Source organism: Bacillus sp. FJAT-27445 (genome assembly GCF_001510665.1).
Classification (GTDB): Bacteria; Bacillota; Bacilli; order Bacillales; family Cytobacillaceae; genus Bacillus_D.
On the sequence record NZ_LMTI01000001.1, the window covers coordinates 400883 to 458553 of the forward strand.

The 57671-nt window shown below is 44.2% G+C and carries 57 protein-coding genes, 2 riboswitches and 1 other annotated feature (2 of these 60 running past the window's edge); of the genes, 34 read left to right on the plus strand and 23 right to left on the minus strand.

The genetic code is table 11. The features are described 5' to 3' along the window. The 5 genes from AR337_RS01940 to AR337_RS01960 all read left to right on the plus strand — a co-directional run. A protein-coding gene (locus AR337_RS01940) for an SGNH/GDSL hydrolase family protein (RefSeq protein ID WP_253701440.1) crosses the window boundary here: on the plus strand, positions 1-3 show its 3' portion. The gene continues 789 nt to the left of window position 1, outside the view; only the last 3 of its 792 coding nucleotides appear in the window; its start codon lies off the left edge, out of view; the stop codon is at positions 1-3. After that, positions 3-914: an ABC transporter ATP-binding protein gene (locus tag AR337_RS01945; protein ID WP_059170319.1), complete on the plus strand. Its 912-nt coding sequence runs from the start codon at positions 3-5 to the stop codon at positions 912-914. The genes AR337_RS01940 and AR337_RS01945 overlap by 1 nt, the downstream gene beginning before the upstream one ends. Continuing rightward, positions 907-1887 (plus strand): ABC transporter permease, encoded by a 981-nt coding sequence (locus AR337_RS01950; RefSeq protein WP_059170320.1) that lies wholly within the window; start codon positions 907-909, stop codon positions 1885-1887. The genes AR337_RS01945 and AR337_RS01950 overlap by 8 nt, the downstream gene beginning before the upstream one ends. 105 nt (positions 1888-1992) lie before the next feature. Continuing rightward, positions 1993-2628, plus strand: coding sequence for an FMN-dependent NADH-azoreductase (locus AR337_RS01955; RefSeq protein WP_059170321.1), 636 nt, complete (start codon positions 1993-1995; stop codon positions 2626-2628). A gap of 554 nt (positions 2629-3182) precedes the next feature. After that, on the plus strand, positions 3183-3551 hold the full coding sequence (locus AR337_RS01960; RefSeq protein WP_059170322.1) for a VOC family protein: 369 nt from the start codon (positions 3183-3185) through the stop codon (positions 3549-3551). Between the two features lie 57 nt (positions 3552-3608). Here the strand turns inward: AR337_RS01960 and AR337_RS01965 are convergent, their stop codons facing one another. Next, a complete protein-coding gene (locus tag AR337_RS01965) occupies positions 3609-4835 on the minus strand; it encodes an MFS transporter (protein ID WP_059170323.1) in 1227 nt (408 codons plus the stop codon). A 346-nt stretch (positions 4836-5181) separates the two neighbouring features. After that, entirely contained in the window at positions 5182-6408 is a 1227-nt protein-coding gene (locus AR337_RS01970; RefSeq protein ID WP_059170324.1) for an NAD(P)/FAD-dependent oxidoreductase, read from the minus strand. A 225-nt stretch (positions 6409-6633) separates the two neighbouring features. On the opposite strand from AR337_RS01970, the gene AR337_RS01975 reads away from it, so the two are divergent. Next, complete coding sequence (locus AR337_RS01975) at positions 6634-7185, plus strand: hypothetical protein (protein ID WP_156424275.1); 552 nt, start codon at positions 6634-6636, stop codon at positions 7183-7185. Between the two features lie 381 nt (positions 7186-7566). On the opposite strand, the gene AR337_RS01980 is transcribed toward AR337_RS01975, so the two are convergent. Further along, entirely contained in the window at positions 7567-7842 is a 276-nt protein-coding gene (locus AR337_RS01980) for a hypothetical protein (RefSeq protein ID WP_156424276.1), read from the minus strand. A 235-nt stretch (positions 7843-8077) separates the two neighbouring features. Beyond that, complete coding sequence (locus tag AR337_RS01985) at positions 8078-8488, minus strand: hypothetical protein (RefSeq protein WP_059170327.1); 411 nt, start codon at positions 8486-8488, stop codon at positions 8078-8080. Between the two features lie 282 nt (positions 8489-8770). Here AR337_RS01985 and AR337_RS01990 point away from each other — a divergent pair, with 282 nt between their 5' ends. Continuing rightward, entirely contained in the window at positions 8771-9496 is a 726-nt protein-coding gene (locus AR337_RS01990) for a GDSL-type esterase/lipase family protein (protein ID WP_059170328.1), read from the plus strand. Positions 9497-9563: 67 nt separating this feature from the next. Beyond that, on the plus strand, positions 9564-10133 hold the full coding sequence (locus tag AR337_RS01995) for a M15 family metallopeptidase (protein WP_301335701.1): 570 nt from the start codon (positions 9564-9566) through the stop codon (positions 10131-10133). A gap of 38 nt (positions 10134-10171) precedes the next feature. Here AR337_RS01995 and AR337_RS02000 read toward each other — a convergent pair whose 3' ends face one another. Then, entirely contained in the window at positions 10172-10552 is a 381-nt protein-coding gene (locus tag AR337_RS02000) for a response regulator (protein ID WP_059170330.1), read from the minus strand. Between the two features lie 60 nt (positions 10553-10612). Next, a riboswitch (cyclic di-GMP riboswitch) is annotated at positions 10613-10699 on the minus strand. 303 nt (positions 10700-11002) lie between these two features. After that, positions 11003-11398 carry a DUF3888 domain-containing protein gene (locus AR337_RS02005; RefSeq protein WP_059170331.1) on the minus strand — a complete coding sequence of 132 codons (396 nt, stop codon included), beginning with the start codon at positions 11396-11398 and terminating at the stop codon, positions 11003-11005. A gap of 120 nt (positions 11399-11518) precedes the next feature. On the opposite strand from AR337_RS02005, the gene AR337_RS02010 reads away from it, so the two are divergent. From AR337_RS02010 to AR337_RS02025, 4 genes are all read left to right on the plus strand, one after another. Then, positions 11519-12019: a GNAT family N-acetyltransferase gene (locus tag AR337_RS02010; RefSeq protein ID WP_059170332.1), complete on the plus strand. Its 501-nt coding sequence runs from the start codon at positions 11519-11521 to the stop codon at positions 12017-12019. Between the two features lie 140 nt (positions 12020-12159). Beyond that, positions 12160-12651 (plus strand): GNAT family N-acetyltransferase, encoded by a 492-nt coding sequence (locus AR337_RS02015; protein ID WP_059170333.1) that lies wholly within the window; start codon positions 12160-12162, stop codon positions 12649-12651. Between the two features lie 276 nt (positions 12652-12927). Continuing rightward, positions 12928-13320 carry a MarR family winged helix-turn-helix transcriptional regulator gene (locus AR337_RS02020; RefSeq protein ID WP_059170334.1) on the plus strand — a complete coding sequence of 131 codons (393 nt, stop codon included), beginning with the start codon at positions 12928-12930 and terminating at the stop codon, positions 13318-13320. Beyond that, positions 13317-13670: a DUF3147 family protein gene (locus tag AR337_RS02025; RefSeq protein ID WP_059170335.1), complete on the plus strand. Its 354-nt coding sequence runs from the start codon at positions 13317-13319 to the stop codon at positions 13668-13670. The genes AR337_RS02020 and AR337_RS02025 overlap by 4 nt, the downstream gene beginning before the upstream one ends. A 172-nt stretch (positions 13671-13842) precedes the next feature. Here AR337_RS02025 and AR337_RS02030 read toward each other — a convergent pair whose 3' ends face one another. The 3 genes from AR337_RS02030 to AR337_RS02040 all read right to left on the minus strand — a co-directional run bounded on the left by AR337_RS02030 (position 13843) and on the right by AR337_RS02040 (position 16531). Further along, positions 13843-14043: a CsbD family protein gene (locus tag AR337_RS02030; protein WP_059170336.1), complete on the minus strand. Its 201-nt coding sequence runs from the start codon at positions 14041-14043 to the stop codon at positions 13843-13845. Between the two features lie 102 nt (positions 14044-14145). After that, positions 14146-15420 carry a dicarboxylate/amino acid:cation symporter gene (locus tag AR337_RS02035; RefSeq protein WP_059170337.1) on the minus strand — a complete coding sequence of 425 codons (1275 nt, stop codon included), beginning with the start codon at positions 15418-15420 and terminating at the stop codon, positions 14146-14148. 61 nt (positions 15421-15481) lie between these two features. Continuing rightward, entirely contained in the window at positions 15482-16531 is a 1050-nt protein-coding gene (locus AR337_RS02040) for a M42 family metallopeptidase (protein WP_059170338.1), read from the minus strand. A 296-nt stretch (positions 16532-16827) separates the two neighbouring features. On the opposite strand from AR337_RS02040, the gene AR337_RS02045 reads away from it, so the two are divergent. Further along, positions 16828-17136 (plus strand): hypothetical protein, encoded by a 309-nt coding sequence (locus AR337_RS02045; RefSeq protein ID WP_059170339.1) that lies wholly within the window; start codon positions 16828-16830, stop codon positions 17134-17136. 132 nt (positions 17137-17268) lie between these two features. On the opposite strand, the gene AR337_RS02050 is transcribed toward AR337_RS02045, so the two are convergent. Beyond that, positions 17269-17490, minus strand: coding sequence for a hypothetical protein (locus AR337_RS02050; protein WP_059170340.1), 222 nt, complete (start codon positions 17488-17490; stop codon positions 17269-17271). Positions 17491-17603: 113 nt separating this feature from the next. Continuing rightward, positions 17604-18557, minus strand: coding sequence for a magnesium/cobalt transporter CorA (gene corA / locus AR337_RS02055; protein WP_059170341.1), 954 nt, complete (start codon positions 18555-18557; stop codon positions 17604-17606). Between the two features lie 152 nt (positions 18558-18709). Beyond that, positions 18710-18921 (plus strand) — a binding site (T-box leader). Positions 18922-19097: 176 nt separating this feature from the next. Between corA and proS the strand changes: the two genes are divergently transcribed. Together proS and AR337_RS02065 are read left to right on the plus strand one after the other, a co-directional pair. Beyond that, positions 19098-20528 (plus strand): proline--tRNA ligase, encoded by a 1431-nt coding sequence (proS, locus tag AR337_RS02060; RefSeq protein ID WP_059170342.1) that lies wholly within the window; start codon positions 19098-19100, stop codon positions 20526-20528. Positions 20529-20639: 111 nt separating this feature from the next. Further along, positions 20640-21542 (plus strand): DUF899 family protein, encoded by a 903-nt coding sequence (locus tag AR337_RS02065; RefSeq protein WP_059170343.1) that lies wholly within the window; start codon positions 20640-20642, stop codon positions 21540-21542. Positions 21543-21627: 85 nt separating this feature from the next. On the opposite strand, the gene AR337_RS22980 is transcribed toward AR337_RS02065, so the two are convergent. Continuing rightward, positions 21628-21798: a hypothetical protein gene (locus AR337_RS22980; protein WP_156424277.1), complete on the minus strand. Its 171-nt coding sequence runs from the start codon at positions 21796-21798 to the stop codon at positions 21628-21630. 100 nt (positions 21799-21898) lie between these two features. On the opposite strand from AR337_RS22980, the gene AR337_RS02070 reads away from it, so the two are divergent. Beyond that, positions 21899-22468 carry an HAD-IA family hydrolase gene (locus AR337_RS02070; protein ID WP_059170344.1) on the plus strand — a complete coding sequence of 190 codons (570 nt, stop codon included), beginning with the start codon at positions 21899-21901 and terminating at the stop codon, positions 22466-22468. A 95-nt stretch (positions 22469-22563) separates the two neighbouring features. Here the strand turns inward: AR337_RS02070 and AR337_RS02075 are convergent, their stop codons facing one another. Together AR337_RS02075 and AR337_RS02080 are read right to left on the minus strand one after the other, a co-directional pair. After that, a complete protein-coding gene (locus AR337_RS02075) occupies positions 22564-23700 on the minus strand; it encodes a TIGR04053 family radical SAM/SPASM domain-containing protein (protein ID WP_059170824.1) in 1137 nt (378 codons plus the stop codon). Positions 23701-24768: 1068 nt separating this feature from the next. Then, entirely contained in the window at positions 24769-25101 is a 333-nt protein-coding gene (locus AR337_RS02080; protein ID WP_059170345.1) for a DUF3243 family protein, read from the minus strand. A gap of 178 nt (positions 25102-25279) precedes the next feature. Between AR337_RS02080 and AR337_RS02085 the strand changes: the two genes are divergently transcribed. Further along, a complete protein-coding gene (locus AR337_RS02085) occupies positions 25280-26107 on the plus strand; it encodes an STAS domain-containing protein (protein WP_059170346.1) in 828 nt (275 codons plus the stop codon). 58 nt (positions 26108-26165) lie between these two features. Here AR337_RS02085 and AR337_RS02090 read toward each other — a convergent pair whose 3' ends face one another. From AR337_RS02090 to AR337_RS02100, 3 genes are all read right to left on the minus strand, one after another. Beyond that, a complete protein-coding gene (locus tag AR337_RS02090) occupies positions 26166-27077 on the minus strand; it encodes a VanW family protein (protein ID WP_059170347.1) in 912 nt (303 codons plus the stop codon). A gap of 95 nt (positions 27078-27172) precedes the next feature. Continuing rightward, a complete protein-coding gene (locus tag AR337_RS02095; RefSeq protein ID WP_059170348.1) occupies positions 27173-27511 on the minus strand; it encodes a DUF948 domain-containing protein in 339 nt (112 codons plus the stop codon). An 86-nt stretch (positions 27512-27597) separates the two neighbouring features. After that, on the minus strand, positions 27598-29286 hold the full coding sequence (locus tag AR337_RS02100) for an HD domain-containing phosphohydrolase (RefSeq protein WP_059170349.1): 1689 nt from the start codon (positions 29284-29286) through the stop codon (positions 27598-27600). 51 nt (positions 29287-29337) lie between these two features. Then, positions 29338-29421, minus strand: a riboswitch (cyclic di-GMP riboswitch). A gap of 281 nt (positions 29422-29702) precedes the next feature. Here AR337_RS02100 and AR337_RS02105 point away from each other — a divergent pair. The 10 genes from AR337_RS02105 (at position 29703) to AR337_RS02150 (ending at position 41787) form a co-directional block, all read left to right on the plus strand. Next, entirely contained in the window at positions 29703-31214 is a 1512-nt protein-coding gene (locus AR337_RS02105) for a carboxypeptidase M32 (protein WP_059170350.1), read from the plus strand. Between the two features lie 174 nt (positions 31215-31388). Beyond that, the gene (locus tag AR337_RS02110; RefSeq protein WP_059170351.1) at positions 31389-32837 is read left to right on the plus strand and encodes a PstS family phosphate ABC transporter substrate-binding protein; all 1449 of its coding nucleotides are present in this window, start codon (positions 31389-31391) and stop codon (positions 32835-32837) included. Positions 32838-32980: 143 nt separating this feature from the next. After that, positions 32981-33181 (plus strand): PLD nuclease N-terminal domain-containing protein, encoded by a 201-nt coding sequence (locus tag AR337_RS02115; RefSeq protein WP_059170352.1) that lies wholly within the window; start codon positions 32981-32983, stop codon positions 33179-33181. Beyond that, the gene (locus AR337_RS02120) at positions 33181-34089 is read left to right on the plus strand and encodes an ABC transporter ATP-binding protein (RefSeq protein ID WP_059170353.1); all 909 of its coding nucleotides are present in this window, start codon (positions 33181-33183) and stop codon (positions 34087-34089) included. Before AR337_RS02115 ends, AR337_RS02120 begins: the two co-directional genes overlap by 1 nt. After that, positions 34086-34865, plus strand: a complete 780-nt coding sequence (locus AR337_RS02125; RefSeq protein WP_059170354.1) for an ABC transporter permease — start codon at positions 34086-34088, stop codon at positions 34863-34865. The genes AR337_RS02120 and AR337_RS02125 overlap by 4 nt, the downstream gene beginning before the upstream one ends. Positions 34866-35506: 641 nt before the next feature. Next, positions 35507-36868, plus strand: coding sequence for a hypothetical protein (locus AR337_RS02130; protein ID WP_059170355.1), 1362 nt, complete (start codon positions 35507-35509; stop codon positions 36866-36868). A gap of 23 nt (positions 36869-36891) precedes the next feature. After that, positions 36892-38115 carry an amidohydrolase family protein gene (locus AR337_RS02135; RefSeq protein ID WP_059170356.1) on the plus strand — a complete coding sequence of 408 codons (1224 nt, stop codon included), beginning with the start codon at positions 36892-36894 and terminating at the stop codon, positions 38113-38115. A gap of 464 nt (positions 38116-38579) precedes the next feature. Beyond that, positions 38580-39803, plus strand: coding sequence for a Zn-dependent hydrolase (locus AR337_RS02140; protein ID WP_059170357.1), 1224 nt, complete (start codon positions 38580-38582; stop codon positions 39801-39803). A gap of 18 nt (positions 39804-39821) precedes the next feature. Continuing rightward, on the plus strand, positions 39822-41006 hold the full coding sequence (locus AR337_RS02145; RefSeq protein ID WP_156424279.1) for a M20 family metallopeptidase: 1185 nt from the start codon (positions 39822-39824) through the stop codon (positions 41004-41006). 280 nt (positions 41007-41286) lie between these two features. After that, entirely contained in the window at positions 41287-41787 is a 501-nt protein-coding gene (locus tag AR337_RS02150) for a hypothetical protein (protein WP_059170359.1), read from the plus strand. Between the two features lie 46 nt (positions 41788-41833). Here the strand turns inward: AR337_RS02150 and AR337_RS02155 are convergent, their stop codons facing one another. Further along, on the minus strand, positions 41834-42406 hold the full coding sequence (locus AR337_RS02155) for a transposase (protein WP_059170360.1): 573 nt from the start codon (positions 42404-42406) through the stop codon (positions 41834-41836). Between the two features lie 596 nt (positions 42407-43002). On the opposite strand from AR337_RS02155, the gene AR337_RS02160 reads away from it, so the two are divergent. Further along, positions 43003-43848 carry an aldo/keto reductase gene (locus AR337_RS02160; RefSeq protein WP_059170361.1) on the plus strand — a complete coding sequence of 282 codons (846 nt, stop codon included), beginning with the start codon at positions 43003-43005 and terminating at the stop codon, positions 43846-43848. 201 nt (positions 43849-44049) lie between these two features. Further along, positions 44050-44259 (plus strand): hypothetical protein, encoded by a 210-nt coding sequence (locus AR337_RS02165; protein ID WP_059170362.1) that lies wholly within the window; start codon positions 44050-44052, stop codon positions 44257-44259. Between the two features lie 187 nt (positions 44260-44446). Here the strand turns inward: AR337_RS02165 and AR337_RS02170 are convergent, their stop codons facing one another. Next, entirely contained in the window at positions 44447-45898 is a 1452-nt protein-coding gene (locus AR337_RS02170) for an alpha-amylase (protein WP_059170363.1), read from the minus strand. Between the two features lie 177 nt (positions 45899-46075). Between AR337_RS02170 and AR337_RS02175 the strand changes: the two genes are divergently transcribed. Then, on the plus strand, positions 46076-46954 hold the full coding sequence (locus AR337_RS02175; protein ID WP_059170364.1) for an SMP-30/gluconolactonase/LRE family protein: 879 nt from the start codon (positions 46076-46078) through the stop codon (positions 46952-46954). A gap of 120 nt (positions 46955-47074) precedes the next feature. Further along, entirely contained in the window at positions 47075-47599 is a 525-nt protein-coding gene (locus AR337_RS02180) for a hypothetical protein (RefSeq protein ID WP_059170365.1), read from the plus strand. Positions 47600-48117: 518 nt separating this feature from the next. On the opposite strand, the gene AR337_RS02185 is transcribed toward AR337_RS02180, so the two are convergent. The 4 genes from AR337_RS02185 to AR337_RS02195 all read right to left on the minus strand — a co-directional run bounded on the left by AR337_RS02185 (position 48118) and on the right by AR337_RS02195 (position 53193). Continuing rightward, on the minus strand, positions 48118-48936 hold the full coding sequence (locus AR337_RS02185; RefSeq protein ID WP_059170366.1) for a protein-glutamine gamma-glutamyltransferase: 819 nt from the start codon (positions 48934-48936) through the stop codon (positions 48118-48120). Positions 48937-49116: 180 nt separating this feature from the next. Beyond that, entirely contained in the window at positions 49117-51207 is a 2091-nt protein-coding gene (locus tag AR337_RS02190; protein WP_059170367.1) for a transglycosylase domain-containing protein, read from the minus strand. Between the two features lie 792 nt (positions 51208-51999). Next, positions 52000-52152 (minus strand): YpzG family protein, encoded by a 153-nt coding sequence (locus AR337_RS22555; RefSeq protein WP_082306864.1) that lies wholly within the window; start codon positions 52150-52152, stop codon positions 52000-52002. Between the two features lie 96 nt (positions 52153-52248). Then, a complete protein-coding gene (locus AR337_RS02195; RefSeq protein WP_059170368.1) occupies positions 52249-53193 on the minus strand; it encodes an aldo/keto reductase family protein in 945 nt (314 codons plus the stop codon). A gap of 316 nt (positions 53194-53509) precedes the next feature. Here AR337_RS02195 and mtnA point away from each other — a divergent pair, with 316 nt between their 5' ends. The 3 genes from mtnA to ppc form a co-directional block, all read left to right on the plus strand. Continuing rightward, entirely contained in the window at positions 53510-54556 is a 1047-nt protein-coding gene (gene mtnA / locus AR337_RS02200) for an S-methyl-5-thioribose-1-phosphate isomerase (RefSeq protein WP_059170369.1), read from the plus strand. 66 nt (positions 54557-54622) lie between these two features. Next, on the plus strand, positions 54623-55264 hold the full coding sequence (locus AR337_RS02205; RefSeq protein ID WP_059170370.1) for an L-fuculose-phosphate aldolase: 642 nt from the start codon (positions 54623-54625) through the stop codon (positions 55262-55264). Positions 55265-55458: 194 nt separating this feature from the next. Then, positions 55459-57671, plus strand: partial view of a phosphoenolpyruvate carboxylase gene (ppc, locus tag AR337_RS02210; RefSeq protein WP_059170371.1) — the 5' portion only. It continues 544 nt past the right edge of the window; the window shows 2213 of its 2757 coding nt (coding positions 1-2213); the start codon lies at positions 55459-55461; the stop codon falls past the right edge of the window.

Sequence of the window (57671 nt, forward strand, 5' to 3'; positions counted from 1 at the left end):
TAATGTCTTCCGTTACGCTTGAAGTGAAAGATTTAAAAAAGAAGATTGGCAAAAAAGAGATTATCAAAGGAATTTCCTTTGAACTTCATAAAGGAGAGGTATTCGGATTCCTCGGACCGAACGGGGCAGGAAAAACGACCACGATCAGGATGCTGGTCGGCCTAATTAAACCGTCCTCCGGCAGTATCTCGGTTTGTGGTTACGACCTGAAAAAGGATTTTCCAAAAGCGATGCGCCAGCTCGGTTGCATAGTGGAAAATCCTGAACTCTATCCATACTTATCCGGCTGGGACAACCTGGCCCATTTTGCAAGGATGCTCGAGGGGATTACGGATAGCCGGATTAAGGAAGTAACGGAATTGGTCGGCCTATCCGAGCGGATTTACGATAAGGTGAAAACGTACTCCCTTGGGATGAGGCAGCGGCTTGGTATTGCGCAGGCGCTTCTAGGCAACCCTAGTGTACTTATTTTGGACGAGCCCACGAACGGCCTTGATCCTGCTGGAATTAGGGAAATGAGGGAGTTTATCCGCTTTCTTGCTGAAAAGGAAGGGCTGAGCGTCCTTGTGTCCAGCCATTTGCTTAGTGAAATTCAGCTCTTGTGCGACAGGGTGGCCATTATCTCAAAAGGGCTAGTCATTAAGACGGACTCTGTCTCCATCCTGCTTGGCAACAGGGAAAGGATCGCCTGGAGGCTGGAGCCCTTTGAAGAGGGTAAAAAAGTCCTCGGAGAATTAACCGAGATTGAAGTGGCGGAGGATGGAACTCTCCTGACCGAATATAGCCCCGATAAAGCAGCCGAATGGAACAGGAAGCTTGTCGAAGCGGGGATTTCGGTTTCGGAAATGAACAGGAAGCTGCCAGTTCTTGAAGATCTTTTCCTGGAGCTGACCGGGGGTGACACGATTGACTAAACTCGTTCATAACGAAATGCTTAAGCTTTTGGCAAAAAAGAGGCTCCTGGTCATTGCGGCAATTATCGCGGTCCTTGTCGCCTTATTTACATACGCACAGCTCCGGCAGGTTGAAACCCAGCGCGAGCGGATGGGTACGTCCGACTGGAAAACAATCCTTCAGCAGCAAATCATTGATACCCAGAACAGGCTTTCATCCAGCAGGATAAGCGAGGATTGGAAAAAACAGCTGCAAATTAGCCTTCAGCAGCAGCAATATTACCTTGACCATAACATCAATCCATCTGAACCCGGCGCACCCACTTTTATGCGGATGTTTATCGAAAATTCGATCGACCTGTTTCTGCCACTGATGGTCATGGTTATTGCCAGCGACCTCGTTTCCTCGGAACATAGCCAGGGGACAATCAAGCTTCTACTGACGAGGCCGATCAAACGCTGGAGGGTCCTTTTAAGCAAATTCATTACGCTCTGCCTGGCAGTTTCGGCAATTGTTGCAATCATGGGGGTGCTCTCCTATTTGATTTCAGGGCTGGTGTTTGGCTACAAAGGCTGGGGTGCCCCCGTTCTGACGGGTTTCTCGGCCTCCGGGAGCAATTTAGATACATCAGGAGTTAAGCTTGTTAGCCAGGGGCAATATTTACTGATGGAATTCGGGCTCGTCTGGTTCGTGGCAATTGTTGTTGGCACGTTGTCATTCATGCTGTCCGTATTGATCAGAAGCACAGCGGCCGGAATGGGAATCATGCTTGCGGCGCTTATATCTGGAGCGATTTTAAGCAATATGGTCTCTTCCTGGGAATCAGCGAAGTATTTTTTCATGGTCAACCTCAGGCTGACTGATTATATGAACGGAACCGCACCACCTATTGAAGGAATGACACTGTCTTTCTCATTGGCAGTCCTTTTAGCATGGTGGGCAGCCGGCTTGTTCATTTCGTTTTATGTTTTCATGAACAAAGACGTATATTAAATGCATTTTTATAAAACCAGCCAATTCCTCCTTTTTCCATGAATACCTGCCTGGAAATCAGGGAAAATAATGGGGTCACGTCCATTCAGAAAGGCAGGTTTTTTTATGGCACAGGTTTTATACATTACTGCACACCCCCATGATGATACAGTCTCATACAGCATGGCGGTTGGAAAAGAATTCATTGAGGCATACCGGGAGTCAAATCCTAATGATGAGATAATCTACCTTGATTTATACAAAGAGGATATACCACAGATCGATGTGGATGTATTCAGCGGCTGGGGCAAGCTTCGTTCGGGATCTTCCTTTGATGACCTGTCCGAAGAAGAAAAGCGGAAAGTAAGGCGGCTCGGGGAATTGACTGACCAATTTGTAGCGGCGGATAAGTATGTATTTGTAACACCGCTCTGGAATTTTTCCTTCCCGCCGGTCATGAAGGCATATATTGATTCGATCTGTACAGCAGGAAAAACGTTCAAGTACACCGAAAAGGGTCCTGTCGGGCTTTTGACTGATAAAAAAGCGCTCCATATTCAGGCGCGCGGAGGCGTTTATTCGGAAGGACCGGCTGCGGCTATGGAGATGGGCCACCGGTATATCGGCATCATCATGCAGTTTTTTGGCATCCCGTCCTTCGAAGGCTTGTTTGTTGAAGGGCAAAACCAATTCCCCGACCGGGCGCAGGAAATCAAGGAAGAAGCTATCCAGAGAGCGAAGGAACTGGCAAAAAACTTTTAAACGGCAAGGCACGAGGTACGGGCTTAAATGAGTCCGTGCCTTTTTCTTGGGGAACGGTTTTTTGTTTGGCCGAGTGAATCGCTAAGTTGGCGGAATGGGAATCGGGTTTGGCGAATAGGAGGCTGTATTTGGCGGAAATTACTCTTTTTCGGCGAATGATAGCAGATTGACTCCAATTTCGACCCTATTCAGCCCATCGTAAAACGTCCTAATGAGCTTTTTACGGGAGATTTGGGTGTATATCGAAAATTTTCATGGTCATATCGAAAGAATTTCAATTATATCGAAAGATTTTGAGTGGATATCGAAAGATTCAAGGCTTATATCGAAAACTGTAACAATTTGGACAAATTCAGGCACTACCCTGATACATCCTAGTTGGGTGTACGCGACTATTAATCGGCCGTCTTTTTGAAATCCGTCCAGAGTTCGATACCAAGCAAAATAACATTGCCATGATAAGATTTCTTTATCAGGCTAAATAATAGAATTGTAATTTCCTTATCACCTTTTTTGGGTTATGCTGGAAAAAAGAAGCGTGGGGGAATGAATAAATGGCATTCAAGTTTAAACGGCTTGACCATGTTCAGGTTGCCGCTCCTAGGGGTTGTGAAGCAAAAGCATGCGCTTTTTATACGGATGTATTGGGGTTTACCGAAGTTGAGAAACCTCCTGCCTTGAAAAAAAGAGGCGGAGCGTGGTTCCGGAGTGGAAGCATCCAGATACATATCGGGGTTGAGGAACCGTTCATTCCAGCGAAAAAAGCGCATCCGGCTTTTGAAGTAGAGAATATCGAAGGGTTAAAGGCCCATCTCCAAAAAAATGGAGTCGAAGTCATCGAAGACGACAATCTTCCAGGTGCCAACCGGTTCTATACCTTCGATCCTTTTGGCAACCGACTCGAGTTTCTAGAATGGAAGTAAACCGAAAAAGACACAAAAACCGCATTCCCAAGTGGGAAAATGCGGTTTTGTTCGTTATTAGACAACTCTAGCGGACGGCTTCCGCTCAAACTTAAGCGCTACGAGCAGGAAGGAGCATCCTGCGAGCAGGCGGACAAGGGAAGCGATTGTCATCGCAGAGAACATGCCCACTTGCCCTAGCAGGTAGACGCCGAATTGTGGTGCGATAAAACCGATAATGGACAATATAAATTGATAGTTGGCCAGGTATGTGGACCGATTTGCTTCGGGTGTCGCCTTTAGCAACTGATTGAACAATAGAAGGTTCGTTCCGGAAACGAACAGGCCAATCCAGAAGTTGAGAGCGGTCAAATAGAAAAGGTTTGTTGACAGCATCGTGAGGATAGGCGCTGTCGCCATTCCGGCGGCGGCTGCAAACAGGACCATTGTGTTCCCGCGCCTATCAGCAGCCTTAGCCCACCACTTCACACTGATAATTTGGGCGATCTGATTCGTTACCGCGAAAAAACTGAACCATAAAGCGGTGGCATTTGCTTCCCGAATATGATAAATGCTAAAGAGGGACCAGGCCATTTGTGCGCCGATATTAAAAAGGACCGCACAGACAATGAATGCAAGAAAAGGCTTGTATTTAAATACTTCAAAGGAAAACTTCCGTTTCGATACAGAGGCAGCCTTCAGGTTTTCGGCTTCCTTTACGTCGCTATGCATATACAGATAATAAACCTCTAACAGGGCGAAAAGAAAGCCTGCCGCGAGCAGTATCTGGTAAGGAAACGCATCCGTTTTGCTGAATTGCTGAAGGAAAATTCCCGTCAGGAATGTGACAACCATTGCCGCAACGGTTGTCCATTGGTTACGTGTGCTAAAGAATTCGCCGCGCCGATCCTCGGGAACAAGTCCGCCAATCAAGGTTTGCCAAGATAGGCCGGACAGGGCGCCAGGAAAATTTAACGCAGCGATTAAAAAGACCAGAACCCATGGAGCATAGGGTGCATCAAGGAATGGGATAAACAGGATTAGCAGGAACATCAGCCTTGTGGCAAAAGTGGTATAGACCGCAAAATTCTTTTTGCTTTTGGCACGGTTCAGCCAATACGCGCCAGGAATCAATGCGAGCATTGCTACAATCGAGGGAAGGGATGTAATCAATCCCATTTGCTCGTTACTCGCACCCAGGACACTAAGCGCAAATAAAGGAATATATCCGTTGACGGCAGTTGTAGATATGGTAGAAGCAAGCCCATGATAAAGGCTGAGTTTTTCAGTTTTTTGATTGTTCAAGAAATGTAGTCTCCATTCCGTTTTTATGTCACGAAATGGATTGTATAATGCTGCTTTGGGGAAATCAATACAGGCGGCAAAAAACAGTTATATATACATGCGTTCTGCGTTGAGAACGTATGCAAATAGCCTTAATTTTTTTGACAAATTTGTGCCAATAGGGATTGCGGAAGGATGGCGGAGAAGTTTTACCTAACAAGAATAACCCTTCCTCGTAAAAGGAAGGGTAAGGGGATAGGGTTCCAGTGCTTAAGGGAAAATGGGAAGGAAGCACCGGAGCAAGCATCAATATGCTGAATATATAACAGGAAGTCAGGAATGGGGGATTCCATCGTTCCGATGCTAACTAGTGTTGTTTTACAGAAACGTTCAGCGGATCCCTCTTTAGGAAAAGAGTTTGCTTTATTACGAGAGACAGCCCGCCCAGTACGAAAAGATAGCGGTTTTCAATCACGCGTTTCATCATTGCCGCAAACCTGCCGGACAGTGTGAAACTGCCAACTTTGCCTACGGCTGCGCGGTCGCCGATTGACGCGACGGATCCTTTATGATGGTATTCAAATTCTTTAAGCTTGGTTCCCCGAATCAGTGAGGCAATGTTTTTTCCGCAAACCTCCGCTTCCTGCATTGCTACCTGGGCGGTAGGCGGCAGTGCGGATTTTTCGTCTTTCATGAACAAAGCGCAATCCCCGATACAGAAAATATTTTCCATTCCTTTTACTTGAAGCGTTTTTTCAACTGGCACTTTTCCTTTCACAAGCGGCAACCCAAATTTCTCAAGCAAAGAGTTTGCCCTGACGCCGCAAGACCAGATAAGTGTCCAGCACGGAATTTCAAGGCCATTTTCCAGGCGGATGGCTTTTTCTGTACAGGAATTAATTTTCGTAGATGTATAAATATCGATGTTGTACGTCTCCATTAAATGGGACGTATAGGAAATCAGATCTTCCCCGAAGAAAGGAATAAGGGAGTCCGCGGCCTCAATTCCAATAATCTTCACATTTTCAAATGGCACGCCATATTCTTCACAAAGCTTTGGCAGTCCTTCGGCAAGCTCCCCGAGCATTTCAATCCCGGTAAAGCCGCCGCCCGCGACGGCAAATGTCAGTCTTGAAGGATCCTTGTCTTCCTTATAAAGAGATAATTGCCTAGTAATCTGTTGGTAGATCGCTTTCGAACTGCGAAAACTTCGGATTTCAAAAGCATGATCTTTAATCCCAGGTATCCCGAATGTAGCGACTTCAAATCCAAGGGCAATCACCAAGTAGTCATAGGAAACTTCCTCACCGGACTCAAGGGCAACGGTTTTCGACTCGGTGTCCACATCGGAAACAGTGTCGATCATGAAGCGAGTTTTCGAATTGTTGATAAGTTCAGGAATGGATAGGGCGATTTTGCGGTCGGATGCGGTGCCTGCTCCAACCTTATGAAGCTGTGTAGTGATGTAATGATAGGAATGTTTATTAATTAACGTAACGGAGGCTTCTCCGGAACGCAGCAGTTTTTCCAGTCTCTTATTGGTGATCAGGCCGCCATAGCCGGCGCCAAGAATGACGATATGTGGCTTACGCATCTCAATTCCACTCCTAACGAATATTATATGTGAATATATTCACATAATGATTGAAAAAAAAAAGAGAGATTTAATTGTGAATAATTTCACATGATTTCTATATTTATAGATTAATCTATTTTCAAGAATTCGACAAGCCTTTTTTTAAAAAAATTTTCCAATCATATTTTGCACCATTCTGGAGATAGTAAGAGGCGGTAGTTTATTTTGAAGGGAGATGAAAGGATGAATGTTCGTTTACTTGTGAGAGGTATAGGTTTTCTGCTCTTGTTTGCGTTATCTTTTTCCGTTATTCATGCAAGTGCAATGGAAAAAGGGTGCATTTCGTGCGAGCACTCGAAAACGCATGCCCATAAGATGTTTCTCATATCCGATGAAGAGTATATGAAATGGGCGGAAAAGTATACGCCAGACAAGGTTGGGGAATGGAAGGCTGTCCTGGCAGAAAGGAATCAACTGAAAAAACGCTGGCTAAGCCCGGAAATGGCGGCGAAACGTGAAGCTTTTAAAAAGGAGCGGCATGAAAGGCACCGGGAAATGATTGAGCTTAAAAAGCAGCTTGAAGACGGGAAGATAACAAGGGAAGAATATCGGAAAAAAGCTTATGAAAAGATGCGGAACGGTATGAGCCGTAAAATGAAGGGGAATGCGCTATCCTTAAACCTGAGGATTGCGATTGAAAAGGATAATTCTCAGCAGGCTGCCTTGTCTATGAACGAATTACTCGATTTTTTCAGGCAGCATAATGAGGTATTAAAAATGAGGATGGAAACGTGACGGAGGGCGCTAAAGTGCGCCCTCAATTAATTATCCGGAAAACTAAAGTTGCTGCATCGGATACTTATATGGAATGCCGGCAACCTGTTTATAGGAATAGCTGTCCCTTTCATATCCGCCACTTGAAGGTTCACAAACTACTTTACTCGGAAATCTGGAGAAATCAAACGACGAAAAGCCGATGCCAGTGGAATACCCTTGGACGCTGTGTCGATTGCCGGTGCGGATTGAATATAACGGTTTTATAGCAATTCCTCCTATTCATTTAGGCCCGGGCTAAAGCGAGCCGAATTAAATCCGTTGACAGCGGTTTTCCCATATCGTTACTGTTTCCCTTATTTAGAAAGACAAAACCGAAAAACACGGAGTTTTTCGGTTTTTTTATAATGCGTTTTCTTTTATACCATCCTTTAGCGGAGATTTATCCGAATAGGATTCCAATGCTTTTTTGACTGCTTCCGCAGCTTGATCGGCTCGTTCATAGTCGAATGCAATTTTCCCATCAATGTTAGTAACGTGAAATAATGCCCGCTCTTTAGAATACCTCAACGTTACCAATTCTTTATTATCGAGGGTGAAAACGTGTGTGACCTCGGATTGGACATAAGGAACCTCTTTCAGTTCCTCGGCCAAATAGCGAAGTTTTGCTAGTTCCATTTTTTCCAGCCCCTTTATTATGACTTTCCATAATTCCTTTGGCATACCGATTGGAAAATAATTCACCGTAGGCAGGAGCATTTTTAGGTCCTATTTATAGTTTAACAGTCCCTCGTACCTAAAAACGGGATTAACGGAATCCGTAATAAAACTTAATAAACCGTAATAAATCGTAATGTGTTTGTTACCTGACGGAAGAATTTACTTTCAACTCCGAAAATAGAGGTTTGCTTTCCTAGTCAACATTCTCAATTGCAACGAGAATATAATCCTGATAATACACCTTTATCTCCTGTTGAGACTGTATCGCTCTTTTTGCAATGTCTCCATTCCTGCAAAACAAAGGGATATCGTATTCACCGTTTGAAAAAACGATATACTCAAAATCAGCTTGAAAAAGGGGAGGCCCTTCTTTTTTACCGACACATCTTCCTTTAAATGAAGATAATTCTTCCAGGCGTTTTTGTTCCGCTTCTGTCGCTAGCATGAGAAAGCGGCTACGGCTGCTTTCCATTACTTCTTTAATGAATAAGAAAAATGCGACTAAGCCTGCAATGATTGAAGAAACCTTCCACTCTTCCTGTAAGGGGGACTGGAGAAGGCCTACGGACCAGAAAAACAATGCAGCAGCCAAATGGTACTTCATTTTTTGTCACATCCTTCCGGCTTGATTAGGATAGCAGAATACACAAAAGGCCGCCTAAGGGGTCATCAGGCAGCCGCATCCAATGGTGGGAAAGAACAAATTCAGTTATCCGTGTTAAGTCTTTCATTCATCATACCTTATTTTTTGAGGTAGGTAAATATAAAAGACTGAAAATTAAAATAATTTTATCGAATCGAGTTTTTTCCAAGGTATCCCTGTGTAAACTTGCTGATTTATTGGGTATTAAACAAGATATGTACTTAAGGCAGGGGGAGTTTTTTAATGAGAAAATACGGCTTGATTATTGGGTTAATCCTGCTAGTAGTATGCGCGCTTTCCTATATAGTTTATTCCGGGAATGGAAGCGCAATGAAGGACAAGACGGTCATTATGGCATTTGGCGATTCTCTTACCTATGGGCAGGGGGACAGGGAGGAACAAGGATATGTCGGAAAGCTGCAAAATGAGTTGAATGAAAAGTATCCGGGCAAAAATTTTACAATTGAAAACTATGGTGTAAGGAATAGGGAATCGGGCGGAGTGCTGTTGGAACTCGCTAAACCAGCCACGGCTGCAAGGCTAAAGAATGCCGATACCTTTATTTTGTTTATTGGAACTAACGATCTTATTAACGGCAATGGCGGCAACCTTAAAAAAATCCACCCTGAAAGAATCGCTGAAGCAAAGGAAGATTACCTTCAAAATTTGGAAAAGATTTTGGCGATTTTAAGGGAAACGAATAAAGATGCTCCCATCCTTGTCCTCGGCCTCTATAACCCTTATCCTGAAGGGGGACAAAGAATAGAGCCATTGTTTGATGAATGGAATGCATCGACGATCAGGCTTGTAAAACAGGTCAGGGGAGTAAAATATGTTCCAACGAATGACCTGTTTAAAGGAAAAGATAAGCAACAATATTTCAGCGATTCGATTCATTTGAATAAAAAAGGATATACACATTTGGAAAAGCGAATTCTAGAAGAATATCCTGGAAAACATCATAAATGACTGGATTTAATGGAGAATAGGGATACAATAAGGTTATAAAAGTGATATGCACATACTGGAGAGAATGATGAAAATTAAACGGTTTGCGGCTGCCGCGTCTGTTGTGGCAGTCCTTTTTCTTGCATGGCGCGCTTTGGGTTATCCCGGTTACGAATACCGGATAGATGCCCCAATGCCAACTGGTCTGCATCCCCTAGTAAGGGAGAATGCGGACGAACTTGTCGCATTGGCTGCGAAAAAGGGAATAACGATTCAACTAATAGAAGGTTTCCGTACCATTGAGGAACAAAACCGCCATTATGCAAAAGGGCGGACAGACAATGGCCAAATCGTAACCTATGCGCGAGGCGGGGAATCTTATCACAATTATGGCCTTGCAGTCGATTTTGCATTACTCGGTCATGACGGAAGCCTTATATGGGATATGGATCATGATATGAACGGAAATGCCCGTCCGGATTGGGATGAAGTTGCCTCAATGGCAAAGGAACTGGGGTTCGAATGGGGAGGGGATTGGGAAAATTTCAAGGATTATCCTCATTTGCAAATAACATTCGGCCTTTCGGTCAGCGACCTGCAGAGGGGAAAGAGGCCTCCGGCTGCTATGGCTTCAGGAACCGAAATACCGAATCGATGAAAAAACGGCAGTGCAATCGCACAATACTGCCGTTTTTCTTATGTGTGGCTCATGATGGAAAGAGATGCTAGCAATCCGTCTAAAGTAGGGAGCAATCCGTCAAAATCGGGTTTAAGAATGAATCCTTTCGCCCCCATATCCCTGGATTGGCTAGCCAGGCATTCATCGCTGAAAGTAGACATCATAATGACATTTGCTTCCGGATTGATGCGGATAATTTCCTGAAGTGTTTCAAAGCCGTTCAACTGAGGCAGTAAAAATTCAAGTATGACGACATCTGGATGGCTGGCCCTGTATTTTAGAATAGCCTGCTTTCCGTCGTCCGCCTCGCCAATGACTCTGTAGTCAGTTTTGTAAAGCTTCTTTTTAAGTACGCTTCTGATAAAAATTGAGCGGTCTGCTACTAGAATTGATTTCATTGCAAAAACCCCTTAGCCATATTAAAAGGCAAATCAGGAAAGGTTTAGGGATTATTAGCGTACTGCAACCCGGCTGCCATGACAATTGCTTGTTTTAGGCCCGTGGCTTTGCGTCTTTTACTTTCGTAAAATTTGCCCTTTCCCAAATAGTAGCATTACTCACTAGTAATAACATGGGACTTTAGTCACGATTTCACACGAATAACGAACATGCATTCGAATAAAGGGAGATATAGTCCTAATTTTAGAAGGTGGAAAAGGGATTTTGGAAAAATCTTAGCGTAATTGGGAAATAGGGTTTTCACCACAAAAAGTTATTTAAGGAATGTGTTGAGTAGGATGATTGTTGATAGCTGCTTATGATACATTCCCAGTTTTATATGCCTTGTTCAACTCCGATGCAAGTTGAAAAGTGTGCGGAAGATTATTCTCAAAGAAAAAGCACCCTTTTTAATAAGGATGTCTGCATTGAGTTATTTCATTTAGCTTTAACCTTCTTCTTTTGAAATCAATAGCCTTCCACTCTATGGTTTTTTCATTACTAAAAGTGATCGTTACCAAATCATTTGGGGGACTATGGGCACCTTCAAATGTTGTTACCTGCACGGTGACATTAAATAAGTAACTGCCTATTGGCAACTGCTTAATTTGGGTTATTTTACCGCACATATTTTGTTTAATTTCGCCATATTGCTTCTTCAATTCCTGTTGAATTGAGGGATAAAGCATAATGAAAATCACGTCATCACGCAATTGTAGATCATTTTTAGTTGCGGTTTCACCTTTAACGGGTGAATAAGAGAAAAGGGTTAAGCAGGCAATAAATATGAAAAGGCTTTTTCTCATAAAAATCCTCCATCTAAGGTTTCTCTTATAATTAACAATTAAAGAAATTATTATTAACGGGGAGTTCAACAAATATAGTGTATAATTTTGGATAATCACAATGGAATTGGGGGATTTCGAATGTTAATTAGAGAGATACAACCCGTGGATGCTGAAAATTTTATATGTCTAATTAAGCAAGTTGAATCTGAGTCTAAGTTTATGCTTATGGAAGCAGAAGAAAGAAAAACCACTCCTGAGCAACAACGTAAACAATTAGAACACATCAAAAAACAAAGTAATTCAACAATATTTGTTGCAGAACAAGAAAAGGGAAAGTTGGTTGGCTATTTGATAGCCATGGGCGGTAGCGTAAGGAAAACAATGCACTCAGCATATCTTGTTATTGGTATTTTAGAAGAGTACAGAGGGCGTGGTATAGGAACAAGTTTATTTCAACGGTTAGAAGAATGGGCAATAAACTCTAAAATATCAAGATTAGAACTTACAGTTGTTACTCAAAATGAAGCAGGAATAGCTTTATACAAGAAAAGAGGATTTGAGATAGAAGGAATAAAAAGAAAGTCCTTGATGATTGATGATGAATTTTATAACGAGTATTTTATGTCTAAGTTATTATAATCTTTCTCACTCAACAGGTGAGTTGAATTCCTTATTGAACAAAAGGCGCAGGTTAAATGTAGTGAAGTAGTGGAAGAAGGAGTTTATCTAAACTTGGAAGAATTTATATCCAAAAATATGTTAGGGAGCGTGTGAATAATATGGAATCCATTAGCAAAAGCGAAGTGAAGCTACGAGATATCACAGAGGAAGATCTTCCTATCTTTTTCGAACAACAACTTGATTCAACGGCGAACTATATGGCTGCATTTACAACTAAAGACCCCACTGATAAGGACGCATTTTTTGGCCATTGGACAAAAATTACCGCTGATAAAACCATCACAAATAAGACCATATTATTCAATGGCATTGTCACTGGACACATCTCGAACTTTGAACAGTTCGGCGAACCCGAAGTAAGTTATTGGATTGGGAAGGAATATTGGGGTCAAGGTATTGCAACTAAAGCGTTGTTAGAATTCCTGAAGTATATTAAGGTACGCCCGCTCTATGCTCGTGCAGCTAAAGATAATCTCGCCTCCATCAGGGTATTGGAAAAATGCGGGTTTAAAATCATCTCTGAAGATAAGGGTTTTTCCAACGCCAGAGGCAAGGATGTTGAAGAATTTATTTTGAGGCTTGAACCCTAGGAAGGATTGGGCATCTTTTTTTGTGGAATTCCTTATTACGCTAACCGAGTTCAGTGCATCTCGTCGGTATAAACTTGGCGAGGTTTTTTGAATTTGTTTTAAAATAGTGTTCAATAAATGGTGTGTTTAGTTAACTTCTTCTTCAACAAACGGAGGTTGAATAAGAAGTCTATATCTTCACCATCGTAGTTCATGTAATAGAAAAATTTCAATAGACTCGCTTTTATATCGTTAATTACGATATAATCTGTAATAGCGATATAAAAGAGGTGTAATATGGAACTTAATAATTACTTCACAGATATATACTATTATCTACATCCAACGCATGAACTGACAATCCCGCATCAAAGTATACGAATACTACAAATCGTTCAGAAAGAAGAAACGGTGACCGTACGTTTCTTGTCAGAAGCATTAAAAGTCTCCCATAATACAGCATCAGAGCATGTAAAGAAGCTCGCGAACAATGGATGGATCATTAAGCAACGTACTGAAGAGGATCAACGTAAAGTTTTTTTGAAGTTAACAGCAGAAGGATTAGAAGTAGTAAGACAAAACACAGAATTAGACGAATTAAAATTACAAGCAGCTTTGAATAAGTTAAGTGATAAGGAAAAGATTATAGTCTTACAAGCTTTTCGCCTATTGAGTGAGGCTGCAAAATGATGGTGTGGATTAAACTCTTTACGTCAGCTCTAATCATAGCATTTGTGACGGAGTTAGCCAGAAGATTCCCTTTATACGGAGGAATTATAGCTGCACTACCGTTAATAAGTCTGCTTAGTATTTTTTGGTTAACTGTTCAAGGAGAGACAGTTAACCAAATTCAAACTTTTACAATAGGTGTGATTATCGGGTTACCAGCAACAATTGTTATGTTACTAGCAGTATATATAATGTTGAAAAATTCCTTTCCTTTTATTGTTGCACTTTTAGTTGGAGTTATTTCATGGGGGCTATGTTTAGGGATTCAAAAAATAATTTTTGATATATTCACTCCTAGAAATTTACAATAGTTTTCTTATTTCACTACCGGGCGTTTATCTTCAATAAGGATTTTAAAAAAAGGGCTTAATTAGGGATCCTTATTTTATGGGCATTTATCAACAATATTATTTAATATGGCTTTTTAAAATAAAGAGTTTTTCCATTAAAACAGCCGCCCCTATGTCAGGGCGGCTGAATTTATTACCTTGTTTTATCTATCATTGTATTAAACTCGCTTGCAAGCTTGTCCTTGGCGCGGCCGTATTTCTCCTTGACCTCGCCTTTGCCTTTGTCTAAATTGCCTTCCGCTTCAAGTGATTCATTGTCGGTTATCTTACCGGCAGTCCGTTTCGCTTCTCCTTTGAGCTGATCCCATTCACCTTTCGATTCATCTTTATTCATAGTTGAACCCTCCTTGTTGAAATGAGTCTACTCTTTCTTTACCCCCAACAGGAGCCTTTAAAACAGTTCGATTGCCAGAGAAGGTGATCGTAGATAAGCATGTTAGGAGGCGAAATGATTTGTTTTTGCTTTAATTGAAGACTGGAGCCAATTCTTGCCCTCTACCAATCTAGAAACTAACATACCGCAAACTGTGTTACCGGTAGAGTTAAGCAAAGTTGCCGGCGCATCAATGATGGTTGAGATCACGGCGATAATTGGAAGCACCTCCGGAGGGAAGCCAAATACGCTAATAATCAGCATTTCACCAATCATTCCGCCGCCAGGGATTGCTCCCATAACCGCGCCGACAAGAAACGAAACTGCTAGGATGCTGGCTATGCTGGACATGCTTGTTACATCTTTTCCAAAAAGGCCGAATAGGAATACGATTTTTAAAACGCCGCCAAACACAGAGCCATCCTTATGAGTATTCGCGCCAAGAGGGATGATCGTCTCGGCAATATCCTTTGGAACTCCCATCTTTCTGACCGATTCGAGGTTAACCGGAATGCACGCTGCGCTTGAACATGTGGCAATCGCGGTGACGGAAGGGGCAATGACATTTTTCCAAAACACTTTGACCCCGGCCCTGCCACCGGCAATGAACGCGTATAGGGTAAAGAACCCGAAGTAATAAAGAACGGAAAGTCCCAGGTACAATAGGAAGGTCCTAAAATAGCCTTCAAGTATTTGCGGGCCAAGCTCGCCGATGACGGATGCGAAATAGGCACCAAGTCCAATCGGAGCGTAATACATAACGATTTTGACCATTTTCATCATTACTTCCGACCCGGAAGCCAGGAAGGAAGCAATTGGCTTGCCCTTATCGCCGGCCATTGCTGTCGCTAGCCCAAAAATGACCGAGAACACAATTAGTTGGAGCATATTGCTTCTTGAAAACAGGTTCGCGAAATCAGGCACGGAAACAGTAGCGACAAGCTGTGCCGCAAGAGATGGTTTTTCAGCATGCTTCTGTCCGTCCATATTTTCCATTAATGCCTTCACGGAAGAAATGTCTGTGTTTTCAAGAGGATTCACAATAGTCGTCCCAATGAATGCTACAACCGCGGAAATGGCAGCTGTAATGAAGAAAACTAGAAAAATGCTGCCCATGATTTTGCCGAGCCGCTTCATGCCGCTCATATTCGCGATAGCGGATGCAATGCTGAAAAAGACGAGCGGGACGATAATGGTAAACATTAGATTCAAGAACAAATCCCCGAGCGGCTTTACAACCGCAGCGTTGGTTCCGAAAATCAATCCAGCAGCACCGCCAATGACGAGGGCTGCCAGAAGAATAATTGATGATTTGTAGCTTTTAAAAATTGAAGCCATGCACTATACCTTCTTTCAAAAAAAACTGTTTCAACTAGGTGCGCGCAGATGCCAGGAAAATTTATAACACCATTTCCGATTGAATGTATTCAAACAGAAGCGCTGCTGTATGGCCAAGAGACTGTCTGTGCGTCCTTTCAAATGCATGGGATGAATCGATTCCCGGTCCAACTAGGCCGTGGACAATGTCATGACCTGAACGGATAGCGGCCGACGCATCGGAGCCGTAATAAGGGTAAATATCAAGTTTGTACGGAATTCCTTTCTCTTTGGCCAGGCTTGCAAGCTTTTTGCGCAAACCATAATGATATGGGCCGCTCGCATCTTTGACGCAAATGGAAACCGTGTATTCATCGGTAGACTGGCCGTCACCCATCGCGCCCATGTCGACTGCAAGGTACTCTACAGTTTCAGGAGTAATATTCGAATTGCCGCCATAGCCTATTTCTTCATTATTCGAAAACAGGAAATGGGTTGTGTAGGGAAGTTCAATCCCTTCGGTTTTAATTCTTTTAATAAGCTCCAATAAAATTGCCACGCTCGCCTTATCATCAAGGTGCCGTGATTTTATGTATCCGGAAGGGGTTACTTGTACACGCGGATCAAACGAAACAAAATCGCCTACTTCAATCCCAAGAGCTCTAACTTCTTCGGCACTATGTACTTTTTCATCAATCCGGATTTCCATGTTGTCCTGGTTCCGCTCCGCTTTGCCGGCATCTTTGTACACATGGACCGATGTTTGATGCATCAGGATTGTACCCGTATAGGACTTGCCAGAGCTTGTTTCAATTGTGCAATATTCCCCTTCAATCGAGTTGAACTTGAAGCCGCCAATCAGGTCGATTTTCAGCCTGCCGCTTGGCTTAATCTCCTTCACCATCGCTCCAAGTGTATCGAGATGGGCGGTCAGCATCCTGTGTTTGGATGTATCTTTTCCAGGAAGGGTAGCAATCAATCCGCCTTTCCGGTTTCGATACATAGAAACCTGATGCCCAGCCAAAAATTCCTCCACATAGGAAATGGCCTTTTCTGTATTGCCGGTAGGGCTTGGAATAGAAACAAGGGTTTTTAACGTTTCAATCATTTCATCAACACGATCATTTGCCATACACTAACACCTCCAAAAAATATGCTCGTTTCCGCCAACGGAAACGTAGAGTCGGGCTTTCCTAATAAATTCACACCTTTTTCAATTATACATCCAGCAAGGAGACAAATGTACATACATTTTCAAGCATTTTGCAATTATCTATCATGGCTGCCAGCATGATTGCATAGGATAGTAGGGTGCGTGTAGATAAATTTTTTCAATATTGATTAAATTTAAGCGGAGCTGGGTATTACTTAGTAAAGAAGTGAAGAGGCAAGTAAGAAGCCTAAAAGTAGGAATGTGGAGGGAGACCAGTGACTAGGTACGAAATGCGCCATATGAAGCCGAAAAGAATCAACGTATACAAGTTGGCTTTAACGTTTACTTTCTTGTTGATCTGCATGGGGCTGATGCTGGGTTTCAGCAGGTATGCGCAAAGCAAGATTAAAATTGAGGCGCCCGAAGTATACAACGGCAAGAAGGTCATTGTCGTCCTGCCGAATGGGCATAAAGTATACACCTTTGAGAACTTGATTGTTGAAGAGGATGGCAAGCTCCTGTACAAGGGGGAGCGCAACACGCTTGATTTGACCGGTGGCAAAGTAGAATTCAAGGAGTGGTAAGCCCACCGGGATTTTAAAATTAATAAATACACTTTTATATAAAAAATGGCTGTCCAGAACGAAATCGGACAGCCATTTCTTTTTCTTTGAAAGGTTAATTTTCTTGGATAGCCCCTTTTATGGGTTTCCCAATTAACGTAGAACGATGGCTATTATGCCGAAAACAGTTGCGATAATGCTCAGAAAAGCCACTTTTGAAAGTTTTTTATCCCATTTATCAACAAAGTTATCGGATAAACTTCTATCATCATTTATTGCCTCTTTTACTTCTTTCTTAAAATTAAAAGTTTGCATCATCAATCCCAGTAATATAATTATAGAAGCTAAACTAAAAACTACTCGCAACCAATCCATTATTATCAATCCTTAATGTATAAATGTGCTACTAGGTTTAACATCTAAGATTAAAAGCGTTAACAGTTTGTTTCATTCTTTTACTGACAACTTCAACAGTTTTAAAAAGGATCTTATTTAAACCAGCCTTTTTTCCAAAAGAAGGCGAACATTCCTGCCGCTATCACTCCCATGACGGCCAGGGAAGCAAAATAGCCATATTTCCACGTGGTTTCCGGCATATAGTCAAAATTCATTCCATAAACTCCGGCAATGAAGGTGAGCGGCATGAAAATTGTCGTAATGACGGTCAGCACCTTCATGACTCGATTTGTTTCATGGGAATTTATCGAAAGGACACTGTCACGTATGTCCTTTGTCAATTCCCTATTTGAATCAATCATGTCAGTAAGCTTCAGGAGGTGGTCATGGATATCAGAAAAATAAGCATGCCTGACTTTCAGAACGTCCAGCTTTTGCGAATTAAGCATCCTGTAAATTAAATCCCGTGTTGGGGTTACCGTGTGGCGCAGCATCAGCAGGCTTTTCCGGATTTCAAAAACTTCTTTCAAAAGTTCTTCGGTATTGCCGCCGGCATAGCTTTCGTCCATTTCATCGAGTTGGTCCTCAATTAGGTATACAGGCGGGAAATAATTGTCGACCAGCTGATCCAGAATATGATAAAGGATTAAGGAAGGGGACCAGTCTTCTTTCTTTTTAGCCGAGTTGACCCTGTTCCAGACTTCCGTTATTTCCAGTGACAGCTCGGCATGATAAGTGACGATGAAGTTCGCGCCTAAAAATATATCAACTTCTTCTCGTTCAAGCGTGTTCTGGTTGATGGAATGGGTGACGAAAAATGTATAGCCATCATAATAATCGAGTTTTGGGCGCTGAAGCTTAACCATACAGTCCTCAATGGCAAGCGGATGGAATTTTAATGGGGTTGCAAGCAAGGCAGATTCTTCATCAGTCGGGCTGTTAAAATCGACCCAGAACCATGAAGAAGTGTCGCCTGCAGCCAATTGATCGACTGGTATATCGTTGGCAATCTGGCCATCTTTCCCTAATGAAAGTGTTCGAATCATAGCAGTTCTCCTCGGTGCCTTTTTCCTTCATAATATCCGAATTAGGGGAGGAGGCAAACATCTCTGCTCGATGTAGGACACATTTTTTAGAAAATATTCCCGATTAAGGTTGACAATGAGAGAGCATCTATATATAATTTTCAAAAAAATAACCTGAAACAATGATGGGGACCAGTAGAATTGTGAAGTGTCCACCCCAGAGAGGGAGCCGGTTGGTGCAAGGCTTCCAGGACGCACATTCGAACCTGCCTCGGAGTTCTGTATCGGACAAATGCGAAGATACGGCGGAGTGTTCCGTTAAACGTTGAGTGCGCGGGGAATATTCCGCGAATAAGGGTGGTACCGCCAGGCCATGGTCCCTTTTTAGGGGATTCATGGCCTTTTTGTGTTCTCTTTTAGATGAATGGTTATTGTACAGAAAAGCCAAACAGCTTGCTTTTAAAAAAAGAAATGTATGCTCATTGATGGATTTTGCCAACTTGCTGAGTGTAACGGAAATCAACAAAACCAAATTAAAATGAAGAAAAAGAGGGATGAACGATGGAAAAGGAATTTGTAAAAAGCATCACCGCCATGGACAAGGATTTTGCCCAATGGTACACAGATGTCGTAACAAAAGCGGACCTGGTCGATTACTCATCAGTCAGGGGTTCGATGATCATCCGCCCGTATGGCTATGCCCTATGGGAAAACATCCGCGATGCGCTTGACAGGATGATCAAGGAAACTGGGCATGAAAACGTCTATATGCCACTGTTCATTCCGGAAAGCCTGCTTGAGAAGGAAAAGGATCATATTGCAGGTTTCGCGCCTGAAGTAGCTTGGGTCACACACGGCGGATCAGAGGAACTTGCGGAAAGGCTTTGTGTCAGGCCAACGTCAGAGGTGCTTTTCTGCGAACATTACAAAAATATCATTCATTCATACAGGGACCTACCTAAGCTTTATAACCAATGGGCGAATGTTGTCCGGTGGGAAAAGACGACACGCCCGTTCCTGAGAACTCTTGAATTCCTCTGGCAGGAGGGCCATACCGCGCATGAGACAGATGAGGATGCACACGAAGAAACAAAGCGCATGCTTGAAGTCTATGCGACCCTTCTGGAAGACTATCTGGCCATTCCTGTTGTCAAAGGGCAAAAGACTGAAAAAGAGAAATTCGCCGGTGCGAAGTTCACCTACACAGTCGAAAGCCTCATGCATGACGGAAAAGCGCTGCAGTCCGGTACTTCCCACCATTTGGGAGACGGCTTTGCGCAGGCGTTCGGAATCAATTACTTGGACAAAGAAGGGAAGCTTCAGTATGTTCACCAAACATCATGGGGTATGACAACAAGGGTAATCGGCGCGCTGATTATGGTACATGGTGATGACCGCGGGCTAGTCATCCCGCCAAAGGTTGCCCCAACCCAGGTGATGATTGTCCCAATCGCCCAGCATAAGGAAGGCGTCCTTGATTTCGCTTACGGGCTGAAGGAAAGGCTGTCCGGCTCGTTCCGTACTGGGATTGACGCAAGCGACAAGAACCCTGGCTGGAAGTTCAACGAATATGAAATGAAGGGTGTACCTGTACGCCTGGAGGCAGGCCCTCGGGATATCGAAAAGAACCAGGTCGTCCTTGTTAGGCGCGATACTGGGGAAAAACTGATTGTCGCTCTAGATGAAGTGGAACAAAGGCTTTCCCAATTGCTTGAAGACATCCAAAATAATCTTTTCGCAAAGGCTAAAGAGCTTCTAGAAAGAAAGACATCCAGCGCTGAAACAATGGAGCAGTTCAAGGACCGCCTTGCCAATAATCCAGGTATGATCAAAGCGATGTGGTGCGGAAAGCTTGAGTGTGAGGAAAAAATAAAGGAAGAAACAGGTGCAACATCACGCTGCATACCATTCGAACAGGAAACGATTAGCGATACATGTGTATGCTGCGGGGCTAAGGCTGAATCGATGGTTGTCTGGGCAAAGGCCTATTAAATATGAAATTGAACGACTGCTTTTAAAAAGAGCAGTCGTTTTTGTTAGGGTTAAAGGGGAATGAGGGACCCTTATAGAAATATATACGAAACTCATAAGGGGGCTGATGGAATGTCCACTACAAATGTTGAGGCTCAAATTGAACAATTGCAAAATGAGATTATTGAAAAGAAGAAACAATTGAATGAGTTGAAAAAATCGGTGCCGGAGAAACTTGTCAAAAACTATACGTTTACAGCTTCTGCCGGGCGCACAACTTCTTTACTAGAGATTTTTGGCGACAAAAATGAATTGATTGTCATACATAACATGGGGAAAGGCTGCTCGTACTGTACGATGTGGGCGGATGGTTTTAATGGGGTTTACCACCATTTGATCGCTAAAGCCGGCTTTGTTGTTTCATCTCCGGACGCTCCTGAAATACAGGAAGATTTTGCGGCAAGCCGAAAATGGCAGTTCCAAATGGTTTCAATTAATGGCAGTACATTTGCCGAGGATTTGGGGTTCCGAAAAGGGAAATACTTCTATCCGGGCGTATCAACATTTCGTAGGGACGAAGAAAACAATATATATTTAATTGCTCAATCACCATTGGGGCCTGGGGATGATTTTTGTGTGACATGGCCATTGTTTGAACTGCTTCCATCCGGTTCCGAAGGCGTCATTGCAAAACAAAACCTCAATCACCGCTCTCAATTTCAATTAACCAATAATATTGCAATCGGTGTGAAGGACTACGAACAAGCCGTTAAATTCTATGAAACCATTATTGGGATGGAAAAGAAGCAAACCTCTACTGGTGAGACGTTATTTTCGATTAGCGGCACGAATATCTTCATTGAAGAAAGCGAGCATAACAATACTTATTTCGAATTTGCCGTAGATGATTTTGAACCTTCCAAAAGGATTTTAGAGGAGAATGGATGTGTCATTACAAAGGAATATTCCGATAAAAGTGTGATGATTTCGGATCCTTACGGCTTAAAGTTTCATCTCTTTGAAACGAAGAAATAAAAACTCCTTCTACTTAGGAACTAATTTATTTTTAAAAAAAGGATAGATTAAGCAGGCAGCGCTCCTCTTAACCTATCCTTTTTCATTACTTCAGCTTCGAATCATCGTTACTGGTGGTAGGATTCTCGGCAATAATCTTCTCGATTTTCTTCGTATCACCTTTGGCGTTGATAATGCTAACAAGGTCGGTCAGGTTTTCCGCAACTTGTTCATCACTCAGTTCATTGTTAGTTGTTTTCGTATCGTTTCTTTTCATAGTTACCTCCTCCAATCCGGCATATTTAGTATTTATATACCCATAAAAGGGGTAATTAATTATCTGTGGAACAGGTTTGAACCAAAAGGAGTGGTGAATAATGAACATTTTGTGGGATTTCGACGGGACGCTTTTCAATACGTACCCATCCTATACAAAATTGTTAATGGAAATCCTTGGTGACGGCTACACTGAGGAGGAAACACTTGCCCAGTTGAAACTGTCGTTCGGCCATGCTTTTCGTTCCTTTAAGCTGAGTGAGGAGCAGATTCGAAAATTGCTTGAGAAGGTTAGGGGGATAAAGCCCAAGGAATTCCTGCCGTTCCCCGGAGTGGAGGAGGTACTTGAAAGCGCGGAAACAAACGTAATCATGACCCATAAAGAAAGAGAAGACGTAAAAATGGTCCTAGTATATTATAAATGGGACAAGTACTTTGCTGAAATAGTTGGAATAGAAGATGGATTTCCTCGGAAGCCTGACCCGGCAGCTTACGCATATTTGCATAAAAAGTACAGGATTGACCTCGTCATCGGTGACCGTGCAATTGATTTGGAACCAGCGAGAAGATTAGGAATCCGGACAGTATCCTTCCAAAACCACGAATCCGAAGCCGACTTATACCTTAACGACTATCGCGAATTCGACAAAAACGTCACCCTGCGATTATAAGTGAAGCAGGGGACGTATCTGTTGCTTCATTTTATATCCTTACTTATAAAACAAACGAGGCAGCCCTCGATGGGACTGCCTCGTTTGTGTATGGATTAAACTGTTAAGCCGGAATCTTTTTTCCTCATGGCCATTGGGATGTAGACGCAATATGGCTCGCTTTCCATATAATCGCCAGTTACCGCATAAGTCCTTGAACGGGATCCTCCGCAAATCTTGTTGTATTCGCACACACCGCATTTGCCTTTGTATTTGTCCGGGCTGCGGAGATTTTTCAAAACCTCCGAATTCCGGTAAATTTCCGCGAGTGGCTTTTCACGGACGTTTCCAACAGGTATTGGCAAAAGACCGCTCGGTAGCACATCGCCGATATGGTCGACGAAGATAAAGCCGTTCCCGTCATTAACCCCTTTAGGAGCTCGCTTAAGTCCGTCAATGATACCTTCCTGGTCCATTGTCATTGTATCCTCGTACCGGATTTCTCCCTTGTCAATCTTATGGTCGCGCGCCTTTTCCTGAAGAACGACACGGCGGTAGTGCTGGGCCGCTGTTGTTTTAATATCATAAGGTGCTGTCTTGCTAAGCTGGTAGAGCCAGCGGAATACTTTTTCATGTTCGGCAGGTGTAATGCACTTGTCTTCCTGTCCGCGTCCTGTCGGAACGAGAAGGAAGATATACCACATAACCGCTTTCAGTTCGCCAACCAGCTTTGCCATTTCCTCAAGTGCATCATAGTTATAGCGGGAAATGACTGTATTGATCTGCAACGGCATATCCAATTCATTGAGATACTTGATTTTTTCAAGCGTTAAATCAAATGATCCTGGAGTCCCGCGGAAATGGTCATGGATTTCAGGAGTCGGGCCGTCAAGGCTGAAGCCCCATCGTGAAAGTCCAACGTCTTTTGCGCGCTGCATTTTTTCCTTTGTCACATTATCCGTCGCGCTTGGGACCATTGAGACACGCATGCCTTTTTTTACAGCATAATCAGCTAACTCGAACAAATCCTCACGCATCATGCAATCTCCGCCTGTAAAGACAAGCATCGGGTTATTCATATCATAGATCTGGTCAAGGAGCTTGATCCCTTCATCATGGGTCAATTCGCGCGGATCCTTCGTGAGCTGCGCATCCGCCCGGCAATGGACACATTTCAGCTGGCATGCCCGCGTCACTTCCCAAATAACAATAAAAGGATTTTCATCATAGTCGATTGCTGGCCCAAGGCCCATATTGCCCGGATGGCCGCCTGGATGGCCTGCTCCGTGAGGATGCCCTCCTTTATGCGGATGCCCCATTCCATGTGGATGTCCCATTCCTTGCATTTTCATCACCATGCTTCACATTAGTATTTTTTATTCCATGATTACCGTTCTATTGAAAAGCAACATAACCATGATGGTTCTATAAGTTAATTATAAGAGTGTGCAAGAGGGTTAAATGGGGAGTAATGTTACGATTTTTCTACATTCCTGTGCCAAATTGGGGAACAAGGGCGGAGGATGAAAAAATAACCGGGGTGAATAAAACAACAGTATCTCTTGTAAAACTCACCCAAGGTTTGAATGACAATTTTTCCGGATTTTGGCCTTTGGTTGTCACATATCCGTGCTTATTCTGACAACCCACCCCGGTTTTCGCCTTTAGTTGTCATATATCCGTGCTTATTCTGACAACCCAACCCAGTTTTGGCCATTGGTTGTCATATATTCGGGCTTATTCTGACAACCTAACCGGGTTTTGGCCCTTGCTTGTCACATATCCAGGCTTATACTGACAACCCAACCCGGTTTTGGCCATTGCTTGTCACATATCCAGGCTAATTCTGACAACCCAACCCGGTTTTGGCCATTGGTTGTCATATATCCAGGCTTATTCTGACAACCTAACCCGGTTTTAACCTTTGCTTGTCACATATGCGGGCTTATTCTGACAACCTAACCGGGTTTTGGCCCTTGCTTGTCACTTATCCAGGCTTATTCTGACAACACAACCCGGATTTGGGCCCTTGCTTGTCATATATCCGCGCTTATTCTGACAACCCAACCCGGTTTTAACCTTTGGTTGTCACATATCCGGGTTTATTCTGACAACCAAACCCGATTTTAACCTTTGGTTGTCACATATCCAGGCTTATTCTGACAACCAGACCCGGTTAAAGCCCTTAGTTGTCAGGCATCCTTCTTTTACACAAGAAAATCACACAATCTAGCGATCAATGCCACCAGCCCGGGGAGTTTAAAAATTTCAGGAAATGAAAAACACCGGCCTCCAAGATGAGCCGGTGCTGTCTGTCATTCTTATTCAGCCCACTTAAGGAGCATATGGGCGAGCATGTGCCGCTCTTCGTCATTGCCAACCTGCCACAGTTCCATGAGGAGCGCTTCTTCGCGATTTTGCGGCTCGGCATTTTTGGCAAGGTAATCGGCTACCTTTTGGGTCGCAACCGCCAACTCCTCCTCACCGAGTCCGATGCGCCTTCCAAGCTCGATCCGTTTACTCAAATAAGCTTTAAACTCATTGAAATCCTGGAGTTTGTCATACATCCTGGCATCATCAATCCGGTCAACGACTTCATCAACCTTCCGCGGTTTAAATTCCCCATCTTTATGGACTGCATGATCTTTTTCCATGTTTAATCAACCTCCGTTTTTTCATGTCTCTGATACTATATCCGTTACCCGGAACCATCAAACCTGGCCGTGTCAGCCTAAGCCGCTACGGATTGAGATGGTTTTTCTGCTCACACTTTTCAATAGGCGATGAACATGGTATTGTCAAAGAAAGATCATTTTTAGGAGAAAAAACCATATGGATAAGAACCAGCTAAAAGCATATTTCAGTAAAAAAATTGAAGAAAACCTTGAAGATATTACTGCAGAGCTTGTTTCAGAAATGCTAGCTTTTTATCATTTCCGTTTCCAAGATGAAGACCAAAGGAATGGGACCGTTGCAAGCTTCAGAGAACTAGTTCAAATAGTCTGGAAATGCCTGGAGAATGTAGATGTTAAGGACCACGCATTTAAATGGGGGGAACTGGTTGGCGCCAAATCCGTTCAAAATAATGGAGACCTGGGCAATACAATAAAAGGGGTCACGGTCTATAAAAATGTCTTTTGGTCCTTTTTATTGGAAGAAGGAAAAAAGGTGGATATAAACCAGGAAGATTTTCTTGAAATCATTACTGAAATCGACCATATTTTTAATAATATGGTACATGGCTTCAGCACTTCGTTTACGAATAATGCAGAAAAACTACTAAAGGAATCAAGGGAACTTTATTTAAAAATTTCCGTACCGATTGTTCCAATCTCACAAAGGGTTGCCGTTCTGCCCTTAATAGGCGATATAAATGAAATGCGGTCCGAAACCCTTATCGTCGACACTCTTGATACATGTGTCAAAAAACGGATTGAATCACTTGTTATAGACCTGTCGGGGGTCTATGAAGTGGATTTAATTGGGATTGAGGTTCTGTTTAAATTAATTCGATCCCTTAATTTACTTGGAGTTGAACCAATCATTACAGGTATGAAAGGCGAGCTTAGCCAAACCTTCATTAACTTGGGCATTAACCTGCAGGGAATATCGATTTACAGCAACCTTGAACAGGCATTAAAGGAATTGAAGTTTTTTTAAAAATAATTACGAAGGGTTTCGCACTTAAAGAAAGAGCGAACCCTTCGTTTTTTCTTTTTTAAGAAGGATTAAAGGTCTCTTCGGGCAGGAGCGCAGGCGCACCGGGTATGCTCCGCGGCCGGAAATCAATATTCGTTGCCGAATAAAGGGTTACGGACAATCGGCTGCCGTAAACATTTGCCCTGATGAGGATCGGCTGGCTATATGGATTTTTGAAGATAAAATCCGGACCATACCAGCTTACAGTCGCATCCCGGCCGGAAGGGACATACGTCACAGCCTTCGTATGGGAATACCGCGTGATTATCGACATTCCCGCATTGTCCGCAGCGTTGAACAAAGTCGAAGAAACCTGGCAGATCCCTCCGCCAATCCCTTCCGATAATTCGCCCCGGACAATAATTGGGGCTTTCAAATATCCGCGTGCGGCGGTCCGTTTGCCAATTGACTTATTGAATGAAAATGTTTCACCCGGGAAAACAACCCTGCTGTTTAGTGTTTCTACGGCAAGCCTAATATTGTGGGAGCGCTCCCGATTGCCCGCATTGAAAAACGTTGTATATCGTCCGATTAGCTTGCCCCTGATGTGATCGAGCAGTTCGCTATCAACTGCAGGATGTACCGTTCTCGTTGGTATGGCGATGATTTGAGGTTTGGCGGAAAAAATAAACGATAATAATGCTTCATGCATTTTTCTTCGGTCCAATTCTCTTCCTGCCATTTCAGGCAAAAAGGCTCCATTTAAGCCAATCCGCGCATTCTGTGGTTCAAGGGATACTTCCTTTTCGAGATTGGCCAACAATTCCTCGATTTTTTCTTCATTTGGAAAGATGCTTCCTGGAACAGGGAGAAGGGTAACGTCCTCACGCGGGATGGCTGTAATGGTTTTTCCGTCCATTTGGATAGATAAAGACGGGTTCTGTATCGGCAAAATGGATAAGATAGCGGAAAGGATTAAAGGTCTGAACATAATTGGGCATTCCTCCTCCTTCACTAGTATGGATGGAATTCCGTGAAAAAATGAAAAAAACCCGCGAGTGCTGCGCGGGTTTTCGGAAAAATGATTTAAAATGCTGGCGTTCTGGACTTCTTCCGCCTTTTAAGCTTTGCCATCGGCCTGATTTTCAATAACTTCTTTAATGAGGCAAATGTACTTTTAGCCGAATCCACCGTATAGGAGACGGCCTGTTTTTTATATTCGATATCGGCCGTGATTTCATGCTGGCTATCAGCAAGCTTGGAAGATTCAACCTTTAACGTGTCCGCTTGTCGCTGAACCCTCGCCACTGTTTCGTTTAGCCTGTTTATGGCTGGTTTTGCCTCCTTAAATGTTTTGAAAGCGAAATAACCCAGATATGCCAATGACAGTAAAATGACTGCAATGCTCATATAAACAATCCACATACTATTTCCTCCCTCGCATTTCATTTCTTTATTTTTACCCGAAAAAACTATTTCCTAACTAAACATATGAGGAAAGTAAAATCCCATCAGGAGACTTTGGAAGAATTGAGCGCTTTTAAAAACGAAACAAAATCAAGTATATTTTTGGCAGTCAAATCAACAAATCTTAAATTTTTGCCCTGTACAGCCCTGCCGCCGACAATAATCGGCAGGTCGGGGTAACGAGCTTTCAGCCTTTTGCACGTGCGGGCAAGGTGAGGTATATTTTCAGCCATAGTCGCGGAGAAACTGATGCAAATGGGATCATGGCCATCGATAAAGGAACAGAGCTCGGAAACAGTAGTAGGCAACGACAGTTTAACAACGTTCATTCCGTGCAGCTTTAGGACGCCGGCGACCATTTCTAGCGGCAAGGTATGCTGTTCCGAGCAAGGTATGGCAAGGATTATCGTTCCTAGGTGATGGTTTTCAGAAGAGGGAGTTTTGAAAGAAAGCCACTCGAGCAACTCTATTGTGATGGAAGTTGCCTTCTGTTCCTGTGAAAATGAAATCCTGCCTTCCTCCCAAAGTGAACCAATGTTCTTCATCGACCTTCCAATCACGTTATGGTACATTTCCTCAATTTTCATGTGCTCCGTCAATTCATGGAATAAATCGTATGCGAGCCTTTTTTTACCGTGAAGGAGCGCCTCGATATAGGACTCCATCAGAAGGCCGGAATTTACCTTTTTCCATTTAACCAACCTCTTAATTGTTAGAAAGCGGTCAACAGTGAGTTTAATGATTTCCTTTTTCCCCTCTGTTTGGACGATAGGGAGGGTAGGGATTGAATCTATTACCTTTACAACGGTCGCTTCTTCGTTGTTTGAAAGCCTTACGATAGCTTCCTCTGGATAAATATTCATTAGCTCGATAAATTGAAGGAGGAAGCCAAGATCGTAGCAATCATCGTCTTCGAGTAAAATTTGGAGCGCCTTATGGGCTGAGTACGCCTTCCTGTAAGGCCGCTCAAGAGTAAGAGCCGAATAAACATCCACAATCATCAATATCCTCGCGGCAATTTCCAGTTCTTCCGCATGAAGCCCTTTTGGATACCCCGACCCGTTCAGCCGCTCATGATGGACTACTGCAAACCCGGCTATTTCGCTCGCAAAGCCGCAATCGGTTAGCATCTGGTGGCCATAAAGAGTATGGTTTTTCATTTCTGAAAATTCTTCGTATGTGAGTTTGCCCGGTTTGTCAAGAATACTCTTCGCGATTTGTATTTTCCCGCAGTCATGAAGCAAAAAGCCTGCTGCGACCTGTTCAAGATTTGGCAGCCCTATTTTTTTCCCAAGAAGAGTGCCAAGAAGGAAAACATCAAAGGAATGCTGCCAAGTAAAGGTATCATATTCCTCCATCTCGTTAAAAAGCGAAGAAATCCTCGAATCCTCCATTAAACTAATAAACATCATTTCTGCGAAATTCAGGTCTTCGATCTCAAATAAAAGATTTCCGTACCTTTTTTCCGTGCCAATGGTAACGAGCAAATTGAAAAATTGCTCAATATGTATTTTCGTTTTTCCCATTTCCTTAAGGCTTGTGGGGAGGGCGGATGCCTCCTCATTCCATGATGATGGATGAAGAATCTTAACTTCTTTTATGCCAAGATCATTAAGCTTTTTAATAAAAATTGGAGAGAGGGACATGCCCCGCTTTAAAATAAGCAATTGGTCCAGGTATACATGTTCATTTAAAATGTCACCCGGTTTAATATTGTTCAGCTTTGTTAACAAATGATACACCCCTTAAAAAAGCGCCAGCTCGATTAGCAAGCACCTTATAATCCCAGCAACTGGCAGACATAGCATAATACCTTAGTCCCTATAGCTTTGCGTCACCCTTTTTCAAGGGCTTTGCCTTTAATGATGATTTAATTGGAGAGGCTCAATGCAGGTTTAATCCCTAAGATGTACGTTTCTAGTATACATAATATTTGGCAAACAAGGGAGAAAAAAACAGAAAATTGTCGAATTTTGTATTTTTTAAATTGACTATGCGGACATTTCTATTGTGTGGCTGCCACTTTTTGTTTGAAAATAGAGTTTGAATATTTGGGTTATTTTTTGGAAGGGAGGGGAAAAACGGGTATAATGGGGAAGCAGCCCATTCTGTAGAGTGGGTGACTGAGCAAATAAGGGGAGATAAGTGGATGGAGATAAAGAAAGCAATCCAGGAATTTAAAGCATTGGATGAAAAAATAACCCATTTTCAAAGCATTTCCGGTCTCGCTGACTGGGACCAGAAAGTAATGGCGCCTAAAAAGGGCCGCGCTCAATTTGCAAAAGCAATTGGTACTTTACGAACTGAAGCATTTAAGCTGTCCGTGTCGGAGAAAATGGCACAGCTGCTTGAAGAATTGAGCTCGGAATCGGCCAAAACTGAGCTTGACGAGCTGACAGTGGCACAGGTAAGGGAGCGAAAGGAAGATTACGAACGGTCAAAGCGGATTCCGGCAGAGGATTTTAAAGAGTTCGCGATCCTGACTGCGCAGGCGAATGATGCATGGGAGCATGCCCGTGAACATAATGACTTTAACCATTTTGCACCATTCCTTGAGAAAATCATCGCGTTCAGGAGGAAGTTTGCCGAGATTTTCGGGTACGAGGTTCATCCTTATGATGCGGTGCTAGATGAGTATGAACCAGGCCTGACTGTCGCAAAGCTTGACCCGATTTTCGCAAAGCTTCGTGATACGAGTGTGGCGTTGCTTGAACGGATTAAAAAATCCCCTCACCAGACGCCAGCTGAAATTTTTAGCCAAACATACGATATTGGGAAACAAAAGGAATTCAACCGCTACATTTTGCCAATTATCGGTTTTGATATGGAAGCGGGCAGGCTCGATGAGACCGTTCATCCATTTGCCCAGTCGATTACGATTGGGGATGTCCGGCTGACAACACGCTATTTAGAAGAAAATGTCCGTTCCGCGCTCTTCGGTACCATCCATGAAGCAGGCCATGGCATTTACGAACAAAATATCGACAAACGGTTTGAGGGGACTGTGCTGGCAGGGGGAACTTCCTTCGGGATCCATGAATCCCAGTCGCGTTTCCTTGAAAACATGGTGGGCCGGAGCCAGGCATTCTGGAGCTATTTTTATCCGAGGCTTGTTGAGTTTTTCCCTGAGCAGCTCGGGAATGTCGATGAGGAGGATTTCTACCGCGCTGTCAATACGGTGGAACCATCCTTTATCAGGGTGGAAGCGGATGAATTGACCTATAATCTTCATATCATGGTCCGCTATGAAATCGAAAAAGCGTTGATGGCCGGGGAACTCGAGGTTCGGGACCTTCCTGCGGTTTGGAACGGAAAAATGGAAGAATATCTTGGAATTATTCCTGGTACTGATCGTGAAGGAGTTCTCCAGGATGTTCACTGGTCATTTGGCGGGATTGGGTATTTCCCATCGTATTCCCTAGGCAATCTGTATGCCGCGCAAATCCTCAACACCATCCGGAAGGAATTGCCTGATTACGAGACAGCCATTGCATCGGGAGATTTTTCACAAATCATGGGATGGTTGAAGGAGAAAATCCACCAATACGGCTCGCTCTATAGGCCAAATGAGTTGATTGTCAGAGTGACCGGAGAGGAACTGAATGCCGAATATTTGGCAGAATACTTAGAGGCAAAGTATACAGAGATTTATAAATTGTAGATTTTTAAGAGAGGGCGGGTTGCTGCCTTCTTTTTTTTATAAAAATGAGGCATTGGATACGTCCCCTGCTTCACTGCTTCACTGTTTCAAGAAAATAATTCCAAGTTAATAGTTGAACACTGTTGCTCATTTAGTGTAAAATTACACTAAACTATTATAAGGGGTTGAGCTCTTTTGCGCAGGGTTGGTTTTCTTATTATCTGTTATTATGTGTTAGTGCCTTTCGCTGTTTCGATTGCTGCTGGCTTTTTATCCATTTCAACAGGAGAAGCAGGGGGAATTGCAGGTGCTGCTATTTTTCTAGCTGCCGGTGTACTTGGAGGCTATTTCTTTGCCAAATACGAAAGAGGGTCCATGTCCATCGAAAAAAGATATTTTCCTATTTTTCTTCCGTTATTTCTAACCGTTTTTATTGCAGCTGTGCTAATGGTGTTTACAAAGGGCAATTTCGGAAGCGACATGTGGGCAGTTTTCGTGTTCCTATTCTTCCCCTTCCTGCCCAATAGCTTTTTAAGCGTTTTGAACGGGCAATTCCTATTGGTCTTCATCGGGCCATTTGCCTATTTCTCTGCCTTCCTGGCAAGCTACATATTCATGAATAAACAGAACAAAGTTTCTCGCACGTCCATGCTGGCTGGCCTGATTTCAGTCGCGGTTTGCCTGGCCGTTTCTGGGACAGTCCTTTGGCAAAGAAGCCAAACGGTCTTGCCATCGTATGGTTTTAAATATGAAAACGGCTATTCTAGCGTAGATTTAGAACCTTACTATGTGACGAACAATTCGAATATTTTGCCAGTCTTAAGCGAACCGGCAACGATTACAATTGAAGATACAGATGAAATGCCAGTGCTTGACGGTGCCGAAGCGGCTTATCCTGTCTATGCGGCCTTTGCAAATGCGGTGTATAAAGACATTGGCACTCAGAATTATTTTTCCGAAAAGTCAGAGGAAATTGTAAGTTTTACAAATACAATTTATGCATTCGAACGGCTCTTATCCGGCGAGGTGGATATCTTTTTCGGCGCCCAGCCTTCAGAGGAACAGAAGAGGATGGCAGAATCACAAGGTAAGGAACTGGTTCTTACTCCGATTGGCAAGGAGGCTTTTGTCTTTTTTGTCAACAGCAAAAATCCAGTCGATTCCCTTACAGTTGATCAAATAAAAGGGATTTATTCTGGAGAGGTAACAAACTGGCGAGAAGCAGGCGGTGGAGATGATCGGATCAGGGCTTTCCAAAGGCCGGAGGGGTCAGGCTCGCAAACGATCATGCAGCTAATTATGAAAGACACGCCTCTTATGGATCCTCTGCGGGAAGAAGTGAGCGGAATGGGGGAAATCATGGAGGAAGTGGCCAACTATCGAAATTATAAAAATTCACTTGGGTTTTCATTCCGCTTTTTTACAACGGGGATGAACCCGAACAAAGATATAAAGCTACTTGCTGTTAACGGAATCGAGCCCACACCTGAACACATTAAATCAAACAAGTATCCGTACGTCGTTAATCTTTATGCCATTTCCCTAAAGGAAAACGATAAAAAGGCAGTTGGCCCTTTCCTTGAATGGATGAAGGGTCCTCAGGGCCAGGAACTTGTTGGCAGAGTTGGTTATATACCGCTGTAAACTATGAGGAGGGCATATGTCCCTCTTTATTATTTTTTAAAAAAATTAATAAAAGATATGGTCAGTTTTTCCAAATATGGTACTATAAAATGAGACTTTAGTCACAAAATTGTCACCAAAAAAGGATGCAGGGGGAATGGAAAATGGACGCATTAAGTGGAATTAGTCTAGGTTTATTGCTGCCGATTTTGTTTATTCAGTTGATTTTGCTTGTAGTGGCAGTCGTTGATTTGATTCGGATTGAAAAGACGAACGGTCCAAAATGGGCCTGGGCACTGGTAATTTTGATTATCAGTTTTTTCGGCCCAATTATTTACTTTATTTTCGGAAGGAGAAATGATTAATGCCCCTCGTACAAATAAACGGTCTTAAAAAAAGCTTCAAAGGAAACGAAGTCATCAAGGGGCTGGACTTTGTTCTTAAAAAAGGAAAATGCACTGCTCTGCTTGGACCGAATGGAGCAGGGAAAACGACAACCTTAAAAATGCTTTCCGGGTTGATGGCGCCTTCAAACGGATCAATTGTTTTTCCTGATGTACAAAGAGGCGAGGACCTTAGGAAGTTTATCGGCTATTTGCCGCAGTTCCCCGTTTACTACAATTGGATGAGCGGATCTGAGTTTCTGGAATATGCCGGACGGCTGGCCGGACTTTCAAAAAAAGAAGCAAAGGAAAGGTCGGATGAGCTCTTAACAATGGTCGGAATTGCCGATGCTAAAAAGCGTCAGGTCGGCAAATATTCAGGCGGGATGAAACAAAGGCTCGGGATTGCCCAGGCGCTGATCCACCGTCCAAAACTCATTATGCTCGATGAGCCGGTATCTGCGCTTGACCCATTTGGGAGAAGGGAAGTTCTTGAGCTGCTTGAAAAACTAAAAAATGAAACGACCGTCCTTTTCTCAACGCACATTTTAAATGATGCCGAGGAAGTGTGTGATGAAATCCTTTTCCTGCATAATGGCGAAATTGTTGAATCGGGGACGATGGATGAATTGCGTGACCGCCATAGGCAATCAAAGGTTGAACTTCAATTCAGAGGTCCAGCTAAGGAGTACAAGGGAGCCTTCGCTGCCGCGCAGTATGTTCAAGGCATAGAAGTTGCTAACGGACTGATGAAGGTTTTCGTTTCGGACCTCGAGCAGGGAACAAAGGGTATCCTTAAAATCGCTGCTGAGGGAGAGTATCCAATAACGAAGATTGAATCAAGCAGGATGACCCTTGAAGATATTTTTATGAAGGTGGTGGCGAAATGAGCCAATTTCATACCCTTCTGCAAAAAGAAATTCTTGAAATGTGGCGGAACTTCAAATGGATTTGGGTCCCGATTGTATTTATTATCCTAGGCGTGCAGGAGCCATTGACAACCTATTACCTTCCCCAGATTATTGACTCGGTTGGAGGGCTTCCAGAAGGAGCGGTAATTGAAATACCCACACCGTCCCCGGCGGAGGTGCTGGTCGGTGGCTTGGGGCAGTACAATACTATGGGATTCATTATTATTATTCTGTTATGTTCGAGTCTCGTGGCTGGTGAGGTAAAGAGCGGCACTGCCGCAATGATACTTGTTAAGCCGGTTAAACATGGATACTACATAGCGGCCAAGTGGGCCGGAGCCCTTTTGCTCGTTTGGTCTTCATTCTTTATCGGTTTTCTAGTAACTTGGTATTATACTGGGCTCCTTTTTGATTGGGTCCCATTTGACGCATTCCTTGGCTCATTTTTTATCGAAGGTTTATGGTTATCATTCATCGTAACGATTACAGTATTTTTCAGCTCAATCTACATCGTTCCTGGAGCGGCGGGATTTTCAGCAGCCGCGGTAGCCATCATCCTCACGCTCGCAAGCGGTTCGCTCTCCCATCTCCTAGAGTGGAGCCCGGGATTGCTGCCTTCATATGCTTCAAGCTATCTTGTTGAGGAAAGCCTGAAACGGGATGGGGTTATCGCAATTGCAATTACAGCTGTTCTGTTTTTCATCCTGATTTTTGTGGCTATAAGGATTTTCAAGAAAAAGGAGCTTGCAATCTAACCTATTTTAATAATTTTAGTAAAATGCCGCCTTTTATACTGGGCGGCATTTTTTATATTAAAAATTGTACTAGTATAGCAACTGTTGTTGGAAAAAACAAAGATTGGGGAAGAAACTTGCAGTTTAGTTGTCGGAAAGTGAGGGTAACGTAAACTACTTCTTAGGGTGGAATGTCCGCCTATTTCTCCTAATTTAAAATGGGCCCTCACAACCATGATAAAGGTTGAAATGAGATGTATATTCGCTTGAAAAAGGATTACTTTGTTCTGCTCTGTCACATAATCTCCATTTGTCAGAATGTTTTGAATGAAAGGAGTGAAAGGATTATGAGTGGTAGAAATCCTTGATAAATATGGGTTTTTAGAAAAAATGAATCAGTTTTTTATAAAAGTAGGAGAAGGTAGTTTTAATGTTTTTGTAATGCTGAGGGTTCTTTTTTTAATTTGATAGCAACAAGTGTGCAATCTAAACTAAAAGTACATAATTTTTGTTATTATGTCGCAACTTAAATGGGGCGGTTCCTGCGCGGTGCGGTGCCATGGAAAGGATGTTTTAACCCCACAATAGGCTCTTTAAGCTTTTTCAATCGTTTCATCCGTTTTCATTCATTAATTTAATCTTTTTACAACAAGGAGAAGATCATGAAGAAATTTAGCAGAATTCTATCCATGCTTGCAGCTTTCCTGTTCGTAGTCGTTTCCGTAACCCAGGTGTTCGCGGCTGAGCAAGTAGCTGAACTCAAAACTCCTACAGGCTTTTATGCCATTGTAGTCATTATTCCGCTTATCGTTATCCTTGCGCTTCTGTTCATGAAAGTGGACATGATCGCGGCAGGTTTCGTCGGCGGCGTACTCGCCATGCTGATTGGCGGTGTCGGTCTTGCACAGGCAAACGACCAGTTTTTGAAAACAATCCCGGGCATGCTTTCCATCACCGTTCCAATTATTAACTCCGCAATCGCCATGGCCGTTTTCAAATCAGGCGGTTATACAGCGGCGCTTACCCTGGTACGCCGTGGGATCAAAGGCAAAGTTGAATACTTCGCGGCATTTATCGTAATCCTTCAAGCAGCTGCAACCTACATGTCCGGTATCGGGGGCGGTTCCGCAATGGTTATCGCTCCGCTTGCATTCGCGGCTGTTGGCGCGATTCCTGAATTGATCGCGGCTATGTCCATCGCGGCGGCTGTATCGTTCACTACCTCTCCAGCATCTTTGGAGTCTGGTATCGTGTCGAAACTATCCGGTATCTCGGTTGCACAATACGTTGATGAAATGCGTATTTTCTGGATTGGATTTACAATCCTTGCAGTCATCCTTGGATTCTATGGAGCCAAAAAACGTAAAGTTATTTTCAAAGGTGAAGAAGCACCTGAATTTGCTGGCTTGACTACAGGCCAAATTTTTAAAGTAACAATTCCTGTTATCTTCTTGCTTGGCGCGGTTATTTTTGGCCCATTCATTAACACAGGCATCGGCTTCCCATTGTTCACGCCTTTGTTGTACACTGTGGTCACACTGATCCTGATTTTCCTTTGCACGAAATTCAATCTTAATGAATCGATTAACGCAATGGTCGATGGTTCGACTTACATCCTTACAAGATTGTTAGCGGTAGGTATCTTCCTTACCTTTATCAATATTATTGGCGACACTGGCGCATTCCAGGTTATCGCTGGCATCGCCGAAAAAGCACCGGCAACGCTTGTCGTTCCTGCCGCTGTTCTTGCGGGTATCCTTGTAGGTATCCCTGCAGGGGCATATGTTGGCTCAATTCTAGGACTGGTTTTGCCAGTCGCCGTTTCCTTGAACTTCTCACCAGTCGAACTTGGTTTCGTAGCGATGGGCGTAGGTCTTGGAAGTCAGCTAAGCTTTGTTAACATCACAATGCAGGCATTGTCTTCCGGATTCCAAATCCCGATCATTGAGGTTGTTAAAGGGAACGCAAGATGGGTTGGCTTGGCAATGGCACTATTGTTAGTCCTTTCATTCTTCATGGGCTAAAAGTAAATTCTGGAGGTAGTATGATGGATATTTTGTTCAAGCAAGTAAGGCTTAAAGATGGCGAAGAGCTGAAAGACGTTGCCATCAAAGGCGGAAAAATCGAAGCAATTGAAAAAGAACTGAATGTTGAAGCTGCAAGGGTAATCGAAGGCAACGGAAAAGTATTAATTCCCGGCCTTGTAGAAAGCCATATCCACTTGGACAAAGCGTTGATTGCCGACAGGCTTCCGAATAAATCAGGTACTTTGCAGGAAGCTCTTAAAGTAACTGCCCAGCTGAAGCCTACTTTCTCAAAAGAAGATATTGTCGACCGGGCTGAGCGTACCCTTCAAATGCTGATCAAGCATGGTACGACCCACATCCGTACACATTCCGAGTTCGATCCTTCCCAAGGCTTTACAGGTTTCGAAACTGTCATGGAGCTGAAGGAAAAGTACAAAGGCATCGTTGATATCCAAGTCGTTGCATTCCCGCAAGAAGGGATCTTGAAAGCGCCTGGAACGGAAAAAATGATGTACGAAGCAATGGATATGGGCGCGGACGTCGTCGGCGGAATCCCTTACAACGATACTCCATGGGATAAACATATTGACCTCGTATTTGAAATCGCGAAGAAATATGACAAGCCAATCGATTTCCATCAGGACTTCAAAGACACTGCTGAAGGAATGAACATCGAATACGTTTGTGAAAAAACAATTAAAGAAGGCTACCAGGGACGCGTTTCCGTTGGCCACTTGACTGCACTAGGCGCGCTTCCAAAGGATCGCCTGCAGCCAATCATTGAAAAAATGGCTGAAGCGCAAATCAGCGTCATGAGCTTGCCGGCTACCGACCTTCACCTTGGCGGAAGGCATGACGAATACAATGTACGCCGCGCTTTGACACCAATCCGCACACTTCGCGACGGCGGCGTCAACATGTGTATTGCGACAAACAACATCCGAAACGCCTTTACTCCATACGGAACTGGTGATGTGATGCTGACTGCAATGCTCGCAATCCCTGCCGGACACCTTGGCGGAGCAGATGACCTGCCAACTGTATTGCCGATGATCACAACAAACCCTGCAAAAGCAATGCAGGTTTCCGGTTACGGCATCGCAGTAGGCAACAACGCGGACGTTGTTCTTTTAGACACTGAATCCGTAACCAACGCAATCATCGACATGCCTGCCAAGCTTTTCGTAGTAAAGAGCGGCAAAGTAACTGTTGAAACAAAAAAATCTGTTGAGCTTTTCTTCTAAAGTGAAGTTTTGAATGCGAAAAGACGGCGTAATGCCGTCTTTTTTTGCGTTGTAGGGTGGTTGGGCAGCCCTGAAACAGTGAAGTTTGATGTTATCGAGTCACTATTTGGGGATTTCGCACGCTTATTTGAATATATCGCCCACCTTTTGGGATTTATTGGGTTCTCTTTTTGGACGTGTTCACATTATTTTTGAGATATCGCCCACTTTTTCGAATATATCCCCCACTTTTTCAGTTTTATCGCCCACTTTTTTAGTTATATCGAAAATTTCATGGCAGATAACGAAAACTGTCACTTTTTAGACACAAACGGGGGGAGCCCAGGGCTGTGAAACAACATGTGAAACAAGAAAATTTGGGGAGTGACTAGGCACTGTTCGCTTTTTAAAAGGTGAAAAGGTGGTCAATTGCCTTTAAAAAGATTTATAATAATAAGATAATTCGATTGATGGAGATGTGATAAATGGTAAATTCCAACCGGCTGTGGGAAAGGCTGCAGCAGCTTAGTAAAATTGGGGCAACGGGAAACGGAGGCGTAACCCGGCTTTCTTTTACTAATGAAGAGCGGAAGGCAAAGGATTTGGTTGCTGGATTTATGAAAGAGGCGGGCCTTTCGGTAAGGGAGGACGAAGCCGGCAACTTGATTGGCCGGATGGAAGGCACAATTGCTGGGGCGCCTGTGGTAATGACTGGTTCGCATATCGATTCCGTGTTTGACGGCGGGAATTTCGACGGGCCGCTTGGCGTGCTAGCGGCAATCGAGGCGCTGCAGACAATGGACGAGGAAGGAGTTTCCGTCGAGCATCCGATTGAGGTTGTCGCGTTCACGGATGAGGAAGGGGCGCGCTTCAGCTTCGGGATGCTTGGCAGCCGTGCGATTGCGGGACTGATTACCGGGGAAGAATTGATGAACCGGGACAAGAATGGCGTGCCGATAGCCGAGGCAATGAAAGCAATGGGTCTCGATCCCAAGGAAATAGCCAAGGCCGCCCGGAAAAAAGAAGAGGTCAAATCTTACATTGAACTACATATTGAGCAGGGAAAGGTTCTTGAAAAGGAGAATCTTCCTGTCGGAGTGGTTTCCGGCATTGCCGGGCCGCTTTGGATGAAGTTTACGGTGGAGGGCGAGGCCGGGCATGCCGGCAATACGCCAATGGGCATCCGCCGCGATGCAATGACAGCAGCGGCACGGATGATTTTGATGATCGAGCAGGAGGCGTACAAAACTGGTTCGTCAGTCGGCACGGTCGGCCAGCTCAATCTTTTCCCAGGCGGAATTAACATCATACCAGGCAGGGTTGAATTTTCGCTAGATCTAAGGGATATTAATGAGGAAACCCGGGATGAAATTGAAAGGGCAATTTTAAAAGAAGCGGGAAGGATTGCGGAGGAACAGGGGGTCAAACTCTCTGTCGAAGACCTGCAGCGGATTCCGCCCGCACCTTGCGATGGAGAAATCCAGCAAGCGGTCCGGGAGTCAATAGCAGAAGCTGGTTTGCAAACAACGATACTGCCGAGCGGCGCCGGCCATGATGGGATGCAATTTACTGGTTTATGGCCGATTGGCATGATTTTCGTCCGCTCGAAAAACGGCATCAGCCACGACCCTGCGGAATGGACCTCCCAGGAAGATTGCGCCGCTGGAGCGGAAGTGCTATACAGGACTCTTTTAAAACTGGCTAACTAATCGAAGGAGATGGAGAATATGGAGACAAGTGCAACGTTAAATTTGAATGGGCTTGCAGAACAGATTTCAGCTCAAGTTGTCGAGTGGAGAAGGCATCTTCACAGCAACCCGGAATTGTCCTTTGAAGAAGAAATGACAGCACAATTTGTTTATGACACACTTGCTGGATTTGGCGGTCTCGAATTGTCCAGGCCGACAAAAACGAGCGTTATGGCCAGGCTTATTGGCGAGCAGCCTGGAAAGGTACTGGCTATCCGCGCCGATATGGACGCATTGCCGATCACCGAGGAAAATGAATTCGAGTTCAAATCGCAAAATCCCGGAGTCATGCACGCATGCGGGCACGACGGACATACCGCGATGCTGCTCGGCACTGCGAAAGTGCTGTCCGACATGAAGGATCAGATTAAAGGGGAAGTCCGCTTTTTGTTCCAGCATGCCGAGGAATTGTTCCCTGGCGGCGCTGAGGAAATGGTTTCGGCTGGTGTAATGGATGGCGTCGACCTCGTTATCGGCACCCACCTTTGGGCATCGCTTGACGTTGGAAAAATCGGCGTCGTGTACGGCCCAATGATGGCCGCGCCGGATACATTCTGGATTACAGTAAAAGGAAAAGGCGGCCACGCGGCGCTACCGCACCAAACAATCGATTCAATTGCGATTGCCGCACAGGTTGTCACAAACCTTCAGCACGTCGTCTCGAGGAATACCGACCCGCTTGACAATCTTGTTCTATCCGTCACTCAGTTCATTGGGGGAACGACGCATAATGTCATCCCAGGGTCCGTCCAGATGTGCGGAACAGTCCGCAGCTTTGATCCGAAATTGCGCGAAACCATGCCTGCCGTGATGGAACGGGTCATCAAAGGAATTACCGAAGCCCATGCCGCAACGTATGACTTCAAATACGAATTCGGCTACCGCCCGGTCATCAATGATGCCGAGGTCACCCAGGTTATTGAAGAAACGGTACGCGAAGTATTCGGCGAAGAAGCACTTGACCTGATGCGCCCGAACATGGGCGGCGAGGATTTCTCCGCATTCCAGCAAAAAGCCCCTGGCGCGTTTTTCTATGTAGGAGCCGGAAACAAAGACAAAGGAATCGTCTACCCGCATCACCATGCACGTTTCACCATTGATGAGGATGCACTGGAACTCGGCGTCAAAACGTTCCTGCATGCCACTTTTAAGTTTTTGGGGTAAAACATCTGGGGCGTGTAGGAGCGAATCAGTTAATTGTTTGAGAGTCTTTTTTTTAAAAAAACTCGTCACGTACAGGTTCAGCCTCAGGAAAAAGTCGCTTGCGCCGACCGTGGCAACAAGAAACCGTATGGGGATTGTAGTCCCTTTACGGTTTTTCTAATTTTATTGAGCGGGATCCAAAAGAGGGATTAGTGGGCACTGAAAAGAAATAAAAGATTATTAAGAGAACTAATTACTCTTTTTGAAAGAAAATGTTCATTTTAATAATGGAGGTGTATGTATGTTTTCAGTGGATAGCTATTTAAATTCAATTAAAGCAAACCTAGATAGACAAACTGATCTGTTAGTAGGAAATTTGAAAAATATTTTTACCAGTACTTTTTCTTCTAAAATAGATTTATTGGATTTCTCTGCATTTATTGAGCCTACAAGGTTTGAACTAACTATAAGATTGTTTTCAATGGATAAGGAAGCCAACGAAGTTTTTTATGAAGGTGATGATTCAATGGTTTTTGCTGGGAGCAAGGAAGTGCTTGCAGAAGTGGAATATTTTCACCTTAACGACAGACGGGTGGATGATTTTTTTGAGTTTTACGAGCAATATGAGGAGACGTTAAATCCACTAGAACAAAAAGTATTTACTGATTGGTTTCACCAATGCTGGGAAAAAGCGAGTGGAGATGTATTAAAATTACCGGCATATTTTGTTTTCCACGATGATGTAAAATCATATGACTTAAAAACCAATCTTTGGATTGATGATGATGAAAAATGGTCTTAAATTTTGTGGAATGCCATTATTCTAAGATTTTTAATGTTGAGCAATGTTAGGATGGGATATTTCTTTTAAGTAAAGCATGCTTAAGAGTTGGAGTTATGAGGAACCGGAGGTAGTTATCTCTTTGGGGTTCTTTAAAATAAGATAACAGCCTAGAGGTGTTTACAAGGTCGTCCATTAAAGATGAGGTATACGCCCTGCAGCTGCTCCACGGGTATTCCTCCGTCTTTATGGCAATGCCCGCCCTAATAGGATTTAAGTGTATGTATCTGCTTAGATCCAGTTCGTAACTTTTGGTGCCAACGTGGAAAGCGGAATAGCGCCTGTCGAAAACATGGCCTGTATAATTATATTTCTCATTAAAATAATTTGCGTAAACCGAATTGATGTATTGCATGATTTGTGGAGGGGAGCAAGTGCTCATTTCAAGCTGAAGATGTACGTGGTTTGGCATTAGACAGTACGAATGGACAACAAAGTTGAAGCGTTTCTTTGCTAGTATTAAAAGGAAAAGATACATTTCTCGGTCTTTGTCGTCATGAAAGAGTAACGACCTTCGGATTCCCCTAGTGGTGATGTGATACATACCACCCTGAATCCAGTTGCGGTTTTTACGTGCCAAGCTGATCACTCCTCGTAAAATAAAAATACTGAAGATAGAGTTTTTGATAAAGTGGGTTGAATGGGGAAATTGTGTGGCGAGTAGCTACTGAAGTCTCTCATATCATATCCTAGTATAAGAATAAAGTGCAAAATATAGAAGATGAGAGCAAACCCGCGAATTAATTAACTAGTGAATTTCGGGGTTTCATCTCCCTTCACTAGTGATTTACCCAGTGAATGCGCCTTTCGTGGACTAGTGAATTCTCACTACGTTTGTTTTGGAAAGTAGTCGGTGTCAGACACCTACTAGTGAATTTACCGTTTTGGCATCGGTTCACTAGTGATTTACCCAGTGAAGGCACCTCGCGGACTAGTGATTTATCACTACGTTTGTTTTGAAAAGTAGTCGGTGTCAGACGCCTACTAGTGAATTTACCGTTTTGGCATCGGTTCACTAGTGATTTACCAAGCATTATTACCCCGCACGCAGTAACCACCTGGTTGCAGCCCCAACCTCCAGGCGAGATTGTTGCATTCAAATTCCTGCAGTGGCAATATGTTAGATGCAAGCAAGAGTTTGCCGGTAATCGGAAAACCAGTTAGGAGGAATAAAACATGACTGCGAAACATTTACAGGATACTGTGACATTACATAACGGCGTGAAGATGCCTTGGTTTGGGCTTGGTGTTTATAAGGTGCAGGAGGGGGGAGAGGTTGTCCAGGCTGTGAAAGCGGCGATTAAAAACGGCTATCGCAGCATTGATACAGCTGCTGTCTACAAGAACGAAGAAGGTGTCGGCAAAGCGATAAAAGAAGCCCTCGACGAAAACGGACTCAGCAGGGAGGAACTTTTCATCACCTCGAAGGTTTGGAACTCGGACCAAGGATATGAATCCACACTTGAGGCATATGAAACGAGCCTAAAAAAACTCAACCTTGATTACCTGGACCTATACCTTATCCACTGGCCGGTGCAGGAGAAATACAAAGAAACATGGCGCGCGCTGGAAACCCTATATAAGGATGGCCGTGTCAAGGCGATTGGCGTCAGCAATTTCCACATCCACCATTTGGAGGACGTTTTGAAAGACGCCGAAATCAAGCCGATGGTCAACCAGATTGAATATCATCCCCAATTGGCCCAGCGTGACCTTCGCGCATTTTGCCGTGAACAAGGCATTCAGCTTGAAGCATGGTCGCCGCTTGCCCATGGGAAGCTTCTCGACAATGAAACACTGAAAGACATCGCAGGTAAATACAACAAATCGGTCGCCCAGATTATTTTGCGCTGGGATTTACAAAACGAAGTGGTCACCATACCTAAATCGATTAAGGAACACCGGATCATTGAAAATGCTTCGATTTTCGATTTTGAACTTTCACAAGAAGATATGGAAAAAATCAATGGCCTGAATGCGGATCGCCGAGTCGGTCCGGATCCGGACAACTTTAATTTTTAAAAGAAAAGGCGGCTTACCTATTTTAGGGAAGCCGTCTTTCGTTAATATGTTAAGTAAATGATACAAGAATTTTTCACTCGAAATAACTCGTGTTTTAAAAAAAGCCTGTTTTCTAAAAGATTGTTGGTTTAGAAAATAATTATAGTAGGAAAATTCTTTAATTAATGGTATTCTTTATACCTCTGAAAGGAGAGCTCATAATTGAATAAAAACAAACTAAATATGATTATAGCAATAGTCGTAAGCATCACGATTATAACAATTGGCGGCGTAATCTTTAATCAAATTGCAAAGAATCATCAAGCAAATGAACTTATCATAAATAAATGCTTTGAAAACTTTGATAAAGAAGGAACAGTGGTGATAAAGAAGGATGGTTTTTGGTCGCCAGTTACTTGTGAAAAAAAATAGCATATATCACAGTGTTGATTACTTCGGATTAAACACGCCCTGTTCCTTTTTCCACATACTTGAACGCCTCCTTAAATCCAATTATCTCAACTTTTAATAGCATGGTTAAGAAGGCAACAAAAAAATAGGCGGCTTCCATCGGTATTGGATAACCGCCTACTCCTCAAATAAAAACTTCAATTTCCCATCAACCCAATGCCCAAACCGATACGCCGCCACCGGTGACAGGGAAGGTCGCCCAGCCATCTTCTTCGATATACACTTTATCCTCGCGGTTGCCGGTGATGTCCTTCCAGGTTTGGCCAGCCCGTTCTTCACCAACGAACATCCGCTTTTCACCATGGTCGCCGTTTGAGATGACAACCGCGCATCCAGAATTTTCGTGTTCTGGCAAGCCTCGGCGTACCCAGCCAATCGTATTCGGATGGTCAAAATAGTCGATCTGCTCGCCATACGCCAGTTTTTTCCTCGCATAAAGCAGCGGGTCAAGGGCGGCTTTCTTCCCCTTGGCAGGCTCTGGTCCGTTAATTCCGAAATAGTCGCCAAAAAAGACGCAAGGGTAGCCAGCTCCACGTAACAAAATCAATGCATAGGCGCTTTGCTTGAACCAGTCATCGACCCAGGATTCAAGCGATTCATGCGGCTGGGAGTCATGGTTGTCGACAAAGGTGACCGCGTTTCGCCTATGTGACTGGACCAGCGTGTCATCAAAAATAGTAGTCAAATCGAAATCCCTGCCTGCTTTGGAAGCATGATGCAGCTTGTAGTGGAGGGGAACATCGAACAAAGCGATATTAAAATCGACAATATCTAAATAGGCCCGGCATTTATCGAGATCGGACTTCCAGAACTCGCCGACAAAAAAGAATTCTTCGCCGCGGTGGTCCATCATCGTATGTACGAACTCATTGATGAATTTATGGTTAATATGCTTGATGGCATCTAGGCGATAGCCATCGCAGTTCGTTGTGTCGGCAAGCCATTTGCCCCAGCTGATCATCTCGTCCTTCACATCGGGATGGTCGTAGTCATAATTCGCAAACATGAGGTAGTCATAATTGCCGAACTCGTCATCAACATGGTCACTCCACGATTTATGTTCACCGAGAATTCGGAAAACCCCATTTTTCCCGGTCCGTACATCATGATCGGTGCCGTTAAAATGATTGTAGTTCCATTTGAACGGGGAATACGTATCGCCGCGGCCGGCAAAATTGAATTTTGTCCAGGCTTCGATTTCAAAAGGCTTTGAAATATCTTCCGTCCGGTCCATTTCGTCTACCTGGACCACCTTGAATGTTTCCGTTTCGTCCGCACCCGCTTTATGGTTCATTACTACATCCAGATAGACTTGGATACCATTTTCATGGCATGCCTGGATGGCCTCTTGCAGTTCGTCCTTCGTCCCGTATTTTGTCCGCACGCTGTTTTTTTGTTCAAATTCACCGAGGTCGTACAGGTCATACGGAGCATAGCCAACATCATCCGGTGAAATAGCCTTGGTGACCGGGGGTAGCCAAAGGGAATCAATCCCAATTCGTTTAAGCTCGGGGGCCAGCTCCTTCAGTCGGTTCCAGTGGTTTCCATCAGCAGTTAAATGCCATTCAAAAAACTGCATCATCGTTTTGTTTTCAACCATTCAACCTATCCTTTCTGAAAAAAAGTGCCGCCATTCTGGCTGAATATACATTTACCCTCTTGAGCGCTCACTTAATCACAAAGCAAATGACTTAGAGAATGTTTGTGTTGCTGCAATAAAGGGTTTTAGTAAATTGAGGTTAAAAAACAATGGATTTGATACATAAGGAGGATGTTCATGGAAAGAGAAGTAGAATTGGTCATTGATGCGAAAGCAACCCTTGGCGAAGGCCCCTGCTGGGATCAAAAGGCGGGAGTTTTGTATTGGGTCGACATTGAAGGCGAGAAGGTTCATATTTATAATCCCGCAAGCGGGGAGGACAGAGAACTAAACATTGGCCAGATGGTGGGCGCGATAGTCCCGAGGAAAAAAGGAGGGGCGGTTGTCGCTCTTGAATCAGGCTTCCACTTTTTGAACCTGGAAACAGGAGGTATGGAGCCGATTGGTGATCCGGAAGCTGAAATCGAATCAAACCGGTTTAACGATGGAAAATGCGACCCATCAGGACGTTTCTGGGCTGGTACGATGTCTCTAAATGGCGAGGAAGAACAGGGTGCGCTTTACTGTCTCGAAACGGACCTTTCTTTTAAAAAGAAGCTTGGTGGTCTCGGTATTTCAAACGGGCTCGCCTGGTCCCCGAACAAAAAGCATTTGTATTTCATCGATACGCCAACCGGGAAGGTCGTCCGCTATAACTACGAGCTGGAGACAGGCGAAATTACCGAGCCAAAAGATGTCGTTGCAATGCCGGAGGGGGAAGGGCATCCGGACGGAATGACCATCGACAAGGAAGGGTGTCTTTGGATTGCGCATTGGGGCGGAGGAAGGGTAAGCCGGTGGAATCCGGCTAGTGGTGAAAAGATGGAGGAAATCCAAGTGCCTGCCGTAAATGTAACTTCTTGTGCCTTTGGAGGAACAGACCTTAATGAATTGTACATTACAACTGCCCGTAACGGCATGAATGACGAAGAACTGGAACTTTACCCTCATGCGGGTGGTGTTTTCAAAGTCAAACCCGGGGTCAAAGGGATGCCGGCATATGAATTTAGCGGTTAACTGGCTAATCAGCTTTTGATAAAACTGGCTGCTTGACTGAATCATTCTCCTCTTTTGTTTAGATTTGCTTTATTGAGGTAAAGGAATAATAAAAGCCAAATCCAAAAAGGAGAAATGTCTATGCCTGCATGGGTTCTTGGTACACTTGGCGGAGTTTTACTCTTATTCATCATAATCGAAGAGGCTGGACAATACATTTGGAAGCGGTATGTGGAGGAAGAACCGGTAAAGACGCGACGAAGCCGAATCCGATCTCCGTGGAAGGAAAAATCAGCTGTTTTGCTTCAAAGGATCGTCTCCCTAGGGGCTATGGCGGTTGGAAAATTCCAAAGACAGCCTGTATGGAAGAAGGTAGCGTTTTTTGCAAAAAGGAGCTCTCGTTCCGTTTCCCTGGGAATAAGGCCTATGGTCAATAAGGCAACTGCTTTCTGTAAGGGAGTTGTTTTGCGTGGACAAGCCATTTTTGGAAAAGCAAAGATATCAGAAAGATTTTCAAAGATGAAAGCATTGTGTAAAAGATTCATTGGCATTATGGAAGCGGGTTTGAAGAACATCATTCTCCTTTTGGCGAGAGCAGTAAAGCTGTGTATAGCCGGAGCGGCCTCAATTTTACGAAAATATCGGAAGAGCTCCTCGCATTCTTAAAATGTCCTGAATAAAGAATACAAAATGACGTATGAAATTGCATACGTCATTTTCTTTTTCAGCTATAAAACGCTTTAGTATTCATGGTCTTAAAAAACAAAATGGGCATTTATCCATTCATCCTTAAAAATGGACACATACAATGAAGCGTACAAATAAAATTTGAGGAGAGAAAGCGATGGAAAATATGCCATTTGCAGGACCAAATATAGCCCCGAATCAATCATTTATGGGCGCGAACATGGGACCGAATCAGCCGTTTATGGGCGCGAACATGGGGCCGAATCAACCATTCCCTGGCCCAAATGTTATGCCGATGCCCAATATGCCCATGGTAAGCCCACAAATGTACCCGCAGCATTATCCAATTTATAACCCATGCTGCATGCCTATCCATAATCCATGCTGCTATCCAATGTATGACCCATGTTGTTTCCCAGTCTTTAATCCTTGTTGCTAACCGGCTTAATTAATCCACCGGAGATTAAATCTACGGTGGATTATTCATTAGGTTGATTTTAACCTATATACAATTTTGAGCCGATTTCTGAAATAATGAGATTTGAGTGAAGCTGATCGGATGTTTCACGTAGTCTATTAACCTTGAATTGACTTAAATATTGAAAATTCACCTGAGTAATGAAAGACATTAAATAGGCCGACTGGCTAAAATTTCTCTTCCTTTTTGTGTTTAAAAAATCAATGATTAATTTTCCATTTACTATGCCGATTCCATGTGCAAAGTAGAGATCGTGGTCCAATACAATCCCGTTTTCACCTTGCCAGTGTGGAGTGGAAGGATCGAAGTCAGGATTTTTAAAATAAACACAATCTCCCGGTAAAAATTCTGTCCCATCGTAAATGCGAAGATTTAGATCCTCGTCATACTTCCAATCGAATAGGATAAGCCCAGAAAAAAGGCGGTTAAACGCAGCTTTTTCAATCGATTCGAAAACAGCCTTATAAAAAATAATCACCATGGCTGTAGCACATTCAAAAGCATACAATTTTCCGTTAATAAAGATATCCTTAATGGCAGTTTGCGGTAAAACATTTTCTTTGAGGACAAAGGCGCCTTTTTCAGTCAGCCTCCAGTATTTTTCATTGCATCTGGAGGTGGTAAAGGTCGCGAAATCAGCCCCGCTTTTATTCAACAAAACCGCAGCACGGACAATTTGAAGCCTCATCATCAGTTCAAATTCAAGCTCTCCGATGGTCCCATATTCATAGACCTTATTGGATTTCGCCATCAACTTCATAATTTTAAGTTTTTGTTTTGATGGTATCTCTGTGTAGAGTTGGTCAAGATCTATTAGTTTCTGATGTATTTTAATCACTTCAATCCTCTCTTCCGAAAACATACTTTTTTATTTGGATAGTTACTAATATGTGAATTTTACCGGGGAGATGTCGAAATGAATGAAAATAATCGGTGAGATCAGGCAAGGGAACTGAAAGCAATAAAAAAAGAAGGGATTTTTTAAAATCCCTTCCTGAACGAGAATGGCTTGCCAATTTTACCTATTCTTCAATTCCTGAACCTTATCAGCGAGCCTGCCAAGCCCGTCAAGCATAGCGGAGACACCGTTATCGAGGACTTCCTTCCATTTCGGTGCTTCTTCTTTAATCGTTTCGGCGGCTTTGCCGACTTCTTTCCTAAGCTTCTCGGTTTGGGCCAAGAGTTCCTCTTTCGAAATGAAAGACTCGGGTTCCTCGCCTGCGGTTGCAATACCAAACGAATCTTCCTTTAAGAAAGGTTTTGCCTCCTGCATGATGGCCCTGAAAATAGGAGTTGCTCCCTGGGATGATGTTGTTGTCAAGTAATGCTCCCGGTCGGTCCTGTCGTAACCGAGCCAAATCGCTCCGGCGACTTCAGGCGTATAGCCTGCGAACCATTGATCCTTGGTCCCATTGATATCCTCATAAGGAAGCTGGGTTGAACCTGTTTTACCGGCAATATCAAGCCCGGGGACCCTGGCAGCTCTTCCAGTGCCATTTTCCACAACGCCAAGCAGCATGGAGGTAATCTCCCTTGCAACGCGCTTAGATGTAGCTTTTTCGGTTTTCCCCTTATGGCTTGCGATTTCATTGCCAGTCGGGCCGACGATTCTGACGATAAAATGCGGATCATGCCGCTTGCCTTCGTTTGCAAATGCGGAATACGCAGATGCAAGCTGAAGAGGGGAGATGCCATTGTGCATCCCGCCGAGAGCCAGGGCAAGATTCCGGTCTTCCTTCTGGATTGGAATTCCGAATCGTTCCGCGGCATCCGCGCCTTTGCTAACACCGATTTCATTCAAAAGCCAAACAGTCGGCACGTTGATGGATTGCTCTGCTGCCTTATACATCGGTACTTTGCCGGCATATCTTTTCGTTGCGTTTTGCGGTTTGTACTCACCGAATGACGTTGGTTCGTCAAGGAGCTCGGATTCCGGTGTATATCCTTCTTCGAGGGCCGGGGTATAGACTGCTATTGGCTTCATCGTTGAACCAGGCTGAGCTTTCAGCTGGGTGGCCCGGTTGAAGCCCCGAAAAACATACTCGCCCCGCCCGCCGATTACAGCCATTACCCCGCCTGTTTGCGGTGAAATGAGAACCGATCCGCTTTGAACAATTTCGCCTCCACGGCCGCGAGGGAAGAGCCAATCGCGCTGGTAAACCTTCTCCATTGCGGTCTGAAGGTCCGGATTCAGTTCAGTATAAATCCGGTAGCCTCTTGTTAAAATTTCATCCTGCGTCAGGCCGTAGGTTTTAATTGCTTCATTTATAACTGCGTCGATATAGTACGGGTATTTACGCTTAATTTTTGTCCCCTGGCCATCACTTAATGCGATTTCTTGTTTAATGGCCAGTTTGTATTCCTCTTCGGAAATTTTGTTCAGCTCGCGCATTTTTCCAAGGACAACATTTCTGCGCTTGAGTGCCTGGTCATAATGGTTGAACGGGTCATAGGCAGATGGGGCCTTAAGAAGTCCGGCTAGCATTGCGGCCTCGCTAATTGTAACGTCCTTTAAGTTCTTGTTGAAATACCGCTGCGATGCGGAGCCAATTCCCCATGCCCCGCTGCCAAAGTAGACCTGGTTCAGATACATTTCAAGGATTTCGTCCTTTTTATACGTATCCTCTAGCTTTGCGGCAAGGAACAGTTCCTCAGCTTTCCGCCTGTACGTTTGTTCAGGGGAAAGGAGCGCGTTTTTTGCCAGCTGCTGGGTAATGGTGCTGCCTCCCCCGGTAATCCTTCCGGCAAACAGGTTGCCAAAAAACGCACGGGCAATCCCTCTTATATCAAAACCGTTATGCTCGTAAAACCGTTCGTCCTCAATAGAAACGACTGCATTTTTCACAACGTCAGGCATATCCTCAACCTTGGTCCCGCCCATTCGGTTGGCAGTCACTTCAGCCGCCTTGATGCCATCCCTGTCATAAATAACTGTCGACTGGCTGAGCCCTTCTTTGAGGGATTCCACATTGGCACGGCTCGCAAGCCAGGCAAAGAAAAGAATGGTCAGCAAAAATACAACCAATGCAATCAGCAGGATAATTTGCGTTAAATGCCGCTTTTTCCAAAAACGGCGTACTTTTTCCCAGTGAGGGTTCAATCTTTCCATAAGAAATCTACCTTCAATCGATTTAGCTTATAGCAGAAGAATACCAAAAGAGCGGATAAAGTCAAAATGAATATGTACCAATCGAGGGGGATTTAGGCAGTTTGAGCAGTAAGAGAGGTTCGCTGGGATGACAGAAATGTAGGTTTCGTGGAACGACAGCAATTAAAACTGTAGTTAGGCTCAATATTTAAAAAGAATAGCAAAAATTAACCGATTTGCAGCGTTTTTTACCCCAATATGCACATTTACACCGTTTTTTTGGGGTTACAGAGGGACGGACGAGTAAGGTACGGCAATTATAATTTGTAAGTGGTGTTTTTTCGGTGGGCGGCGGATGGGCAGCCAGGTACTTTTTTAGATTTATCCGTAACTTTTGCGAATATATCCGTAACTTTTAATCGGATATCCAGGAATTTTAATTTTTATCCAGGATTTTCACACGGATATCCAGAACTGTCAAATTTCGGACGCGATTTACACCACTAAAACGGTACAAAGCGTTTGGAGGGAGAGACAGATTTAAGCAGTTAACTATATATCGCCCACTTTTTAACGAATATCGAAAATTTTAGGTGGGATATCGAAAATTTTTTAGATATATCGAAAATTTCAAGGTGGATATCGAAAACTGTCAAATTTCGGACACAATTCACACCCACTAAAAAATCACCCTCATGCGAGAAAGAGGGCCACACAAAAAAACAGCACCCTCACGTGAAAAAGAGGTTGCACATAAAAAAACAGCACCCTTCATTTAAAAGGGTGCTGCCTGTACGTTTCTCCTGCCAGCCATCACCAGCGGTGCGCTTTCGCGTTGCTCCTCAGAATGATGTCTGTCTGTGACATTTTCGTTTGGCCGTTCAGCTGGGATTTGGTATGCTTACGGCTTTGAAAGGCTTGGTGAAAAAGACCTGAACGCGGATCGAGATAATCCTTGTAGCTCATTTTATCACCTCTATGCAGGATTTGGTGAAACGCTGGCATCACAAAGGTGCCATTCTTATCTTTTCTTGGAATCACTCAATTTAAACGGGCGTAAATTTAACGCAGGATATCTTCGATGTGGGCAAGCATTTCCGATGAAAGTTTGACGCCGCTTGCTTTGACGTTTTCCTCAACCTGTTCAGGACGGCTTGCGCCAATCAAAGCACTGGATACGCCTTCCTGGCGAAGAATCCATGCTAGGGCCAGCTGGGAAAGGCCCAAATCCAACTCTGCCGCAACCCCTTTAAGTTTTTCAACTTTATCAAGATTTTCATCTGTTAAAAGTCCGAAAAGGTTCGCATATCCTTCAACAGAGGCGCGGCTGCCGGCAGGGATTTCCTGTCCTTTTTGATATTTTCCGGTCAGGACACCCTGTGCGAGCGGAGAGAAGACAACCTGTCCGATTCCGTGCTTTTGGCTGACCGGCAGTACTTCATCCTCGATATAACGCTGCAGCATGCTGTATTTCGGCTGGTTGACGACAATCCGGTCGAGCAGCTTCCTGTCGGCAAGGTGAACGGCTTCGGTTATTTGCTCGGCTGTCCATTCGCTGACGCCGATGTAAAGAACCTTTCCTTGGCGGACGAGGTCATCCAGCGCGCGCAATGTTTCCTCCAATGGAGTTTCCGGGTCATACCGGTGGCAATAATAAAGGTCGACATAGTCGGTTCCAAGCCGTTTCAGACTGGCGTTCGCCTGCTCAATGATGTGCTTTCGTGACAGGCCTTTGTCATTCGGGCCTTCGCCCATTTTGCCAAACACCTTCGTTGCAAGCACATACGACTCACGCGGGTATTTGCTCAACGCTTTGCCAACCACTTTTTCGGCTTCACCGCGAATGTAGACATTGGCGGTATCGAAAAAATTAACACCGAGTTCATAAGCCCGGTCAATCGAGGCTTCAGCGTTTTGTTCCTCAACATAACCCCCATATGTAAGCCAACTTCCTAAACTGATTTCGCTTACCTTCAACCCAGTTTTCCCCAACCTGCGGTATTCCATTGCGACCACTCCTTATTATTTCGGTTTACGTAATAAACGTACTATAGTGGGAATTTTATGTAAAGGAGGAATTTTTTAAATAGTTAGTTAGGGTGACCATAACTCTTAACTGTTAACATAATCATGTTATGGTTAAGAATTCGCAAACAATCTCCTCGACAAATTTCAGGTAGTGATTCTCACTGTTCGGGGTTTTCAACACTATCCGGGGGAGTGGCACTGTTCGCATTTTTGCTTGTCCACTTTCACTGCCAGGTGATAGACTGAATGCGTAGAGTTTGAGAAACAAGCATGATGAGCAAAAGGGGGATTCAGTGTGGCTGAACCGTTGATTACGATTGAATGGAAAAATGATGGACTGGTGCTGATTGACCAGACTCTTTTACCGAATGAAATAGTATATGAAACATTTACAACAGCGGAAGGCGTTTGGGACGCTATCCGGGTGATGAAGGTCCGCGGCGCGCCGGCGATCGGGGTTGCTGCTGCCTATGGGCTATACCTTGGGGTGAAGGATGCGTCCGAAGATTCCTTCGATTCTTTTTGTAAAAAAGTAAAGGAAATTTCCGATTACCTGGCAACGTCCCGTCCGACAGCAGTGAATCTTTTCTGGGCGCTAGATCGGATGGAAAAGACGACGGAATCCTTAAAGACGCTCCCGATCGCAGAAATCAAGGCAAAATTACTTGAAGAGGCGATTGCCATCCATAAGGAAGACGAGGAAATCAATCGGAAAATCGGTGAGAATGCCCTTACTCTCATGAAGGATGGTATTGGGCTGCTGACGCACTGTAACGCTGGGGCGCTAGCGACAACGAAATACGGTACCGCAACAGCGCCAATGTACCTGGCAAAAGAAAAGGGCTGGGACATCAAGGTATTCTCGGATGAAACAAGGCCACGCCTTCAAGGTTCGACGCTTACAGCACTTGAGCTGCAGCGCGCTGGCGTTGATGTAACAGTCATCACCGACAGCATGGCCGCGGTCGTCATGTCACAGGGTAAAATTGACGCCGTCATCGTCGGTACGGACAGGGTTGCAGCCAACGGAGATGTGGCAAACAAAGTCGGCACTCTAGGCGTTTCAATTCTTGCCAAGCATTATGGCATCCCATTCTATGTCGCGGCTCCAACGCCGACAATCGACATGCGTACAGAAACTGGGAAAGACATTCCAATCGAAGAGCGCCATGCCCATGAAGTCATCAACCGCTTCGGACAGTTTTCCGCGCCGCAGGACATCCAGGTCTATAATCCTGCCTTTGACGTGACGCCTCACGAAAACGTAACGGCCATCATCACCGAAAAAGGAATTGTCCGCGCACCGTACAAGGAAAACCTGAAAAAGCTGTTTGAAGAATAAATTCTTCTTTTAAAAAAAGCATCATAACAGGGATCAATCAAAATTTAAAAAGGCGGTAGATTCCGCATGCGATTAAAAAAAGAACGTGAGAAAATCGTCGAATACGGGAAAAAATTGATTACAAGCGGGCTTACAAAGGGAACGGGCGGCAACATTTCCATTTTTAACAGAGAGGAAGGGCTTGCCGCCATCAGCCCGAGCGGCTTGGATTATTTTTCGACCGAGCCAGAGGACATCGTTGTCGTCGACCTAGACGGAAATGTGATTGAAGGAAGCCGCAAGCCGTCAAGCGAACTCGAAATGCACTTGATTTTTTACCGGAAAAGAGACGACATTGATGCGCTCGTCCATACCCATTCACCATTCGCAAAGACAATCGCTTCGCTGAGATGGGACCTCCCGGCTGTTTCCTATCTCGTTGCCTACGCAGGTCCGAATGTTCGGTGCTCTGAGTATGCAACCTTCGGGACGAAGGAACTTGCCGAAACGGCATTCAATGGGATGGAAGACCGTCGCGCCGTCCTATTGGCAAACCACGGTTTAATCGCCGGTGCGCACAATATTGAAACGGCCTTTACGATTGCCGAAGAAATTGAGTTTTGCGCGCAAATTTACTACCAGACGAAATCGATTGGCGATCCAGTCCTTTTGCCTGAAGATGAAATGGTAAGACTTGCAGATAAATTCAAAACGTATGGGCAAAAATAAGACTGAATCAGGGATGTTAAAAAGGAATCTTCAATTAAAATTGAAGGTTCTTTTTTTACGGGTTATATAATTATCTTTTCAAAAAAGAATTAAAAATTCGTTAATCCACTATGTTAATAAATGAACAAAAAGGGTATTTCATGCTATAGTAATAAAAAACTTTACTGTAATGCAGTGTTTAGGAAGGTGAGACGATGGCAGAATTGAAAGCAAATGACAGCAGCCTTCCGCTCAGGCGGGATGTGAAGATGCTCGGGAATATTCTCGGAGAGATTCTTCAATACAATGGTGGACTTGAATTATTTGAAACAGTCGAAAAAATTAGGCTAAAATTTAAACTTCTGCGCGAGTCGTTCGAAATCACGATTTACGAGGAGCTGAAAAGGGAAATTTCCGGACTTGATCCTAAAATGAGGAAACAGGTTATCCGGGCATTTGCCGTATATTTTCATTTGATTAATATTGCCGAGCAAAACCACCGCATTCGGAGGCGGCGCGAATACCAGCTGCAGGAAGATGCGACTAAGCAGCCCGGTTCGATTGATAATGCCATCCTTTCGTTGAAAGAGCACAAAATCAGTGCCGAGGTAATCAAGAAGGTTCTTGAGGGGATGTCGCTTGAACTCGTCATTACCGCGCACCCGACCGAAGCGACGAAGCGGTCGGTCCTCGAAATCCAGAAGCGGATCGCCGACCTTCTGAAGAGCCTGAACAATCCCCTTTTAGCCAAAAAAGAGAGGGAAAAGATTGAAGGCAGCCTGATTAACGAGGTGGCCGCCCTCTGGCAGACGGATGAACTTCGGGATAGAAAACCGACCGTCATTGATGAAGTGAGGAATGGCTTATACTATTTTGATCATACACTGTTCGATGTACTTCCAGAAATTCACCAGGAGGTCGAGGAATGCCTCACAGACCATTACCCGGAAGAACCATGGGATGTACCGGCTTTCCTCCGATTCGGTTCGTGGATTGGCGGCGACAGGGATGGCAATCCTTTTGTTACATCAGATGTAACGTGGGAAACCCTCATGAGGCACCGCAAGCTTGTTTTAAAAAAATACAGGGAAGTGCTTGTCGAACTGATGAGGCGCTTCAGCCATTCAACGACGCGTGTAAAGGTGAGCGAAGAGTTGATTGAATCGGTTCTGAATGATGAACGGAAATATTTGCCGGAAGATCGGCGGTGGACAGTCGCAGAAGAGCTGTACCGCCGGAAATTTGCCGTCATGATCGAACGTGTCCGCAAGATTGGGGAGGATGAATCAGGCTACAAAGGTCCTGAAGAACTATTGGCAGATCTTGAAATGGTTCGCCGTAGCGTGTACGGGCATCACCCCGCAAACCGTGAGCTTAAGCTTATGGAAAAATTGATCAGCCAGGTGAAGCTGTTTGGATTCCATCTCGCAACTTTGGATATCCGAAACCACAGTGGCGAACATGAAGAGGCCATAACGGAAATTCTCAAGAAAGTAAGGATTGTGGATGATTACAAATCCCTGGGCGAGGAGGAAAAACAGGAACTCCTTCAAGGATTGCTTGCGGACCCGCGCCCGTTACTGCTTTTGCATGAGGATTATTCGAAGGAAACACAGGAAATGATCAACGTCTTCCAGCTGATCAAAAAAGCACATGAGGAATTCGGGAGGCAATCCATCTCGGTTTACCTTGTCAGCATGACCCAGTCGGTAAGCGACCTCCTTGAAGTACTGGTACTCGCAAAGGAAGCCGGCATTTACAGGCTTCATGCGGATGGGACGGTCGAGTCGTATTTGAATGTTGCGCCGTTGCTTGAGACAATCGATGATCTTACGGCTGGTCCGAAAATCATTGAAACGCTACTCAACATGCCTGTATACAGGAACCATTTGCAAATGCTCGGCAACCGCCAGGAAATCATGCTCGGTTATTCGGATGGGAGCAAAGACGGCGGCACAATGACCGCAAACTGGAAGCTGTACAAAGCGCAGCTGGAAATCCATCAAATGGCCCGGGAGCATGACATTCGCCTGAAGTTTTTCCACGGACGCGGCGGCTCGCTTGGCCGTGGCGGCGGCCCGCTTAATAGAAGCTTGCTTTCCCAGCCGGCTGAAACGTTTGGAGATGGGATAAAAATTACCGAGCAGGGCGAGGTCCTGTCATCCCGTTATCTTCTTGAGGACATCGCCTATCGGAGCCTCGAGCAGGCAACTTCAACGATGCTTGAGGTGGCAGCCCACGTATCGACCGAATCGGAACAGGAAATCCGGGATGATCGGTTTGTCCGGGCGATTGAGGAAATTTCCGCCGAATCACTTTTGAAATACCAGTCGCTTGTTTTCGAGGACAAGGATTTCCTCACGTATTTCAACCAGGCAACACCTCTCAATGAGATTGGCGAGCTGAACATCGGCTCACGGCCAATGGC

What these genes read in the sequence shown, in the direction of transcription:
- AR337_RS02195 (WP_059170368.1), bottom strand. Translation starts at nt 53,193, where the DNA reads ATGGAATACCGCAGGTTGGGGAAAACTGGGTTGAAGGTAAGCGAAATC.
- AR337_RS02135 (WP_059170356.1), top strand. Translation starts at nt 36,892, where the DNA reads ATGGATATTTTGTTCAAGCAAGTAAGGCTTAAAGATGGCGAAGAGCTG.
- AR337_RS01970 (WP_059170324.1), bottom strand. Translation starts at nt 6,408, where the DNA reads ATGCGTAAGCCACATATCGTCATTCTTGGCGCCGGCTATGGCGGCCTG.
- AR337_RS02160 (WP_059170361.1), top strand. Translation starts at nt 43,003, where the DNA reads ATGACTGCGAAACATTTACAGGATACTGTGACATTACATAACGGCGTG.
- AR337_RS02095 (WP_059170348.1), bottom strand. Translation starts at nt 27,511, where the DNA reads ATGTGGATTGTTTATATGAGCATTGCAGTCATTTTACTGTCATTGGCA.
- AR337_RS02105 (WP_059170350.1), top strand. Translation starts at nt 29,703, where the DNA reads ATGGAGATAAAGAAAGCAATCCAGGAATTTAAAGCATTGGATGAAAAA.
- AR337_RS01980 (WP_156424276.1), bottom strand. Translation starts at nt 7,842, where the DNA reads ATGGAACTAGCAAAACTTCGCTATTTGGCCGAGGAACTGAAAGAGGTT.
- AR337_RS02090 (WP_059170347.1), bottom strand. Translation starts at nt 27,077, where the DNA reads ATGTTCAGACCTTTAATCCTTTCCGCTATCTTATCCATTTTGCCGATA.
- AR337_RS02035 (WP_059170337.1), bottom strand. Translation starts at nt 15,420, where the DNA reads ATGGCTTCAATTTTTAAAAGCTACAAATCATCAATTATTCTTCTGGCA.
- AR337_RS01955 (WP_059170321.1), top strand. Translation starts at nt 1,993, where the DNA reads ATGGCACAGGTTTTATACATTACTGCACACCCCCATGATGATACAGTC.
- AR337_RS02030 (WP_059170336.1), bottom strand. Translation starts at nt 14,043, where the DNA reads ATGAATAAAGATGAATCGAAAGGTGAATGGGATCAGCTCAAAGGAGAA.
- AR337_RS02040 (WP_059170338.1), bottom strand. Translation starts at nt 16,531, where the DNA reads ATGGCAAATGATCGTGTTGATGAAATGATTGAAACGTTAAAAACCCTT.
- AR337_RS02020 (WP_059170334.1), top strand. Translation starts at nt 12,928, where the DNA reads ATGGAACTTAATAATTACTTCACAGATATATACTATTATCTACATCCA.
- AR337_RS01960 (WP_059170322.1), top strand. Translation starts at nt 3,183, where the DNA reads ATGGCATTCAAGTTTAAACGGCTTGACCATGTTCAGGTTGCCGCTCCT.
- AR337_RS02005 (WP_059170331.1), bottom strand. Translation starts at nt 11,398, where the DNA reads ATGAGAAAAAGCCTTTTCATATTTATTGCCTGCTTAACCCTTTTCTCT.
- AR337_RS02085 (WP_059170346.1), top strand. Translation starts at nt 25,280, where the DNA reads ATGGATAAGAACCAGCTAAAAGCATATTTCAGTAAAAAAATTGAAGAA.
- AR337_RS02190 (WP_059170367.1), bottom strand. Translation starts at nt 51,207, where the DNA reads ATGGAAAGATTGAACCCTCACTGGGAAAAAGTACGCCGTTTTTGGAAA.
- proS (WP_059170342.1), top strand. Translation starts at nt 19,098, where the DNA reads ATGGAAAAGGAATTTGTAAAAAGCATCACCGCCATGGACAAGGATTTT.
- AR337_RS02010 (WP_059170332.1), top strand. Translation starts at nt 11,519, where the DNA reads ATGTTAATTAGAGAGATACAACCCGTGGATGCTGAAAATTTTATATGT.
- AR337_RS02125 (WP_059170354.1), top strand. Translation starts at nt 34,086, where the DNA reads ATGAGCCAATTTCATACCCTTCTGCAAAAAGAAATTCTTGAAATGTGG.
- AR337_RS02050 (WP_059170340.1), bottom strand. Translation starts at nt 17,490, where the DNA reads ATGGATTGGTTGCGAGTAGTTTTTAGTTTAGCTTCTATAATTATATTA.
- AR337_RS02065 (WP_059170343.1), top strand. Translation starts at nt 20,640, where the DNA reads ATGTCCACTACAAATGTTGAGGCTCAAATTGAACAATTGCAAAATGAG.
- AR337_RS02175 (WP_059170364.1), top strand. Translation starts at nt 46,076, where the DNA reads ATGGAAAGAGAAGTAGAATTGGTCATTGATGCGAAAGCAACCCTTGGC.
- AR337_RS02015 (WP_059170333.1), top strand. Translation starts at nt 12,160, where the DNA reads ATGGAATCCATTAGCAAAAGCGAAGTGAAGCTACGAGATATCACAGAG.
- corA (WP_059170341.1), bottom strand. Translation starts at nt 18,557, where the DNA reads ATGATTCGAACACTTTCATTAGGGAAAGATGGCCAGATTGCCAACGAT.
- AR337_RS01985 (WP_059170327.1), bottom strand. Translation starts at nt 8,488, where the DNA reads ATGAAGTACCATTTGGCTGCTGCATTGTTTTTCTGGTCCGTAGGCCTT.
- AR337_RS22980 (WP_156424277.1), bottom strand. Translation starts at nt 21,798, where the DNA reads ATGAAAAGAAACGATACGAAAACAACTAACAATGAACTGAGTGATGAA.
- AR337_RS02180 (WP_059170365.1), top strand. Translation starts at nt 47,075, where the DNA reads ATGCCTGCATGGGTTCTTGGTACACTTGGCGGAGTTTTACTCTTATTC.
- AR337_RS01995 (WP_301335701.1), top strand. Translation starts at nt 9,564, where the DNA reads ATGAAAATTAAACGGTTTGCGGCTGCCGCGTCTGTTGTGGCAGTCCTT.
- AR337_RS02120 (WP_059170353.1), top strand. Translation starts at nt 33,181, where the DNA reads ATGCCCCTCGTACAAATAAACGGTCTTAAAAAAAGCTTCAAAGGAAAC.
- AR337_RS02170 (WP_059170363.1), bottom strand. Translation starts at nt 45,898, where the DNA reads ATGGTTGAAAACAAAACGATGATGCAGTTTTTTGAATGGCATTTAACT.
- AR337_RS02115 (WP_059170352.1), top strand. Translation starts at nt 32,981, where the DNA reads ATGGACGCATTAAGTGGAATTAGTCTAGGTTTATTGCTGCCGATTTTG.
- AR337_RS01945 (WP_059170319.1), top strand. Translation starts at nt 3, where the DNA reads ATGTCTTCCGTTACGCTTGAAGTGAAAGATTTAAAAAAGAAGATTGGC.
- AR337_RS02025 (WP_059170335.1), top strand. Translation starts at nt 13,317, where the DNA reads ATGATGGTGTGGATTAAACTCTTTACGTCAGCTCTAATCATAGCATTT.
- AR337_RS02070 (WP_059170344.1), top strand. Translation starts at nt 21,899, where the DNA reads ATGAACATTTTGTGGGATTTCGACGGGACGCTTTTCAATACGTACCCA.
- AR337_RS02075 (WP_059170824.1), bottom strand. Translation starts at nt 23,700, where the DNA reads ATGGGCCTTGGGCCAGCAATCGACTATGATGAAAATCCTTTTATTGTT.
- AR337_RS01975 (WP_156424275.1), top strand. Translation starts at nt 6,634, where the DNA reads ATGAATGTTCGTTTACTTGTGAGAGGTATAGGTTTTCTGCTCTTGTTT.
- AR337_RS02150 (WP_059170359.1), top strand. Translation starts at nt 41,287, where the DNA reads ATGTTTTCAGTGGATAGCTATTTAAATTCAATTAAAGCAAACCTAGAT.
- AR337_RS01990 (WP_059170328.1), top strand. Translation starts at nt 8,771, where the DNA reads ATGAGAAAATACGGCTTGATTATTGGGTTAATCCTGCTAGTAGTATGC.
- AR337_RS02145 (WP_156424279.1), top strand. Translation starts at nt 39,822, where the DNA reads ATGGAGACAAGTGCAACGTTAAATTTGAATGGGCTTGCAGAACAGATT.
- AR337_RS02130 (WP_059170355.1), top strand. Translation starts at nt 35,507, where the DNA reads ATGAAGAAATTTAGCAGAATTCTATCCATGCTTGCAGCTTTCCTGTTC.
- AR337_RS22555 (WP_082306864.1), bottom strand. Translation starts at nt 52,152, where the DNA reads ATGAGCTACAAGGATTATCTCGATCCGCGTTCAGGTCTTTTTCACCAA.
- AR337_RS02000 (WP_059170330.1), bottom strand. Translation starts at nt 10,552, where the DNA reads ATGAAATCAATTCTAGTAGCAGACCGCTCAATTTTTATCAGAAGCGTA.
- AR337_RS02140 (WP_059170357.1), top strand. Translation starts at nt 38,580, where the DNA reads ATGGTAAATTCCAACCGGCTGTGGGAAAGGCTGCAGCAGCTTAGTAAA.
- AR337_RS02205 (WP_059170370.1), top strand. Translation starts at nt 54,623, where the DNA reads ATGCGATTAAAAAAAGAACGTGAGAAAATCGTCGAATACGGGAAAAAA.
- AR337_RS02080 (WP_059170345.1), bottom strand. Translation starts at nt 25,101, where the DNA reads ATGGAAAAAGATCATGCAGTCCATAAAGATGGGGAATTTAAACCGCGG.